Consider the following 57,671-nt stretch of genomic DNA (forward strand, 5'->3'; position numbering starts at 1 on the left):
AATATACCAAACATTAATAAATGAGAAATTAGGAGTATCAACATGTCCGTTTTAGAAAAAATTCCATTTTATATTGAAGTCACAGCGGTTGATGTAAAAGTTGAGCAAAAAACACGTACCAATAAAAATACGGGCGAAATTACTCCTTATTATACACAGCGTGTCATTGCGCATATGGGACCGCGTTCAATGTCAGAGACCGTTATCACTTTGTCAGAGCCAAATCCATTACCAGAAGGGAAATATTTGATTTCCGGATCTAGCTTATATCCGGGTAAGCCGTTTGGTGATAATCCGCCACGACTTGAGTTTAACCAGTGGAATGTTTCTTATGTTCCTATGGAAACAGTGAAGCACTTAATAAAAATGTAGAAATACTGCATTTTAACAAGGAGTAGTAATGTCCTCCTTAACGGGTTCTATTTGTGATATGTCTAATAATTGTCAAAAGATATTATTGGATATATCAAATCAAATTCCAGTTTCTTATGATTATCCTTACTTGGGTAAAGTGTGGGGGCTGGCATTTAGCTCTGTAATTACGTTGTATTTATTTTCTTTTGGATTGGGTCAAATAATACGCATGGTTAAACATGCTTAATATAGGAAATTAAAGTATGTCTTTTAAATCTCTTCGTAATAAAGTTGTATTGGGTGTTACTTTGGCGGCTTCTTCTGTATTTTCTTTTGCTGATGAAGCATCTAGTAAAGCGGGTGATGTTGATTTGTCAGCATTAACAAATAATATTAGTTTCTCCGGTGTTATTGTGGCTGTTATGGCAATTGCTGGCTCTATTATTACTTTGCTTGCTGCTATTGCAGGTGTTAAGCATGTATTGAAAATGGTTCGCGGTGCTTAATTCAATTTACTTTGATAGGTAAAGGGGTGAAAGCCCCTTTTTTTGTTTATGAATGCTGACTTATTAACGCTTGTTGTTTTTATTTGGGGGCTATTATGCGCATGGGCTGTCATTCAGGGATTCAAAGGCTAATAGTTTATTCATTTTGTTTTTTATTTTTATTTGTTGTTTATCCTAGTCCGGTTAGGGCTAATCCGGCTGCGGTATTATTGGTTAGGGTGATTGCTCAGACTGTTACAAAGAGAGCTGCTACAAGAGCGGTGGCTGATGTGACAGCAAGGCAGGCGGTTTCTAAATATCCTTTAACCGAATTAGCGCTTCAGGAAACGATAAGACGGCAAGCAGCGGCAGAAGCTGCATCAACTGCGGCGGCAATGTCTCGCGCCGCAGCGGCTAGAGCGGCTTCCGTTCCAGCGCGTTCGGCATTGCGTTCTGGCGGTAAAGTCACTTGGGCGGGGTTGAACATCGCAGGTGGTGTTATGACAACATCGGAGCTTATCGGTGCTTTCCGCTCAGGGGATTTAGCCGTATCGACGGACGGTGTAGCGTTAGGAAATGGCAAATATGAAGTTAGGATAGGGGGGCGGACTCAGATTGTTGATTTTGAACCATCGGATGATCAACCGGTTATTCTTTATGGTAATGCTATCAGGGGTGATACAGGTGTGGTTGTTACGCCGTCACGCCCTGTTGTGGTGAGTGGTTATTTGCTTAATGGTGATGGTTTGAATTCCTATATACCTTTAGAACTTCCTTCAGGGGTATTTAAATCAATGTCTTTTGATAATTATAAGGTCACTTATAGTTTTAATATTAGCGATGATTCTGGTGATTATTATTTCATTGAAGATGATGAACCCTCTTCAGTTCAGAATGCGATGATTTATGCCTCAGTGAAAGAATTTGAGCGCCAATATAAACCTGTTATTTATGATGCTGAGGGTGATAATGGGAATTTTAAATATGTTAATACATCTTACAGTGTAGATATTCTTGATTTCGTATCTAAAGCGGGTAGTCCCTTCCCCTCTTATCCGGGAGTATATGAAGAGATTGGCGGTGCGAGTACTCGTTATGAGGCTACTGTTCCGGCGGTTCTTCATGTGAGAACATTAAAAAACGGTTTCAATCCTTGTGAAATTGTTGAATTGGCTACAGGTGAAACTAATATTTATGGTGAACCCGTAACTGAAAGAAAGAGGATGTGTACTCCCCCAACGGATAGTGATTATATTATTAATGATAAAAAAATAAGCAATTTAGTTTATTTATCGTTAAACACGGATTACAAAAGTAATTACTTTAAAAATAAAAACAAATTAAACTCTGTTAAATCTGTTTCCTCTTCTGAATTGGCGGATATTCTTGATGATGAATCAGTGGATAATGCTATTGTTGCTGATTTAATGACGGATTTATTACATGACGCTGCTTTGCAAGATGATTATCAAGGTATTCCTGTTTCTGATGATGATTATATTTCTGAATCTGAAATAGCAGACGCTTTAAGAAAATTAGGAAAAGATAAACTAACAGCACGGGATCTATTTTCCCCGTATCAAAATATTGAAATAGATCAATTAACAAATAATGAAACAACCATTAATAGTGGCAACGGTAAAACAGATATTAATGTTGAAGCTAAAGTTGATTTAGGTGAAAACCCGAATATTAAATCGCCTGATTTGGGTGAGCTGCCAACAGGACGAGATATTATAGACCCGATTAAAAATAGCATGCCTTTTCTTTCTGATTTTAAATTATCGGGCAAAAACGCCACTTGTCCGACTGTAGATTCTCATTTCTCTTTAATGAGCCATGATTTTCATTTAGTGATTGATACTCATTGCCCGCTGATTGAACAAAACAGAACTTTTATAGAGCTTATTGCGTCTTTGATTTGGGCTTTAGTGGCTTTGCGTGTGCTTTTAAGCGCTTAGGGGGGAATTCTATGTACGGTATTTTACTTTCAGCTTTGAATGCGGTTCTTGGTTATATTCTTCGTACTGTTGTTATTAAGTTCATTGTCTTTGGTGCGTTGTATCTTGTCGTTAAAGAATTGATGTCTGTTGTAGTAGAGCTGTTACCTAAAAACACGAATATTCAATCTTTGTTTGATTTGCTTCCTGATGCAGCTTGGTACTTTATCAATCTGCTTCAGGGAACGTTGGGCGTGAGTTTGGTGGTTACGGCCTTTTTTACGCGTTTCATCATTCGAAGAATTCCAATTATTGGGTAATTATCATGTCTATTACAGCTTACTTTGGCGTTCCCGGCTCTGGTAAGAGTCATGAGTGTGTGAAAAGTGTCATTCTTCCGGCCTATATGAAAGGTCGTAGGATTGTGACCAATATTGATGGGATTAATCCTGATGCTATTCGTGAGTATGCTATCAAGTTATCTCATATACAGGATCTTAAGCATTAACTGTATATTTTAGATAGAAAAAAGGCTTCATTTATGATCTGATAATCGTCGCCAAACTAATACCAAAACCACGGATGAAGCCTGTGACGATTATTGCTATAAAACACCAGTTAATGCAATTTTTTAGTGATGTTTCTTTGCAAAAGATAGCGTTTGGCTGCGGATTTACTCAACGCATTAGAAATATTGAACCCCGCACATTGCTGCTTAGCCTGATTACGGCGCTCAGCACAGATAAAATCACCTCCATTGCCCAATTACATCAGAAGTTTAATGGCTTGTGCCCTGAGATTCGGCAACAAGTCAGTTACCGACCCTTTTACAATCAATTACGTAAACCGGCCTTTGAGGAATTTGTGAAAATTATTGTCAGGTTTGTCATGGCACAGTGGGTTGAAAAACACGTCGCGATACCGAAAAAATTAGCTCAATTTCAAAATGTTATTTTACAAGATGGGAGTTCATTTAAAGTGCATCCTGCGCTCGCGGAAGTTTTCCCCTCTCGATTCAAAACAACCTCTGCCGCCATTGAATGCCATATGACGATGTCGTTATTGAGCCAGACACCAACAGGAATGGCGGTGACGGCCGATACCGCGTCTGAACGCGCTCATTTGCCTGCACCGGCCACATTACGCGGGCAACTCTTGCTTGCGGATGCAGGATATCCGGCTTTTGATTATTTTGAACAACTCTCCCATTTTGGCGCGGCATTTATTGTCAGGGGAAGCCAATCGCTGAATTCTCAGATTATCACCGCGCACACTGGACAAGGGAAACCGCTGCGGAAACTGGCCGGAAAAACCTTAAAAGAAGTCACCCGCAGAACCAACCGTTCAGAAGTCTTGGATCTGTGCTGTCGGAGAAAGGGCTATGAATTCCGGATCATCCGTCGCTGGTTTGCAGAAAAGAAGCGGTTCTGTATTTGGCTGACAAACTTACCACCAGAGGAATTTACCGCGAATGACATTATGGACATTTATCGTTGCCGCTGGCAGGTCGAGTTGTTATTCAAGGAATTGAAATCACACACAAACTGGCACGGATTTACCACCCGAAAAGCGTCGTTAGTCACTGGGCTTGTCTGGTCAAGTTTGCTCGCGTTGCTGGTCAGGCGGACAATGGCAAGACGACTATTTCCAGACGCTTCTTTGCTAAAAGCAGCAAAAAATACGGATATGTGGTTACGGCCAATAATAGAAAATTTGATCCAACGAGCGTGGTCGGAAACCGGTTTTTTACTGGAAAAGGCGAGGGAATATTTATGCCGGAATGCTTTCAAAACACCGCAAAGAAAATCATGTAAAAACAAAACATTGGAGGCGTGTTTTGAAAGGCTTAATTCTTAAGATCCGGTATATGCAAGTTATCTAAGGGAAAAGAATGTGCTTTTGGTGAGATAATTAAAGTTACTGATGAGAAGGTTAAAGAGCCGAAATTTTTTCCTTATAAACGTGCTGATCAAGATGGTTATGATTGTTATGACTCTTTTTGCAAGGCTGGTGATTTGGTTTGTATTGATGAAGTCTGGAGGTTTTGGAAGTCAGATAAAAATTTAACACCGGAGCATGAGTCTTTTATTTCTGAACACCGTCATTTTACTGATCCAGATACGGGCTTGTGTTGTGATTTGGTTTTGATGAATCAGAGTCCTGATACGATAGCTAAAATGATAAAGGGACGAATTGAGACCTCTTATAAGATGACTAAGTTGGTAGCGATTGGTGCTAAAAATCGTTATCGTGTTGATGTTTATAACGAGGCTAAATTATATAAAACTAATAAGATAACCAGTTATCAGAATAAGTACGATAAGAATATTTTTAAACTTTATCATTCCTACAATGGAGGTAAGGGCAGTGAAGCGACTGTTGACTCTCGTCAAAACGTGTTTAGCCAGACTAAATTATGGGTATATATGTTTGGGTTCTTACTCTTACTTAGCTGTAGTGGCTATTTCATCTACGCATTCTTTACTGGTTATGCTAACGATAATTCTGTCGTGGCTGGCTCTGGTAGTGGTACTGGTTTGGATAAACAAGTTGACCAGTTTGGGAGCAACAATGCTGATATCAATTTGCGAACTGGAAGCGGAAATCAAGGAACTGAAAGAGAAAAAAGAGTAGATCCGCCTGTTTCTTCAAAGTGGCGTATTTCCGGCTTTTTAAGTATGGATAATTATAATTACGTCACTTTGGTTAATGCTTCCGGTGATATCCGACTGGTTAATAAAACTGAATTTCATGGTAAAGGTGTCATGATGTTCGGTTTTGTTGATGGGGAAAAGGTGACTTATTTTAGCGGTGTATCAAAATGAAAAAATTACTTTCTGTTATTTTATTGTCTTCTGTCCCTTATTTTTCTTTTGCGAAAGGTGTCGATTTTTCTTTAGATGGCGTTTCTATTCCTAAGTCGGTTAATTTTATTTATAGTCAGGTTTTTAAAAATCCGTTTATGATTTCGCCAGAAGTAATTATAGATGAAAGATTGGTTTCATTTCATATTACGCCAGATCTTGACGAAAAAGAATTTTTTGTTCGTTACCTGAGTAATATGGGCATTGGGGTAGTGAAAAAAAAGGTCACGTATTCAATTTGTTGTTTCTCATGTATACTCCTCACTTTTTCAGGAAATCAGATGGCAACGGTAGAAGTGAAATGTCGATTTTGTCAACAAACCGAATCGGTAAGAAAACATGGCACGGGTCAAGGTGAACGTCAGCGTTATCGTTGCCTGTCTTGTCGCCGTACTTTTCAGCTTGAATATGCTTATCGTGCTTGCCGGACGGGCATAAAAGAACAAGTTGTGGATCTTGCCATGAATAATGCCGGTATCCGTGACACTGCACGGGCACTACATATCAGTATTAATGCTGTCGTTCGCACTTTAAAAAATTGTCCCCACGATGTGTAACCACATTACCGCTGGAACAGGTGGAAATTGAGCTCATCTGTGAAGTCGATGAGATGTGGTCATTTGTTGGGAATAAAAAGCAACAACGTTGGTTATGGTATGCTTGGGAGCCTCGTCTGAAGCGTATTATTGCCCATACTTTCGGCCGACGAAGCAAAAAGACGTTGAAGAAACTGCTCAAAAAATTATCGCATTTTAACGTCGCTTTTTGGTGTACCGATAAATTCAAGGCTTACACCTTGTTGCCCACGGATAAACACCTCATCGGAAAAAGTTTTACGCAGCGTATTGAACGTGAAAACCTCACCCTTAGAAACCGAATTAAGCGGCTGAATCGTAAAACATTAGGCTATTCAAAATCACCGGAAATGCATGACAAAGTCATCGGGACTTTTATCGAAAGAGAATATTATATTTAAGACCAATCAACATTTTGAATACGTGACCGTTACGTGATTTTTTTCACGTATCATAGCGATTGATTTGTATCGGCCTTTATTATCAGGATAAACAGCGTGTTATTGATTAATCTAAATTTTAACAGTTCTTTTTTGTTACATATTGATTATAATTTTAGAAAAGAGCAGGGGACAGACATGCAAAAAATTATAGGGTATGAGCAACTTGATATTTTCTAGGTAATTAATTATTTAGAGGATATTTTTATGTCTGTGAAAAACCAGAGTCGTGATCGTCTTCCTAATGGAAGATTAAAATCTTATCGTCGGGTAGGGAGACGGTTTGCAAGCTGCAAAAGATGGTTTGATAAATCTCCGTCTTGGTATCGCAATCTGATGATGACCAGACCAGAACGGCGGGAAGTGAAACAGCTTCTATCTGAAGTACTAAACGGTAGCGATCCGGATGGAATGGCATTTCCGGTACACAATAAACCTTTTGCATGGTTTTATTGAACGTTGTTAGTTTCGTCTGTCTTTACATCATCTTTACGATGTAAAGAGGTGTCAGGGATGACAAATCGCCGCTTTCAATACAGTAAAATCAAAGAGAATAAATCATCATTTTTTATCGAAAAGGTAATGTAAATGAAAAAGATAATAACTTTCCGTGAAAAACTGGAATTGAAAAAGAGAGAAGAAAATCCTGAGTTTATTAAAGCGTATGAAGAGGCTAAACAAGATTTAGAGCCTTACTTTCGGAGTGTTAGTGATGAGATGAATGCTGTTCTAAAAACTCAATTTCCGAATAAGCCATTTTGAAAGCGTTACTAGGATCGCTGTTCCAACGTCTATATTTTAAACGGCGATTTGTTACCCCTGTTTGGTTTATGCCCTTTAGGGCATGGAAGGCGGCTCCTCGGAGTTGCTGGGGACACCGCCAGTTTATCCGCCGATACAAATGGGGACTCATTGGGGGTTACTGAACCCTCCCTTCACCCTGCTAAGCCTGCCTTTGGCGAACTTTCAACGACGAGGAAGCCGGACGGTCGGAGACAAAAGAAATGTTCGGCTGGCATGAAATAGTTTGTTTTGGTGTGTATACGGAATCATAGGCAGACTTAAAAAGTTGAATAATATTAGAATGTTAGCATAACGTATCTTATACGAGTCTTTTAATTTGTTATTTTGTCTAACATAAAATAACTAAATTCTGCCCATTGGCATTGGTCATTTTTGTCGAGCCAACAGCACCCAATTAGATAATTTCCTGTTCCATCTACATTTTGACTATGGTATGCAACAGTCATTTTTTTATTCTCAGATTTTAAGCTGACCACATCACCAATTTGGTAATGGGAGTAATGATAGCTTTGATGGTGATACCCGTTTTGGCCTGAATTTTGCTCATAAAAGTTTCGATACATAATTAAAGAACTCCATTGAAAATTTTCATAGTTACGATATGGAACTGCTTATATTTTTTTCAGTGCACTTGGGTTCGCATAATGTGATATGCCGTTATGTTGAATGGGTGAGCGGCGATAATCACAAACCGCCGCCACCCATTTACACATAACGCGATTATACTAATCTCTTTGATTTAGACGTTATTACTTACCATTACCGAAGAAATAAGCGCAGAATAAAATCATCCCACCTATTATTGCTATCCCCATTCCTAAGCTCATTATTACTCCTTGATTTTTTCCTGCCTTGTATGATGAAAATACAGGTAAGTCAGTCCGACAGGTGCAATAAAGATGGCAAATGCCCAGCATAAGATCATGGTGATAAGTTTTATTGCTAGCATGAATATTGCGTTGCCGAAAAAGACATTTTCACCCATCAGAAAACCCGTGATTTGTTCATAGACAAAACGGGCGTAGGGATAAAGCAATCCGCTGATTAAGGAAAAAATCATCATGCGAATGAGGTTTGCATTTGGATTTTTACTGAACAGCCAGATGAAGAATACTGAAATTGCCATACCAAAAAACAGATGTCTGAAGAAGTAACTACCATTTAAACCGCCGAACGTTTTCCTTAATAAGTCCATTCTTTTTTTCTCTCTTTCAGTTGTTGTACAATTTTTGCCCGCCAAAGAGTACATGACTCTTTAATGTCATTAACAAGCATTTTTTCCTTTCTGTTTTTATTATTGATGTCACCTAAACCCCCGTACTGTACTACGGGGGTAGTCTAAGGTTATCTTCGGGCTTTCAGGTGAACCTGACCAAATTCTAACTATCTTTTTTCAAAATCAGGTGGCCATGTTCATCAAGTGCGATCATGGTTAGCATTTGTTCGATTGCGTAATGAACCAAATCAGCTTCGCTATAAATCTTTTGCCGTCCGCTCATGATGTTTTTCTTGGTTAAGTGAAATGCCTTTTCCTGTAAATCGATAGCCTCCGATTTCTTCAATCTGATAGTAGTTTTCAATGTAGATGCAGTGTTCATTAGAAGCCTCCGTTCACCATAATCTTTTATTCTATAAAATTTGTGTGCAAGTTGCCTACGACATGTTGACAGGAAACATGTGATATGTTTTCTATCTATATAGAATGTTATTAGTGATTTGTATACAACGCCAATTGAGAGAGTTTTTAGGGCAAGAAAGATCGAGTACTCAGGGTCAAACCTCAGTACTTTTTTGAAAGTTACGTTGGTTCGCATAATCTCCGGCGTTATGTTGAATTGCGGGCTGCTAAAATCGCAGAGCAGCCCAGCAATTTACACATAACGTGCATTATGCGAATCAGGCTCCGATCTATCCCGTCCTCCCGCACAAAAAAACGTTCATACCCCTTGACTCCCTAAACTAGTACAAGAGGGATTATGAGCGTTGTTTATTCAAATTCAGATCGTGCTGAATTGGGTGTTCAGTTTTTGAATGCCTATCACGGTTACTTTGATTCATTTCATCGTCAATATCAGCCTTTACAATCCCAACCTGAATACCAAACGAGTGTCGCTCGCTTCTCCCAGTCAAAACGCCATTATTTGTTTTCCCGGCAACGTTATATTCAAGTATTTGGGGAACAGGAAGAGGCATTCTTACCTTCTCTTGATTCACGTGTTCATCAAGTCATTTTTTTGTTTGAAGCTGATTCATTGCCTGAGTTTTCTCTGGATTGGCGTATGTATGTTGCTTACTTAGCATCTGGATTCGGGTCTTTTTCTATCTCTGTGGCGCAAGCTGTTTGTAGTTTAGTGAAGGGATTAGGTGTCGAGAAAGCAGTAACAAGGTTAGAAATGGCTTATTCTTTGGCGTTTGCAACCCCAGACGGCAAAGGAAAAGGCATTAACCTGTTCTGTTCAGATGAGGACTTACAACTGGTTGCCGATGATTTTGTTCACTCACTATCTGATTCGCCTTTATGGTCTTGGTTTGAATCTTCTGGTGATCGGGATACTTTTTGTCATGCCTTTATTCAAATCATTACGAATCGAGTTGAACAGGATTTTAATTTCCCTGCTGATACTGTGTTGAATTTGGTTAATGCATATAAGGAGTTAGGCGCCGTTTTGCGTTTTATGAATCCTTACTTTGTTCGTCGTTTTTTGGACAGACAACGCCTTACCAGAGTGCTTGAGATCTCCCGTATTTTAATGATGCTTTCGCCATTAAAGCCATATTCCTCTGATTGGTTACTTTCACACTATAAGCGCAAGGATGCTAAAACGTTGCGCTTTCTTGAGGCAATGGGGATTTTTGATGCTGATGAAAAATTGGTTTGCAGCCTGAAAGAAGCGTTTGATTCCTCTGTTTCTAATCGCAAAAATCGAGTTGTCGAGTTGATAGTTCGTGCAAAAGGGGTTTGTTCACTAGCCGAAGATATGGGCTTGACAGGTTACTTTATTGTGTTGACTTGTCCTTCTCGTTTTCATTCGGTCAGAACGGTGAAGAACAGTAAAACAGGTAAGGCTTTTCATACTGAAAACCCACAATGGATTGAGAATGGAATGCCGACTGTTCGTGATTCTCATCAATGGTTACTGGACACGTTTACTCGTGTCCGTAAGCGCTTGGATAAACACGATATCACTATTCCAGGATTGCGGACAGTTGAGCCACACGCAGATGGCTGTGTTCACTGGAATATATTGTTTTATTCTCAGCCTGAGCATCTTGATACAGTTTTATCGATTTTTAAGGAAGAAGTATTTAAGGATTCGCCAGATGAGAAGGGAGCAAAACAGCACCGTATAAAAGTGACTGCGGTCGATCCCGAAAAGGGGGATGGCTTCTCTTATATCATTAAATATATTACCAAGATGGCAGGATTTGAGGACGCTAAAGGCATTTCAGAGCTGAACGACAAATATTCAGGGACTTCATTTCAGAATGCTGTACAGCGTGTTTCTGTTTGGTCACGTGTTTCAGGAATTCGGCTTTTCCAGTTCTTTGGTTGCCCAAGTGTTACCGTTTATCGTCAGTTACGGCGTTTGCGCCATCCATTGAAAAAAGGAGATATTTCATTGGAGCATTTTACTGATGATGAAAAATTCGAATTGGAAGAATTACGCCTTGCCGCTGATGATGGCAATTTTTTGCGTTATATCGAGTTAAGCGGCGGTTTTTTCTCGGACTTTGTGGCACAGCCTTATTACCTGACTCAGATTATTGATGGTGAAGAAAAAAAGAATTGTTACGAAGAAACAGCGAGTAAAGCCGTTTATGGTTTTACCTTTCATCACCATGTTTTTATAACTCGTTTTACAAATTGTGAGGTTAGACGAATGAATGAAGCAGATCGCCTTGCGTTGGCATTTTTGCGCGCAGATGAAAAAACTTTAAATCAGGACTTTCTTGATTGTCTCGGACAAGGTTCTGATGATTTTGAAGATGATTACGAGCCAGAGAACGGGAGACGCTTGCCAAGTTTATTAGACGGTACTCGCTCATGATGAGTTTTTCTCTGTGTGTGCTGTATACCCGAATGGATACTTTATTACGTTGCAGGGATGCTGCATCGTTATTGCCTGTCAGAATTATTTGTTTTTCGTTCTCGGAAGATGGTCTTTTATGTTTTTCATTGTGTCTTTTGAAAACAAAGCGGCCACAAGGTGAGGTCACGAACCTTGAGACTGTTTTGTTTTCCTTGGACTCGTGACAATAACTGTCGCTAAATAGAGAGAGAAAAAAATATGATTCAGAACTATGTAGATCGTTATCAGTATAAGCATGCTATGCCTGAGGGATTTAAAGCAATGGCCGTTCAAGGCGGGCACTTTTCTCATGTGCTTTCAGATATTGAAGAAAGAGAAATTTTGACTTCCGATGGCACGAAGGAGCTTAAGCAAAAAGAAAAATTTGGTTTTGTATTGGCCGTGCCGTTTGATGATCATAAGTTAAAGGTACGAACAACTGAGTTTCGTAAGTATGTTTGCTCCAAAGAAGATTATATTTTCCTCAAATCTGTTGAGGCAGATATTTCAGAGCAGCCCGTATATGTCTCATTTTTGCCGAGCGCATGGGCGACATCACGAGATAATAATGGTGTCTGGTATCAATATGTTTCAGGTTCAATCCAACGCTTTGATGGGAAGCCATTAACGAGTAATAAAAAATAACAACGTTCTCTTGTTCCTATGGAAAAAGTGAAGAATTTGATTAAATTATAGAAAAGCCTAATGGTTTTTAATTTGATGATGATTTAATTGTCGGTTAAGTATCTAACATCTTATTTTGTTATTCAGGGTGGGTTTATGGCTAATGATAAAAATATTACTGGTACTATTTGTAATTTAAAATCTAAAGATGATTGTTATTCGATGACTTTAAATATGTCAGATGTTTATGAACCTCGCTCTGATGCTCAAAATATTGTCATTGGTTTTTCTTTTTCATTACTTGTTTTCTCTTTTTTAATATTTTCTTATGGTTTGTATAAATATTGGAAATCAGAATAAAATGCGATTATTTTATGGGTGGCACCTCTTTAAATGGTTCTATATGTGATATATCCAATAATTGTCAAAAGATAATTTTAGATATATCAAGCCAAATTCCAATCTCTTATGATTATCCTTATTTGGGTAAGGTATGGGGATTGGCGTTTAGTTCGGTAATGATGTTATATCTTTTTTCTTTTTGTATAGGTCAAATGATACGCATGGTAAGGCATGCTTAATATAGGAAATTAAAAATGGGTGTATTATCTTCTTGTAAATTTTTTTCTAAAAAAGCAACTTTAGTTGTTGCATTGGCTGTAACTCCTGTATTTGCTTTTGCGGATGAGGCTATAAATAAAACGGGCGTTGTGGATTACTCTGCGTTGACAAGCAATATTAATCTTTCTGGCGATGTGCTTCCTGTTATTATGTCAATTGGTGCATCTATTATTACTTTGCTTGCTGGTATTGCAGGTGTTAAGTGGGCAATGAAAATGGTAAGAGGTGCTTAATTTAGCTTATTTTATAAGGTAAGGGGTGAAAGCCCCTTTTTTTATTATATGCACGCAGATTTATTAACTTTGGTTGTTTTTGTTTGGGGGCTATTATGCGCTTGGGCTGTGATTCAAGGATTAAAAGGCTAATAGTTTATTCTTTTTGCTTTTCATTTTTATTCGTTGGTTGGCCTAGTCCTGTTAAGGCTAATCCTGCTCTTGCGGCGGGATTATTGGTAAGGGTAATTGCACAAACGATGGCAAAGAGAACGGCAATTCAGGTAGCAGCAAAACAGACCGTGACAAAATACCCGTTAACGGAGGCTGCTATGCAAGAAACAATAAGAAGACAATCAGCGGCAACTGTAAGTGGAATGTCTCGGTCAGCAGTATCCAGGGCGGCAAGTTTTCCGGCGAATTCATCTTTACGCAAAGCAGGACAGGTTACTTGGGCAGGGGTCACTGTTGCAGGGGGAATTATGACAGCTTCTGAGCTGATTGATGCTTTTCGTTCTGATAATTTGCAGGTGGCTGTCGATGGTGTTGAGCTGGAAAACGGTAATTATGAGGTTCGTATCGGTGGTCAAACTCGGATTGTTGATTTTCGTCCATCGCCTAATTCCCCTGTGATTCTTTATGGTAATGATTCAAAACCTGTCGGTTCTGATTGGAGGGTAGCTTCGTCAGGTACTTCTCTTGTTAGTAACATTCCGCTTAATGGGGTTGAATCTTATCCAGTTCCTGCGGGTGTTGTTCAGTCTAATTTTCTTAATAATAAACGAGCTGCTTATACGTCAAATATTCCAAGTTCAAGTGATGATTATTTTTATATTGAAGATGATAAATTGAGTTCTTTGAAAGCGTTGTTTTTGATATCCGTTGTTAAGCAGTTTGAACGTGATTCATGGAAAAAACCTGTTATCAATACTGTTAATGGTGATAATGAGAGTTTTGATTACGTTCTTTCGTCTAATTCTTTGGAAGTGTTAGATTTTGTACCTAATGTTAGTGATTCTAAATGGGATGATGATCATAAATTTTTACCTAATGCAATAACTTCTTTTAGTGCTTATGTTCCTGTTGTGATTCACAGGAAAGAAATAAAAAATTCTTATAATCCATGTGAATATCCTCGCATTGTTAATCAGGATGGCTCTATGGAGGTCAAAACGGTATGTACACCACCAAAGGAGTCAGATTATCTTTTCAGTGCAGAGAAGAGTAGTGTGTACGTTTCTACTTCATTAAATTATGATTATGATGGCAATTATTTTAATGAAAGAAATAAATCTTCTTCTGCGAAAATAGTATCTGCCGATGAATTAACGGCAATCTTGAAAGATGAACCTTTAAATAATTCGATTATTGCCAAATTAATTAATGATTTATTACATGATGCAGCCGCTCAAAATGATTATCAGGGGATTAATGTCAATGATGGTGATTATATCACTGAGGCTGAGGTCAGTGATGCATTAAAGTCGTTAGGTTATGATAAGTTAACCGCAGCTGATTTATTTTCGCCGATTCAGAATATTGAATTGGATTTATCTTCTCATGAAACAACGGTTAATAATAACGGCGGCGGTAATGGTAACGGTGGTAATATTGATGTTAAAGTGGATTTAGGGACTGATCCTAAAATTAAAGCTCCAGATTTGGAAAAACCGCCAACGGGAAGAGAAATTGCTCAGCCTATTATAGATGGTATGTCTTTTATTTCTGATTTTAAGATATCAGGTAAGTCAGCGGCTTGTCCTACGGTAAATACCACTTTTTCTTTAATGGGGTTTGATTTTGATTTGGTGATTGATAGCCATTGCGACCTGATAGAAAGAAATAGGAAGCTGATGGAGCTTATCACGTCTTTGGTCTGGGCTTTTCTTGCTTTGCGTATTGTTCTGGATGCTTAAAGGGAGTTTTTATGTACGGTTTTCTGCTTTCTGCGTTGAATACAGTACTTGCCTATCTTTTCCGGGCGGCTGTTCTTAAGTTCATTATTTTCTTTTCCCTGTACTTTATTGTACAGGAATTCATGACGGTCATTGTGGAATTGCTGCCTAAGAGTTCGAATCTTCAGGCATTGTTTGATTTACTGCCTGATTCGGTCTGGTATTTCATTAATCTGTTTCAAGGGGTGATGGGGATTAATTTGTTAATTGATGCTTGGTTTACCCGTTTTATCATTCGTCGACTTCCTTTTATCGGGTAATTGCTATGTCTATCACAGCTTACTTTGGCGTTCCTGGCTCTGGTAAGAGTCACGAGTGTGTTAAAAGCGTTATTCTTCCGGCTTACATGAAAGGCCGTAGAATTGTCACCAATATTGATGGAATTAACCCTGATGCTATTCGTGATTATGCAATCAAGCTGTCTAAAGGAAAGGAGGGGGTTTTTGGTGAAATCATCAAGGTGAGTGATGAACAAGTCATGCAGGATGGTTTTTTTCCCTATAAGCGTAACGATCAAGAGGGTTATTCCTGTGATAGTTCTTTTTGTCAGGCAGGGGATTTGATTTGTCTTGATGAAGTTTGGAGATTTTGGAAAACAGATAAAAATCTGACCAAAGAGCATGAATCCTTTATCTCTGAACATCGTCATTTTTCAAATGCGGATACTGCTGTTACTTGTGATTTAGTCTTGATGAATCAAAGTACAGGTACTTTGGCAAAATTTATAAGGGAGCGCATTGAAACATCTTATAAGATGACTAAATTGGTTACGCTGGGTGCAAAAAATCGTTATCGTGTAGATGTTTATAATGAAGCTAAGTTTTTTAAATCCAATCGGGTGACGTATTATATAAATAAGTACGATAAGGATATATTTAAACTTTACCACTCTCAGAATGGTGGAAAAGGAAAAGAATTAGTCGTTGATTCTCGTCAAAATATTTTTAGCCAAACGAGATTATGGGTATTTATATTTGGATTTCTGATTTTATTCTGTGTTAGTGGTTATGTTATATATTCATTTTTTACTAGTTATGATAACGATAATCCGGTTGCATCCGGCATTGGGGGGAATAACATTCATTTACAGGACGGCCTCTCAGTTTTACCTAATGAAATGAAAACTGAGAATAAAAGAGAGGCAGTAAAACCCATTTATTCTAAATGGCGCATTTCTGGCGTTTTAAGCGTTGATAATTATACCTATGTAGCCTTAGTAAATGCCTCTGGTGATATAAGGCTGGTTAATAAAAATGATTTTCATGGTAAGGGTACTATGATGTTCGGTTTTGTTGATGGGGAGAAAGTCACTTATTTTAGTGGAGTATCAAAATGAACAGGATTTTTTCTATTGTTTTTTTATTCTTTATTCCTTATTTTTCTTTTGCCAAAGGAGTTAATTTTTCGCTTGATGGTGTCACGATCCCAAAATCGGTCAATTTTATTTACAGTCAGGTGTTTAAAAAGCCTTTTATGATTTCGCCAGAAGTGATTACAGATGCGAGATTGGTTTCATTTCATATTACACCGGACCTTGACGAAAAGGCTTTCTTTGTCCGTTACTTAAAGAATATGGGTATCGGTGTGACAACGAAGTCAGGTGTCGATTACATTTATAAGCTAAAAATTGTCGAACCGGTTGCCCCGCAACATACCTTTGTCTATAAACCTCAGTATCGTTCTGTCAGTTACTTAACATCTGTTTTGTCCAGTATTGTTCAGGGGAATTTCGGTCATAGCGGTTCTAAATCTGCTTATGTGGGCGGAACGACAGCGCCCAATAACTTCTCTGGGGCGAATTCTTTTGGCTCATCGGGGGATATGTTGGTTTTCTATGGGACTAAGGCTGATATTTCACGTATAGAGCAGGTGTTACCTTCAATTGATACGATATCAGACGAGGTTTATGTAGGCGGTTATGTTTATCAGGTTCAGACAACAGAGCGTAACGGTTCCGGTCTGGCTTTAGCGGCTAAGTTGTTGAGCCAGCGTTTTTCTATTCAGATTGGCGGCTCGACAGGCGGGAGTATGGATAACTTTATCAAGTTTTCTTCGGGTAATTTGAATGCGTTAGTCGAGTTGTTCAATACGGACTCTCGCTTTACCGTGGTGAGTTCACCGTCTTTGCGTGCCCGTTCCGGTACGTCAGCCTCTTTTTCTGTCGGGGAAGATGTGCCGGTTCTGGGTAATGTCAGTTATTCGGGTGATAAACCTGTCCAGTCTGTTGAGTATCGTTCTTCGGGGGTTATTTTCAATGTTATGCCGGAGGTCAGGCAGAATGTGATTGATCTGTCTATCAGTCAGGAATTGTCTAATTTTGCCAAGACGCATACAGGCGTGAATAACTCACCAACCTTGATTAAACGTAATATTCATACGTCTGTTTCTGTAAATGATGGTGATATTATTTTGATTGGCGGATTGGCAGATAATAAAGATACTGATGTAAATACAGGCTTATCTTTTATGCCATCGTGGTTTTCCAGTAGCAGTAAAGAGAAAACAAAAACCGATATAGTTATCATTCTACAAGCTAAAAAGGTGAAACGTTAGGATTCGCCCCCACAGCGTGCGAGGAGGCGAATCCTAACGGAACAGCTTTTTAGCGTTATATTGATTAAATTTAGCGGAATATGGTTTAATTTAGGTCTATTTTTGTCTTATTGGAATTGTAATTTTGGAAAATAACAGGGGATAAATATGCAACAAATTATAGGGTATGAGCAACTTGATATTTTCTAGGTAATTAATTACTTAGAGGATATTTTATGTCTGTAAAGAGTCAGAGTCGTGATCGTCTTCCTAATGGAAGATTAAAATCTTATCGTCGGGTAGGGAGACGGTTTGCAAGTTGTAAAAGATGGTTTGATAAATCCCCGTCTTGGTATCGCAATCTGATGATGACCAGACCAGAACGGCGGGAAGTGAAACAGCTTCTATCTAAGGTACTAAATGGTAGCGATCCTGATGGAATGGCATTTCCGGTACACAATAAACCTTTTGCATGGTTTTATTGAATGGCGTTAGTTTCATTTGTCTTTACGGTATCTTTATGATGTAAAGAGGTGTCAGGGATGACAAATTGCCGCTTTCAATGCAGTAAAATCAAAGAAAATAAATCATCATTTGTTATCGAAAAGGTAATGTAAATGAAGAAGATAATGACTTTCCGTGAAAAACTGGAATTGAAAAAGAGAGAAGAAAATCCTGAGTTTATTAAAGCGTATGAAGAGGCTAAACAAGATTTAGAGCTTTACTTTCGGGGTGTTAGTGATGAATGCTGTTCTAAAAACTCAATTTCCGAATGAGCTATTTTGAAAACGTTATTAAGATCTCTGTTCCAGCGTCTAAATTTTAAACGGCGATTTGTTACCCCTGTTTGGTTTATGCCCTTCCGGGCATGGAAGGCGGCTCTTTGGAGTTATTGGGGACACCATTGTCAATCCGCCGATACAAGGGGGGACTCATTGGGGAGCACGGCCACTTTCTTCACCCTGCAAAGCCGTCTTTTAGCGGGTTATCAGTGACCTGAAAACTGAACGGTCGGAGACAAAAGAAATGTACGGCTGGCACAGGAATAGTGCGTATAGGGCTGAGATAGTCAGGAGGAACAAATCGCCGCTGACAATGCATATCATAGGAGCAGATTATAGAGCGGGAGGTAACAGATTAGCCGAAAATGATATATTTAATGACGGCAATCAACACGATAGTGCCCCAGATAAGAAGTAATGATGTATTCCATTTAAGATTTGTTCTGGATTTTAGTTTCTCTGATTCGACGCTTGTTTTGGTATTGATATCACATAGTTCTGTGATGACTTCTACGATCTTTTCTGCCTGCTCATCGTTTATGCCTGAATCTTTTAACAATTTAACTGCATTGCGTAATTTGAGTTGGTTTGTTGACATATTGATCACCTCATATACTTATATATCGATATTTTAGTAAAAATGGAAGGCCTATGAAAAAGTTGAAGACACATTCAGCATTACATGCTGAGTGTATGAAAAATCCTGAGTATAAAGCAGCGTATGAAGAATCTTCCGATGAGGAAATGGAATTTCAGATAATCCAGCACCTTGAAGATGGACAAGAAAAAATTATTTTTGATTCAAGTCTTGATGAGCTTTGATAATTTTAAGTTTATTTTATCATAATGTTGCTAAGTTCAATGGATTAAATGCCCGTTAGGGCATGTAAGGCGGTACTCGAAAGGTTATGGGATAACAGTGGCTAATCCGCCGATACAAAGGGGGGACTGAGTCAGGGAACACGAAACCTTCCCTTCACCCTGCTAAGCCAGTGAGCGAAGCGAACCACGGAATTATCAAACTCACGAAAGCAGAGCGGTCGATAGAAAAAAGGCTATTCAGCGGACACGGCGAACTAAGTACTCATGTTTAATAGAATGAGTGCTTATTTTTAACGAACTAAGCACTCATGTTTAAGGTGTTAAAATTATAGTAACTTATTGATTATAAATGTTTTTATAGTCTCTAGCTCGGAGCTAATAACTTTTTTATATTTCGTAGTTCTTCTAATCCACCTGGTCTCATAAAACCTAATGTTCCATCATTATGATCTATAACTTCTTGGAGTTGGGCTGTGTTTTTGTATTTTTCAATCTTTGATAATGCATAAGAAGCATCTTCTATTAAATTGTATATTTTTACTTTTTTTATATTTTCATGCCATTTTTTTGTTTCTTCATTGTAAATGTATACACGATTAAATCCTCTTATTATGCAATAACCAACTACTTTCCATTTTTTCAATTTATTTTCCTTAAAGAAATTTAGGGGGGATATATATCAAAACAAATGTATTATTTACTGAAAACAATCCATATAATGAATGCTATCACTATGAATATTAAAAAATTTCTAGGGTTTGTTGGAATATTCATTACATTATCCTCTTAGTAAATGTGTCATGCAGAAGTGGTCTAAGGCTATTTTCGGGTTTTCAGCCTTGCACCTGATGTTTTATATAATGACTTATGTTAAGTCTTTAGCTGCGATTTCCACGACGCTTTATATCCCATGAGTTTTTTAAAACCTGCATTATCAGAAAGTGGTCGCTCCAATATTTGCATAAACACATGGTATTTTTCTCCATTAACAAAAAAGTGAGACTGAACGAGTATGGTCCCTTTGATTAGTTGAAATTTTTTATTTTGTAAATCAATATTTTTTGATTTTTTTAACTTAATGGTAGTTTTCAATGTAGATGTATTGCTCATTAGTGGCCTCCGCTCACTATTATTTTTATTATGACCAAGTTGCCTGCAACCTGTAACAGGTAACTTGCGGTATGTTTACATCAAGTAGTGCTCAGGGCGAGCGCCCGAACGTTTTATGAACACGATTAGTGCAAAAATAACTCTCAATGAGATTGAGTTTAAAGCAATCTAACACATGCCTCCATCAAAATAGTTTGGATATTGTTTGTGCTGTTTTTAATTTAAGCACTCACGCTCTCGCCCTGAAGTAGTGATGTTATCTGTGATGTATATACTGTGCTAGTGGATAGGGCACATAGAATTAATTTTTTCTTGAAAATTTCCTGTAATCCTCATCGCTTATCGTTTCTAGTCCTTTTCTGATGAGCCATTCCAAGACAGTTGTATCTTTGATCGGTTCTTTAAGTTCGATAACCGCTTTTACGGTTTCTTTTTCGACTAGTCGCCAGACGTTGTCGTTGATGTGCTTCGTTGGCATTTTTTGACCTCCATATAAATTCTACGTTTATCATAATCTAAAAAATTAAAATATGTTGACAATGAGAATCTAAGAATTTATAAAGAAACCAGAAAATAATTTTTGATGTTCTAATATTCTTACACAAGACCAATTGAGATAGAGTTTTGGGGTTTTGGAGTTGAGGGATTAGAGAAAGATCGTAAGGTACTCAGGGTCAAACCTCAGTACTTTTTTAAAAGTCCTACAGGTTCGCATAATCTATATTATGTTAAATGGAATTTAATTTTATTCATTACCATCTTCGTATTTGATAAATCCGGTAACGCATTAATGATGAGTACGCCCTGCTCTCTGCCCCCCAAACGTTGCAAAACTTTAGCGAGATTCTTTTCATAAAAGACAGGCAATTTTGACGTAAAAGTTACGCTGCCTTTAGCAATATATCAGCAACCTTATAACTTAATTCTTGAGTATCAATGGCCACTTGATTACTTAGTGCAGCAATAGTTAAACATGAATTTGGCAAACGTATAAAATGGGCTCTGTAACCAGCCCATTCACCAGAGTGTTCCAGACTAGGCTCTGCCAAGTGGTTGTGATGTTCTAAGCCAAATGCATAAGTTTCATAGTTTTTAACCATATCTCCAGTAGATGTTATTTTGGATAATGCTTGAGTCATGCGTTGGACTAATGATATTCCACCAACCCTACCGTGAGATAAATTTTCACCCCATAACATGAGGTCTCCAACAGTTGAGTGTACCGCCCCATCACCTGTATGTGTCCATGGCGATTCAAAAAGTTGACCTTTTGGGTTATATGCTCGTGCAAATTCGACAATGATTGGATATTCATCAACAATGAACGTATTTTTCATCCCGAGAGGTTTGAAAATACGTTCTTGACTGAATTCACTCAGTTTTATCCCACTGGCTTTTTCAGCCACTTGCGCTAATAAAAAATATCCAGTATTGCTGTACTCAAATGTTGTCCCTGGCGCAAATACAGATTGAGAGTGCGCATATAAGTGATGTAATGATTGTTCAATTGTCAACGGATCTTGTTCATTAATACCAATCGATTCAGCCAGTTCCATATAATCAACGAGTCCACCTGTATGATAGATTAAGTGACGCAGAGTAACAGGTTTTGCATGGCTGCCTAAATCAGGCAGGAACTTTGTGATTGAATCATCTAACGACAAATAACCGTCATTTTCTAACAATAAGAGCGTAAATGCAGTGAACTGTTTTGAAACTGAAGCTATATTAAATACGCTTTCTATTGAAAGCGGTTTATGTGATTCTAAACAAGCCAATCCTATAGAGCCTTGGTAGGTTAATCCGTTGTCATACTTGGCCATGTAGACAACACCGGGAGCATGTTTATCAAATGATGTTAAAAGTTCATCAAGTGCTTTAATGATCTCAGGATTTTTATTCATAATTACGTCCTTACATCTACTCTTCTCTGTCACGCCACCTGGTTTCTCTGATAATCACAGGTCACCATCGGTTTTATCTAAAAAAGCAGGTAACATAGAACCGTGAATAGTGCTCTACAGTACCTGCCACTTTTTTTGCTCAAATCAATATCTGCATTTTGCTGAAAAAGACGCCTATAAAATTAATAATTCGCTTTCAACCAATCGGTATATCCTTTTTCTCCATTACCGTAATAAGCATCATTATTGAGATCAGTCAGTTCAATCCCGTAGCGTAAACGTTCTACCAAATCTGGATTAGAAATAAACGGACGACCGAATGCAACGGCATCCACCTTACCTTCCACACGACGGGAAATCGCCATTTCAAGGTCATAATTGTTGTTACCGATATAAGCACCATCGAACAACGATCTTAGTTCATCCAAATCAACCTCTGCGGGAATATCACGGCTTTTTCCTGTTGTTCCTTCAACAAAATGGAGATAAGCCAGTTTGAATTTATTGAGTTGCTGGATCAGATAGCCATAAGTTGCCATCACATTACTATCAAGCGGAGTGTTTCCTACTTCTGTTGTCACTGGAGATAACCTAATACCAACCCGCCCACCACCCCAAATATGGGTTACAGCGTCAATAACTTCGATAATCAATCTGGCACGGTTTTCAATTGAACCACCATACTGATCGGTGCGATGGTTAGTTGAATCACGCAAAAACTGTTCCAATAGATAGTTGTTAGCAGCATGAATTTCTACACCATCGAACCCTGCACGTTTAGCGCATTCTGCCGCATGTCTATATTGCCTGATAATGTCAGGGAGCTCGTCGGTTCTAAGTGCACGCGGTATGGACGCTTTCTCTATACCACGACGGGTAAAAACATTACCATCTGTTTCAATAACGGATGGTGCTACTGGTGCTTCTTTATTTGGTTGAAGATCAACGTGTGAGAAACGACCGACATGCCACAATTGCATTACAATTTTACCACCAGCAGCATGAATAACATCTGTGACTTTTTTCCATCCTGCCACCTGATCTTCTGTCCAGATACCAGGAGTCATAGCATAACCGCATCCCTGTGCTGAAATATTAGTTGCTTCTGAAATGATTAAACCGGCGCTCACGCGTTGAGCATAATATGTAACATTAAGTTCGTTTGGGACACCATCCTCATTCATACGAGCACGTGTTAAAGGCGCCATAACAATACGATTAGCAAGTTCAATATCCCCTAATTTGGTCGGCGAGAAAAGATCGGTTCTAGTGCTATTATCAGTCATAACATTTCCTATTTTTTATATTGATATAATGATTCGATCAATACATGAGATTATAACTTCATGAAAATATAATTTAAGTAATTGTCGGAAGAGTTAATTTATCTCAAACAACTTATTATGTCTTTATGTGATGTATTTCCTGAATGAAAATTCAATGGCGTTATATGCTGGGTGGGTTTGAATGATTAATGGAAGGAGAATCACCAAATACCCAATGCCCTGCTTTTGGATATTTGCTCTCAATTAACTTCATAATTTCAATAGATTTCATGTTATCTTACAGATTCCCCCTCATTAATGAAGATTTCCTTTATTTAATTTGGTACAGAACATCACCCACCACATTGAACAGACGATCAAGATCATCAATTTTAGCATTGAACATGGGACCAAATTGCAACGTGTCACCACCAAAACGAACATAAAAACCCGCTTTCCATAATGCAATACCAGCATCAAAAGGCCGGACTACTGCATCTCCATCCCGTGGAGCAATTTGTATGGCCCCCACCAGCCCGCAGTTACGAATATCCACAACATTTGGGCAGTGCCTTAGTGCATGTAATTTTTGTTCAAAATGTGGTGCCAATTCCGCAGCTTGTTGAGGCAGATTTTCTTTTTCCAGCAGTTCCAATGAAGCCAAACCTGCCGCACAGGCAACCGGGTGACCTGAATAAGTATAACCGTGGCTGAATTCAATCATATGTTCGGATAGAGATTGTGACATAAAGGCATCGTAGATCTTGCTGGACGCAATCACCCCCCCCAAAGGAATTGCACCGTTGGTAATTTGTTTGGCAAAGTTAAGAATATCTGGGGTTACACCGAAATATTCAGCACCACTCCAGCATCCCAGACGCCCGAAACCGGTAATTACTTCATCAAAAATCAGCAAGATATCGTATTGAGTACAGATTTCCCGTAAACGTTGTAAGTAACCTTGTGGTGGAATAATAGCGCCAGCAGAGCCAGAAAGGGGTTCGACAATAACGGCAGCGATATTACTGGCATCATGCAATTCAATGATTTTTAATAGTTCATCTGCCAGTTCAGGGCCACCAGCCGCAGGCATCCCTTTAGTAAAAGCCATATTAGGTTGTAATGTATGTGGAAGATGGTCAACATCCATAAACTGACCAAACATTTTGCGATTACCCCCAATACCGCCAAGACTGGTTCCTGCGATATTGACACCATGATAACCCCGCGCCCGACCGATAAATTTAGTTTTTGCGGGTTGTCCTTGGATCCGCCAGTAAGCACGAGCCATTTTTACTGCGGTATCGGCAGCTTCTGAACCTGAACTGGTAAAAAATACATGATTTAAATCACCAGGCATAAGGTTGGCAATTTTATCTGCCAACTTAAATGACAAAGGGTGTCCATATTGGAAACCTGGGGAATAATCCAAAGTTCCCAGTTGATCTGAAACAGCCTGACGAATTTCAGTGCGTGAATGGCCTGCTCCACACGTCCATAATCCTGATAAACTGTCATAAATTCGACGACCTTGATCATCAAGTAGCCAGTTTCCTTCTGCTGAGACAATCAAACGGGGATCTTGTTGAAAATGACGATTAGCGCTGAACGGCATCCAATGTGCTTTAAAGTTCAATTTTCGGAAAAAATTTCTATCTGACATTTTATAGCTCCTCGCACAAGGTTATAACCAAGAGTTTGTAATGAAACTATACTCAAGTTAAACCTCAATTATCGAATCGTTAATGATGAGTTTACTTACGTAAATGATAAATACTTTAACAACCCCCACCCCAAATGCAGTAAGATTAGCCCTCAATCGTAGAAATTGATCCGGATCATTAGCTTGTTATCGCTTTTTCGCCTCTCACAAAGCCGAACACCCGCCATTATTGCCTTACTGGCGATTTTGATGTTGTTCATTGCACCGGTGGTATCAAAAACACTGGAGCACCACTGTGAAGAAATAAAAAGCAGAACAAATCACTGCATGTCTATGTCTGATATGCCATCGACACACACGATGAATCATCATGGTGTGGATCATGTCCATATGGGATTGATGGATGATATCGCTTGTGGTTACTGCCAGCTTCTGATTAATCTGCCATTATTAGCAAGCGGTTTTGTTTCTTTCATTCTACTGACATTAATCGTGTCCCGAGCACCACCAGTATCGTGCTTCTTTGGCCCCGTCATTCGGCTGTTTTACGGCGAATCACAACCACGCGCCCCACCCCTTAATTAGTCAGTCTGCTTGAAATAAACCATTTTATTTTCCTTACCTTACGCAATTTGTATGGCAATGTTACTAATTAAGGGATTTTTTTATGTTTACTACACAACTATTTCGTATATCACCACTGACAGCAGCTTTGACTATCGCACTCACAATGCCAGCCAGTGGCTGGGCTGCCAATATGGAACATACCAAAGAAACAAAAGAAAAACGCATTGCTCATGATCACGATAATGAAACTGTGATCACCGTAACTGCACCGGCAATTTCACCCCTTGAGGTAGCCACTTCATTAAAAGCCCCTCGCCAACCAGTCCCTGCTAGTGATGGTTCTGATTACTTAAAAACCATTCCGGGTTTTTCACAGATCCGTAATGGTGGCACTAACGGCGATCCTGTATTCCGTGGCATGTTTGGTTCCCGTCTGAGAATGTTAATTGATGACAGTGAAATACTGGGCTCTTGTGGTGGACGTATGGATGCGCCAAGTTCTTATATTTCACCAGAAAGTTATGATGTTTTGAGTTTAGTCAAAGGTCCACAAACCGTACTTTGGGGACCGGGTAATTCAGCGGGAACTATTCGTTTCGAGCGTATTCGCCCTCAGTTTGAACAACTTGGCGCTCAAGGTAATGTCAGCACAGTTATTGGTTCTCATGGTCGTTGGGATGGTAATGCTGATCTCAGTATTGGCAACGAACTGGGTTATATCCGTTTGATCGGCAATAAATCCCGCTCCAACGATTATAAAGATGGTGACGGCAATCGCGTCCCTTCCCGCTGGGATAAATGGAATACCGATCTCGCCTTAGGTTGGACACCTGATGAAAATACGTTACTGGAGTTAAGTGCTGGACAAGGTGATGGTGAAGCTCGTTACGCCACACGAGGCATGGACGGCTCTCAATTCAAACGCAAAAGTCTTGGTGTGCGTTTTGAAAAATCTAACATTGGTGAGGTGTTTGATAAATTCGAAACTAATTTTTATTACAATTACACCGACCATGTGATGGATAACTATTCCATGCGTCATTCAAAAATGAAAATGGCCTCAGAACCGGATCGCCTGACAATGGGTGGCCGTATGATGGGAACTTGGATATGGGAAGATTTCAAGTTACAGAGCGGTGTGGATATGCAAACTAATATTCACCGAACCAATACCGATCGTAATATGGCTAAAGCTGAAAGAAATGGCTGGGTGAAAAATGTCCGTTTCCGTGATTACGGTATTTTTGGTGAATTAACCTGGGATGCCACTGCACAGAATAAAGTTATCGGTGGTGCGCGATTAGATCGTGCGATAGCGTATAAATATACTACTCAACAAGAACGTAAAGAAATCCTGCCTGCTGGCTTTATTCGGCTTGAACATCACCTGAAAGAGTCTCCTGTGATGCTCTATGCCGGCATTGGTTATACCGAGCGTTTTCCTGATTACTGGGAGCTGGTTTCGGGTAAAGCGGGCAACAATGCTTTCACTAATATCAAGCCCGAAAAAACGACCCAATTGGATATCGGGGCGCAATATAATGATAACCGTCTGAAAGGTTGGATATCAGCGTATGTGGGTAAAGTAAATGACTTTATCCTGTTCGATTATAACAACAAGAATCCGATAGCCGGTAACGTGAATGCCACCATTATGGGGGGAGAAACGGGGGTTGCTTATCAGTTTAACGAAAACTGGAAAACCGATGCCAGCCTGGCGTATTCCTGGGCGCAAAATACCACTAATCATCGTCCACTACCGCAAATCCCACCTTTGGAAGCTCGTTTCGGCCTGACCTGGGAACATGGGGACTGGACGAGCAGCGGTTTGCTGCGTCTGGTAAATAGCCAGCACCGAGTGGCAATCGATGAAGGTAACGTTGTAGGCAAAGACTTTGATCGTAGCAAAGACTTCGCCATTCTATCTGCCAATGCAACCTATAAGGTGACCCAAAATGTTCAAGTCAGTGCTGGTGTTGATAACATTTTTGATAAAACCTATAGCGAACACCTTAACTTAGCGGGGAATCAGGGCTTTGGTTATTCCGGCAATACGGCAGTAAACGAGCCTGGGCGTACTTATTGGGCCAGAGTTAATATTAAGTTCTAATACTTCTATTCCTGGACCTATCTCGCCCTGATATAAATCAGGGCGAATCACTAGCTGATTCATTATCCAGCAACCAATGCCGTAACAGTGTTGCAAGTTGCTCTTGTTGAGTTTCTGTCAGTGGTTCGAGAATGGCTTTTTGGTTCTCCAAATGGCTTTCCACTGCTTTGTCTATCAATGCCTCTCCTTCTGAGGTCAGAAAAACCTTGCAGCTACGTCGGTCTTCTTCGTTAGCAATACGCCCAATTAATCCTCGCTGCACCATATGTTCAATACGAGTGCTCATTGCTCCAGACGTTAGCATAACGGATTGGTATAGCTCAGTAGGTGTAATTGGTATGTTGTTACGTCGTAGTGTCGCAAGGATATCAAACTCTATGGCACTTAGGCCGTGTTCTTTGAAAGCATGTTGCAAGCGTTGTTCAATAATTTTGTTTATGCGACATAACCGCCCAATGACGCCCATAGACGACGGATCAAGGTCTGGACGCTGTTGTGCCCACTGTATCAGTAATCGGTCAACGTGATCGTACTTCATGCTTTTCCCCTATTCATTTATTTTGATGAAAAGATACTTGATAAAAATTAATTAGGCCATTATTTTAATTTATCTTTATATAAAGATACTTTTGTTATTGATATCTTTGAGTTGATAGAGTGATAAGCAGGATAAAAAATGAACAAATTAGAAGGGCATTACCACAACATCTTACCGTAACCAATATTCTCGGCTACAGCTATTTATGCATGGTCGGGGCGGTGTTTTCTTATATTATCTGGTTTCGAGGAATTGAAAAGTTACCTGTTGTGACAATCTCTTCCCTGGGATTTCTTAGTTCTTTATCTGATTGTATTTTAGGGTATTTTTTTTCTAAAACAAACATTTTCCTTGTTACAAATGATTGGGGCATGCACCATCATTATTGCTGTTTGGCTTTCAATTCCACAGGATCAGACAAAAAAATCCGATAATTCTATAACCTAATGAATAACAGGAAAATCAATGAAGCTTACTATAATTTCAGGTAGTCAACGCCCAGATTCTCACAGCCAACGTGTAGCTCGTTATTTGCAAAAATTAAGTAGCGAATATGGATTTACTGAGATAGAGCTTTTGGAACTCTCCAATGTAGAATTGCCATTACATGATGGTTATGCAACAGATATATCAGCAGAATCTCATCCCTGGCAACCAATTGCACAACATTTAAGAGAGAGTGAAGCATTTATCTTTGTTACTCCAGAATGGCATGGAATGGCAACTCCGGCGTTGAAGAATCTTCTACTACATTGTTCTATAGCAGAATTAGGCCATAAACCAGCATTGTTGGCGAGTGTATCAAGTGGAATTAACGGTGTTTATCCTCTTTGCGAATTAAGGATGACTGGTTTTAAAAATAATCATGTTTGTTTCCTGCCTGATCATTTAATCTTCCGTCAGGGTGAAAGTTTGATTTCAAAAGATCTGATTTGTAACGATGAGAAATTTGAAAGCCGTGTTAACTATACGCTGAAACTGCTTAAATCTTATGCTAAAGCACTGGAGCAAGTTCGTGAAGATGTTGGCGAAGAAAGCGGAAATTATCTGTATGGTATGTAAATAAACAATATCCAGTTCTTTATGCATAACCTCGGCTCAACTATTTGAGCCGAGAGCATTTCCCTTTTCTATCGAGTCATTTCATCGAACAAGTCACAAATTATTATCACAACTGTATAAAAACACAGTTCATCGTATTTCTGGCATTTTTGTTTAATAAAAGAACACAACTCGCAATTCCTTTATAATAATATTTATTATATTAAAAAGTATTAAAATACAAAAATAATGAAAATACTGTGGCATAGATATGAATCTATGAACCTTTATGTGAATAATCATATAAAGGTTCATAATAATATTTATTATATTAAAAAGTATTAAAATACAAAAATAAAAAAAATAACACACCAATAACATTTAATGTCGGTTTAATAATATATTTAACGTAAGATTATGATTTTAAATATTTTTGTATTTAACGTGTTATTTATATGATTTACCCATTGTTATAAAATAGTTATAAGAAAGTTAATATTTTTCTTTGCGTTTTAGGTTTAATTATTATTTTATAGCTACTTGTGGGTAGAGAGTATTATGGTCTGAATTGTCCTGCCATTGTTTAAAAATACAGTTAAATTTTACTATAACCCACTTATTGCAATTCAATCATCGGTTTTATTAATAATGACTTTTCAAGGAGCAATATGCCAAACAGCTAATTGAAAGTTGCCACTTTTTGAAAAATGGAACCTCTTTTATGAAAAAAAACAATTCGGCACGACTGATCTTTTTGTGGATGACATTATTTTTTGGATTATTGCCTGTCAGTGCTTCAATGGCTACTGAATATCAGGAACAGGGTAGAAAAAACTCACCAGATAGTTGGTTATCAGATGAATTTAATCATCAGTGGGGATTGGCTGCTATTGGTGCTCATTATGCCTATGCTCGTGGTTACACAGGAAAAGGCATTAATGTTGGTGTATTGGATGAAGCCGTTATCAATCATCCCGAATTTGCAGGCAAACTGAAAATTCTAAGCCCAGACGACACTTGGAATTACGATGAAAACCCCTACACTGGGATTATCAGTTTTGGTGCTCACGGTAACCATGTTTCAGGGATCATTGCAGCAAACCGGGATGGCAAGGAAATGCACGGTGTAGCATTTGATGCAGGTTTAATTACTGGGAAATATTTACAAACTCCCTATAACCGCACAGAAGCCCTGATCCAAAGCAATGCACGTGTTATTAATAACAGTTGGGGGGTTCGCCCTTCTTATGAAACTGATGAGTATGGCAGGCCTAAACGATGGGAAAATGGGACAGTCAAGTATGACCAAGTTACGTTGCAAGAACTCATTAATTATGTCACACCAATTAAAGATAACTTGGATAGGTTAAGCCGCTCTCCAATTCCAGAGCTCGATGACTATACAACGAGAACTGCGGGTCTATTGCGTGCAGCGCGTCATGGAAAATTAGTTGTTTTTGCTGCGGGGAATGCAAATAACTATAACATCACCTGGTTACATGCGGGTATGCCCTATTTCTTCCCTGATGCACTGAAAAACTACCTCAGCGTTGCCAACCTGACCAGGGAAAACGAAATTAACGTTTCATCAACGCGTTGTGGTTATACTGCCAGTTACTGTTTGTCGGCACCAGGCACAAAAATTTACAGCAGCACGGGAAAATTCGTTTCTAAAGTTGATGGAGAGATTGACGAAGATGCTTTCCAAAATGGTGAGCTGACGATTGATCCCACCTATGATGCTTACACGGGTACATCAATGGCATCACCACATGTAGCTGGAGCCGCTGCCGTCTTGATGCAACGCTTTCCCTACATGACTGCCGGACAGATCGCTGATGTCCTCAAAACCACGGCAACCGATTTAGGGAAGCCTGGCTTGGATGACATGTATGGTTGGGGAATGCTGAACCTGAAAGTTGCTATTGATGGTCCTAAGATGTTCATCACCGAAAAGGATATTCCGAAGAAATACTATATACCCGGCTCTTATTCTGAAACGCAATTCATCGCCAATATTCCAGGTATTGGTGGCATAGTTGAGAAAGGCACTACCGTAGAACGCATCTGTAATAGTATTGAATGCGTTTATGACAGTTGGAGTAATGATATCTCCGGTCATGGCGGATTGACGAAAATCGGTAACGGTACACTCGAACTGGCCGGTAAAAATAGTCTCTATAAAGGACCCACTTTGATTGAACAAGGTCGTTTACTGGTTAGTGGTTCTATAACTTCGGATGTTACTGTGCAAGATGGCGCAATTCTTGGAGGGGATGGTACTGTCGGTTCAATCATGGCTAATGCTGGTGCCAATATTGTGCCCGGCAGCTTATATGCTAATTCTAACCTAAGTTCTAGCGGTACGCTGAAAGTTGATCGTGATATTACTTTCCAAACTGGCTCACGTTATCAGGTAGACGTTGTACCAGATAGCCAGGGTCATAGTGACCGTATTGTCAGCAATGGCCTGGCCATGTTGAAGGGCGGTGAAGTTCAAGTCACGCTGGAAAATAGTAGTAACTTGTTATCGAAGCAAGAAGTTCGTAGTTTGCTTGGTCAGCAATATAATATTCTGCAAGCAAACCGTGGTATCAACGGTAAGTTTACAACCGTAGTGCCAAACTATTTATTCGTTGGCACTGAGCTTAGTTACCAAACTGATCGAGTGATGTTGGATATAAAACGTAATTCCACCACATTTGCCAGTTTAGGAATAACTGCTAATGAACGTGCTGTAGCTAATGCTGCTGATAAGCTGAGTTTGGGCCATCCGGTTTATGAGAGTATCTTGATGTTTGATACAGCAGCGCAAGCACGTCATGCATTCCAGCAACTTTCTTCCGGTCAGATCCATGCTGATGTTGCTGCGGCACAAATCAATAATAGCCACCATCTGCGCGATACACTGAATACCCGTTTGCGTCAGGCTAATGGTGGAACCATTGAACAGAATATCAAAGTTGATAGAAACGGTGTTTGGGGACAACTCATAGGTAACTGGCAACGTGCTAATGGTAACAGTGAAGTCAACGGTTATCGTGTATCCAACTATGGCGTGTTATTGGGCGCGGATAAAGAGTTCGGTGATGATTGGCGGCTCGGTATCGCTACCGGATATACCCGCTCTTCTTTGAATGGTGGATATAACACTTCAGCACGCAGTAACAATTTCCATTTGGCGCTATACAGTAGCAAACAGATTGATGCTTTGGCATTGCGTGCCGGCGCTACTTACAGTTGGCATCGTTTTGATACCAAACGCTCGGTTGCTTTTGGTAATCAATCCGACAATCTGAAAGCGAAATATGGTGCTCAAACCGGTCAATTGTTTACTGAGGCCGCTTACGGAATAAATACTTCGTGGCTGAATCTGGAACCCTTCGCTAACCTGTCTTATGTTAATTTCCGTAATGAAAGTATTAATGAACATGGCGGTGCAGCCGCTTTGAACGGAAAGAAACAATCGAAAAATGCCACCTTCTCCACATTAGGTTTACGTGTTGATCAAAAATGGCAAACTGAAAACGACATCGCGGTAGGAGCATATGGTGAATTGGGTTGGCAACATCAGTTTGGCAATGTAGATCGAGGCACTAAATTAAGTTTTAACAATAGTGATGCTACGTTTACTGTCAACAGTATTTCAGCGGCACGAGATGCTGCTGTAATTAAGGCAGGTACGGAATTGGAAATTAATAAAAATACTAAACTGTCACTGGGGTATAACGGTGTTTTATCAGGCAGTCATAAGGATAATGGTGTATTCCTGAATGCCAATTGGAAATTCTAGTCAGTAAAAATGACAGATGTTCTTGATAGCAAAAACTCACTGCTGGCAATAGCTGGCAGTGAGTTTTTTTATGCCGTGAGATTTTTAGGTTTTTGTATCTGCTTTGGTACAAATCACCTTGGTAGCACTGATAAATAATTAAATCAGATAATGGATTTAAGTCATTAAACCGATCCAAAGGAGGAAAATTGTGACTTATCGTAAAATCCTATTAATCAGTTTATTTTCTGTTTCAGCAAGTTCTTTAGCTTCAAATAATAATGGTGCTCCGTTGATGAAATCAACTGATTCCGGCGCTGAAAAATTTAGAATTGTTGGTAAATTAAATGGAACCTCACACTGCACTGCAACCCTGATTTCTGGTGAGAATGCACCGAATAAGGATACACCAGCGTTGATACTTACCGCAGGGCATTGTGTCGATAGCAATGTAGACACAAATGATGTAATCGTTGATCAGCCGGCGCCTGAATTTTGGCGATATACCCCGGATTACTTTATTGATAATAAAAATGAGTTATCACCAATAAAAGTCAACCGTATTTTATATTCAACGATGAAATACGAAGATATTGCGGTATTACAATTGGATGCAACTTATGGTGATTTAGCGAAAAAAGGCTACCATCCTTTGAAGTTGAAGAAAAACCTTGATATGAAACATCAACCTATTGTGTTGACTCATATTCCTGTCGATAACGTTGATTACAATTACGCTTATCTCAGAAAATCTGAGTGTAATATCACTGGAAAATCACCCGTTTTATATGAAGGTGGCTCTCCGTGGATTTGGACTCCGATTTTCTCCGTGAATTGTGATGGTGTCGCTGGTGGAACGTCTGGTTCCCCTGTTTTTGAGAAAGATAAAACAGATGTGATTGGTGTACTGAACACAACAGTCACACCAGGAATGACTGGCTGTGGACTTGGCAGACCTTGTACTATCGAAAATAATAAAGGTATTTCAAAAGAAGGGGTTAGTTATTTTATTCCTGTCGATAGTATTGCTAATGCGTTGACAAAGGATAGCAAGTTAGATCTGTCTAAACTTGAAAATAACAGCGGTAATATTTTGGAAAGAAGTCCGCTATGGTCACGTTGGATAACTCAGAGCGTTAATCCTGCTGACGGTGTGAAAGCAAAATGGGACATCGTTATCAAGGAAAATGCTGACGTTAAGAATATCCGATATAAAACAGGATTAATCAGTGATGTCGATTGTTCAGCTGAAGCAGGATACAGTGCTGCTATTCCTGCAAGCCAAAGCCCGCTGCAAAACATGCTGGTTCCTGACAAAGAAGGCATCTATAAACTCTGTGTTATTCACCAAGATAATGATGGTCAATGGCAAAAGACAAAAGATGCTTCTGTCATGTTGCGAGAAATTGATAATACTCCACCATCAATTAAACCCGTGTTAAATAAGGATGATTTTGGGGATGCTTGGCGTATAACAGCTAACGCTCGTCCGTATGATATCTCAAGTATACAAATTAAATATGGACCTAAAGCAACAACGAATTGTGACGACAAAACAGGCTATAGCTATCCCTGGAGGCTAACAATGTTGGCAAAATCTGAAGCACCATGGCGTGTTTGCGCATATGGTGAAGATATGGCAGGAAATGCTGGCCCGATTAATGTACTTGATATAGAAGCAACTACTACTAAGTAAAAAAGTAAAACTACGATGGCTGGATGAACTCATGTTCGGTCGAATGGCTGGCAGTGAGTTTAATTTTAATTATCATTTATTCTTGCTTATATACCACTTTATCGGGATAAGTTAGGGCAATTTTATTAGTGAGCGTTCCAGTGCCACAGCCCAGATCTAAAATAGCATGTGCATTTTTGGCTAGAGTCGATCAATTGCCATATTTAATAATCCCTAGTATCTTACTTAATATCATCATACTGATTCCCCCTGTTTCTTTTTCTTTTTTTTATCAAATAATTCTACTGTTACCAATCCCATATCTTATATCTAAGGAGGCTTAAATATGCCGCCACGTACTGTTCTGTCTATGATGCTACTTATATTTTCACTTATTGTATTTTTCGTTGGTGCGACGGAATTTATGTTATCCCCCATGCTCAAGCCCTTGGCTGATGAATTTAGGACAACAACAGACAAGGCCACTTGGTTGGTCTCTGGTTATGCCCTCGCCTACGCACTTGCAGCACCAATTTTCGGTTGGTTATCTGATCGGATCAATCGAAGCAAATTATTGCGGGCATCATTGCTGTTTCTGTTCCTTGACGGATTAGCGCTAACGATAGCCCCCAACTTGGAGATTGCAATTGGGTTACGTATTTTTGGTGGCATTGCTTCCGCCGCTTTGATTCCAACCATATTTGCGCTGGTGGCAGAACTTTTTCCATCTCATAAACAGGCATCGGCGATGGGCATTGTCATGCTTGGTATGACAGCTGGAATTGCAGGAGGCCCTATTTTTGCCGGTGTTTTGACAGAGTTATTTTACTGGCAAGTGCCATTTTTAGTGAGTGCGGTAGGTTGTTTTTTGATCTACATTCTAAGTAAAAAAGCTTTCAAAAAATACATTCCAAACCAGATTAATACCCTAAAAGAAGTTCACCAAACGGTGACGTTTCAATCACTATTTCAATTTGTATGCCAAGGAAACGTAATACGCCCCCTGATTGCGAAAGGATTTTGGAATGGTACAGCAGTATCTGCTTTTATATTAGCCGGAGAAGTTTTAAGGCATCATTACGCTATGGGAACAGGAGCTGTCGGTATCTCTGTTTCTGTATTTGGTATCGGGCTTGGTTTGGGCAACCTATCCGTAAGTATCGTGAATCACCTGAATATCAGAGATGAATGTGCGCTTTTGTTGGCAATAGTTTTACTTTTCATCACCAGTTCTGTATTTATGTTATTACCCCTGTCTTTGCTTTTTAGTTTAGCTTGTCTGATGTTATGGGGATATACACTCGGCCTTGCTGCTCCAATAAGTACTTCAATTCTGGCAAATCGGGCAAAGCAGGATAAAGGTCAAATATTGGCTATTTCAGAAAGTCTGAATAATCTAACCATTCTGTTTTTACTTCCAGTAGCTACTCTGTCACTAACACAATATGGCACTGCGGTAACGACGATGCTACTGGGAAGTTGTTTTATCGTGGCAATTGGGTTAACACTGAAAGATTTATTTGTACTATGGTTACCAAAACGTGTGCGATAACACGTTTAGGCGTGACCTCTCCCAAGCGTACACCGGTTAATGAAGTTATTTTTCCTAAACTTAGATTCACCTACACCGTGTATTTAGCCAAGTCTTTAGGGGTTATTTTCTTAGACACATTGTCTTTATTAATAGATAAAACTATCTTTCCATGTAGTCCATCCAAAGGATTATCACCTATTTTTTTTATTGTCAAAATTGCAGCCCTATTTTTAACTCCAGAAAAGATGGAATCATCTTCATTTTTAAGCCTATTAACATCCCTTGGAGAATACATATCATTACTCATGACTTCTTTAGATATATCCTCCGGGAAATATAGTTGGCCTACAAAATAGAATTTATCTTCCTGTCTTTTTTGTACATTCGCATTCCTTGCTGATAAATGAATATGTATAGCTCTTCCAGCATAAAAACCGGGGAAAATTGTGGTGAATCTGACTATGCCTTCTTTGTCTGTCCTTTGTGCTCCACGAAGAAATGTGCTTTCATCAGTTCTCGAAATCGTTCCTATATTACTAGATGGAGCCTCAAGGTCTGGGTTGATGTATTTCCAGCCTGAATACTTTCCCATTGCATTACAATGCCATATATCAATAAGGATATCATGTAGAGGTTTACAGGTTACAGAATCAATGACTTTCATTGTCAATAAAAGAGGTATTCCTGGTTCATCCTCTGTTATATTCCTTCTCAGTAATTTGTTATTTATAAAATATGGCCCTGACATTTCCTCTGGGGTCATTTCGCAAACGCCGATATCAATACTATCCTCTTTCTTTGATTGATTATGTGAAGAGGCAAAAACGCCTGTTGGAACCAGAGGTAATAATGAGAATACTGCACCAGTAATACTTGCCTGTTTCAGAAAAAGTCTTCTTTCATTTTTCATAAAGTGGCTCCTTATATGCCATTTAATTATTGTCTAGACTAGATAGTAAGGCGATGTCTAAATATATATAACTTCCTCTTTTTTAAATAGAGCTAAATTATGTATCACATTGATATTAAATGATAATGGGTTCACATCAAACAACTAATGGTGTTAATTGTGAAGTTACGAACATTCTTCCACGATGATTTAACTAGACAGGAATATTGAAAAATCGCTGGGTAATGATACGGATATCGTTGAGGAAGATTTTTTGGACTGTATGGATAGGAATAGAATAAAGGATAAGCGGAGATTAAATTATTAACATATTGAAAAATATGGCTTTCTCAATTTCGAATAGCAGAGAAATATGAATTTTGAAATAAAAAAGAGCTTATATTTACCTAAGCTCTTTTTTCAATTAGTTAAACAATTCCGATGAACATCTAGGTTTATTAACCAATAAATGGTACATCTAGTTCTAATCTAGACCGAGATTTTTTCTCTTCTTCATCAATAATCTGGTTCAATTTCTTAACAAAGATAGCTTGAAGTTGCTGCCAAAACTCTTCAAAGTGCTCTTCATTGCGTAAGCAATAAGTCATTACCGCGGCTCGTAATACATAGATATTGCGTACTTTCTCCCATTCACTACGGCTAAAACCACATTTCTTTGCATAGTGCCACGGTGTATCACCATATTCTTTATAATCTAATATGGTTGATGATGTGAGAAAATCATTGGCATAAGCACGCCCTGTGGAGTATGAGCAAAGCTCGTATAGACGCTTGTTAAGCGCATTATGATTGCTCAGACTTTCGCTACCAATTTCTTTGAACGTAAAGTTGATCATATGGAAATCAGGGGATGGAAAGATATGTACTTCAAATCGATGTTTACCGATTTCTATTGGCGGTAAGTTTGCCAGTTTATTCAACAACCTTTGTGCTGTGACGATACCAGCCGCAATTATTTTTCCATATCCATGAATATTCAAAGGCAACAGACGATGAGCAGCCCAAAGTGCCGCTGCTGTTGCTCCCGATTTTGAACCTTCCATGATGGATGAACCAAGAATTCCCCGATTGATGGTATTTGTTTTATCATCATGGTCTTCAAACACATATGCTGCATGTGAAGAGATCAATTCGAGAATGCGCTTGTCTTTCATGCAAATAGCGCCCGCTGCATATTGAATGAAGCCAACTTTATGCGGATCCACAGTAATCGAATCTACTTCTTTCAATGCCTTGAAGCTTTGGTAAACTTCCGGTTTTGGCCAACTGATATTTTCCGGCATGATCCCCACCGAACGGTGGTAACTGGCCAGTTCATCATATTCTACAAATTCTCCCTGCTCATTCAGGAGCAAGGAACACGCATATCCTGCGTAAGCAGCATCAACGTGAATATAGAATGACTCGCCATAACGCTCCTCACACTCTTTTCTCAATGTAATGATTTCATCGATCCGATCAATGGCTCCCACTTCCGTTGTTCCCACCACCGCAATCATTGCCAGGATTGGTTCACCTTGTTCAATTAATTCAAAGGTGATTTTCCGCATTTGAGCAATGTCAGTTTGATAGTTCTCATTTACAGGTAATGGAATAATGTTTTCTTGGCCAATACCAAAAATATCTGCGGCTTTCATCCAAGAATAGTGCTTGGATTGTGGCACCAGTAATTTGCCTAGAATTTCTGCTTTAACTCCCATACCACGGCATGTCATATCGCGAATCTCTTCAAACAGTCCACGTTCTTGCAGTTCGGTAATAAGATCCAAAAGTTCAGCGGTTGGCATATTTTTCAATTGCCGGGACGTTTTATGTTCGATGAGACTTTTTGCTTTAGGATGTTGAGATATAGCAAAAGGCAATGTTTTTAAATTCCTGGCTACCCATAAACCTTCATAATTAGCTACTGTGCCACCAGAAGTAATATGCCCCCAGGATTTCTGCGGGTCATAACCAAACATGCGGCAAAGATCTAATCCTGATTCAAGCTCTAATTCTGTTGTTGTCGGGGATGCTTCATAACTACAGTTATTCGGGTTATACATCATGGCCATAACGTAGGCAAGATTAGAAACCATTAAGGTATCACTACTGATATGACCAAGGTAACGAGGAGAAAAGAAAGGAATAGATGTGTTTTTCAGTTTTGCTGACAGCTGATTTAAGATCCCTTCTGTACGGTAAAGCGTTTCTCTATAGTTATGCTCATAGCGAGCAACGGATGTGACTAAAGTTGAATCTTCGGGATGAAAACCTGAACGCCAATGTAAATGTTCGCTCACTGCATAATCCATCATCTCTCTAAAAAAAACAGCGTTTTCTGATTTTGGTCCCAAAAATAATGCATCTACATTTAAATTAGGATGAAATAGTTTAGTCATGATCATGTAACCTTTTAATTGATTCTTTTTGTCTTGTCTTAAATTAAATATTTATAAAATTATTAATAGATTTTTTTATTTTCTGTTTTAACGACAAATGTCTTGCGGAGGTGATAAAACCCCCACAATCACTAACTGAAAACAATTGTTTGATTTTCAATCACTGTAATTGCATAAAAATCACTCTGCAATATTATGTCGAATAAATCTATTTTATATAGAGATGAAAAATAATTCTTGCATTATTAATAATAAGTTAATAATTAACTTTAATTTTGTGCGCTACCACAAAGAAATGAAAATAATTACCCCATAGTATTTCACTGAAAATATTTCTATTGAAATTATAAATAATGTTACTTTTATGTATAACGTAAACTGTGACAAGGTCCCAGTTTACGTTATGTCGAGAGAAGAGTGAAAAGAGTTAGAATAATCAATTGAAACAGTATGAATTATCTATCATAGGTTTCACATAATAAAAAATGTATATTGATTGATCACTTCAGCAACAAACATGATAGCTGCTCCGATGAGAATATAATAGTTGTTACTAATCAATTGGTTATCTCTTATTTTCCATAGTGAATAAGTCCAGATTACCATTGCAATAATATACAAACACCATGAAAGGATTCTTAATCCAAAGGCGCTTTTGATATTGAATTCAGCTTGATGTGGAAAAATAACATTATCATTAACAATTGTGATTTCTGATAGCCACTCCATATAGGCTGGTTGCTCAATCAGTCGCATGGTAACGCTAATGAAAACAACCAGCAAAGCAGCCATCACTAATTTGATAGGCAATATTCCTCGAAGATATTTTCCTAATGGATAGGAAATAGATGACAGCGCCAATGCAGGCCCTAACGTAAATACTGCGCTATAAAATAAAAAATAGGTGTTAATGTTTGCCCAGGTAATCATGGCGCTATTAACATAAATAATTGCCATATAATAAAGGTCAATTAAACCAATAACCCCAATTACCAGCATAATATAAACATATGCGCGTTTTGTGATCGCAAAAAAAAGTGTGTATAAGACCAGCAAACCAAAATAGATGACAGAAAAAATTGTTTCTATGTTTACCCATTCATTTATTATGTTCTGCAAAGTGTGATAAACACTAAATGGGTATTCTATAATGTTCAAAGAAGCAGCCAATCCTATCCCTGCCAATGCACTACTGACTAGTAATGTTCTTAGTAATATTTTTTGCACAAAAATAGTCACTGAATGTTGCCATGTGTTTAACTCATGCCTAATCCAGTAAGTATAAAGCCCGCTCATCAATACAAGCCCCACCGAGCTTTGTACTATCATTGTAAATGCAATTAATGACCATTCACTCATGTCACAACCCTATTCCATCTATCTGTAACCAAATAACATCATCGACGCGTATTATATCCATATATTATTAATTCAATTTCAGTTTGATTGAGCTATTATGTTGAATAGCTAAAATTTTACGCAAGTTCAACGTTAAGACAAAAAAATTTTATTTTTTCCACTAGTGATGATAAATACTACGATTAATGGCAATATTTTGTCCTTATCAGAGCAACCTAAATATGTTAAATTTACACATATCAATCAATTCTAATGAGCATTTCCTATGATCCCGGAAAAACGTATTATTCGTCGGATTCAATCTGGTGGTTGTGCAATCCACTGTCAGGATTGTAGCATTAGCCAGCTTTGTATTCCTTTCACCTTAAATGAACATGAACTTGATCAGCTTGATAACATCATTGAGCGTAAGAAACCTATCCAGAAAGGGCAAACGTTATTTAAGGCCGGTGATGCATTAAAATCACTCTACGCCATCCGCTCTGGGACCATCAAAAGCTATACCATTACCGAAGAAGGTGATGAACAAATTACAGGTTTCCACCTTGCGGGTGATTTAGTTGGATTTGATGCCATCATTAATACTGAACATCCAAGCTTTGCCCAGGCTTTGGAAACTTCAATGGTATGTGAAATCCCATTTGAAACGCTGGATGACCTTTCTGGGAAAATGCCCAATCTCCGCCAGCAAATGATGCGTTTGATGAGTGGAGAAATCAAAGGTGATCAAGAAATGATCCTGTTGCTTTCCAAAAAGAACGCAGAAGAGAGATTGGCCGCTTTTATCTACAACCTGTCACGCCGCTTTTCACAACGCGGTTTCTCACCGCGTGAATTCCGCCTTACTATGACACGCGGTGACATTGGTAATTACTTAGGCCTGACTGTTGAGACAATTAGTCGCCTACTTGGCCGCTTCCAGAAAAATGGAATTTTAGCTGTCAAAGGTAAGTATATTGCGATCGAAGATATGAATAAATTGACCGTGTTGGCTGGCAAGTCCCCAGCTAATGCGTCCTAACGTTAGTTAAATTTTAGGTCAGATCACTATATTTTGCTGATCTGGCTTACTCTTATCTTGTTATAGTTGTTTATATTGGTTTATCTTCTGTACGAAAGAGGCATTCAGACTCTGCGAGGAACTCAATATGGCAAACTACCAAAACCTCTTGGTTGCAATTGACCCTAATCAGGATGATCAGCCCGCATTAAGGCGTGCCGTCTATATCGTGCAACGCAGTGGTGGGCAGATTAAAGCGTTTTTACCTATTTATGACTTTTCATATGAAATGACCACCTTACTTTCTCCAGAAGAAAGAAATGCTATGCGAAAAGGTGTCATAGGCCAACGAGTCGCTTGGATAAAACAGCAAGCCCATTACTACCTTGAATCAGGCATTGATATTGAGATCAAAGTGGTTTGGCATAATCGCCCTTATGAAGCCATCATTCAAGAAGTTATTACTGGAAATCACGACTTATTATTGAAAATGGCACATCAACATTCCCGATTGGAATCGATGATTTTTACGCCACTTGATTGGCATTTGTTACGTAAGTGCCCTTGCCCTGTCTGGATGGTAAAAGATCAAGTATGGCCAGAAAATGGTTCTGCTGTTGTTGCTGTCAATTTATCTAATGAAGAACCTTACCATAATGAATTGAATCTGAAATTGGTGCGTGAGACACAAGAACTTGCCAATCGAATTGTAAAAGACCCTCTGATCCATCTCGTTAGCGCTTATCCAGTCGCACCTTTAAATATTGCAACTGAATTACCTGACTTTGACCCTAATGTGTATAACCAGGCGTTGCGCGGCCAACATTTGATCGCCATGAAAGAGCTGAGACAGAAATTCTATATTGATGAGCAGCAAACTCACGTTCATGAGGGTATACCGGAAAAAGTCATCCCTGAAATATGTGATGAACTCAATGCTGGTGTGGTTGTTTTAGGTATTCTTGGTCGAACGGGGTTATCAGCCGCGTTTCTTGGCAATACTGCCGAACATGTCATCGATCGACTAAGATGTGATTTGTTGGCTATAAAGCCTGATGGTTTCGTTTGCCCAATCAAGATAGATGTAGACTAACGTGCTTAGTCGTTGATATAGATTGCCCGACCTTCATTTCGGGCAATCTCACGTTTTATCATCAACAATATTTTTCAGAACTTATGTCCACCAAATAATATCGCCATCTTCGTGACGTCCCATAAAGCATGTAATGAGTAGCCGCTTTTCCTGCAATTGATTGGCATTTCCAGTTAAAACTGCATGTATCAAATTGCCATTGAGTAGGATCAAATCCCCTGGCGCTATATCAATGACCATACTCTCATGTTCTTCGAGTAGATCTGTAGGATAAGGAAAACCACTGTGGGTGAGTCCAAGAGCAGAACGTGATTCCATATCAGGGTCAATATTCCACACTTTCAATTGCCCGCTCCCTTGTGGAACTTCCGCATAAAAATTGACCGCCATGACACGCTTGATACCCTGAATCTCAAAATCATTTTGTCGAGGATCGCTAAGTTGAGCTAAATCATCGTGAGGTAATAACAAAAACTCTCCTGAATTATTCCAATAGACTGCTTTGACATCACCAGCTGGCATTCCTTGATACATGGCTGGACGAATCTGTAATAAGTTTTCTGACTGCGAATCATTTAATTGCGCTATAAAATATGCTTGAGGATTAAGCGTCCCCTGAAAAAGTTGAGTAATTGCTGGACGAAAATATTCAACCTCTTTGAAATACGCAAGCGTTGTTTTTTCTATGTGAGAAGCACCAAGGAAATACCCTTCTATACCATCTATCCCGTCACCATATCGGGGTTTTCTTGCTGTAGATAGCCAAAAATTATCAATGATTTTTTGTCGTTGCTCCCACGATAAGAAATGACGGATTCGACATGCTGCAAGATGACCATCCAGAAGAGCATCAACAGCACTTTTTTCTATGCGGCCTTCAGTTTCATGTATAACAAATTCTGATTCTTCCAGCTTCACTCCTGTGAGTGATAAATTTTTGTGCGTCATGACTGTTCCTTCAATATATTGAATCATATTTCGTTTAATTTATTTTTGGATTCTTTCTTTTATATCTTGAGTTTTATATAACATTTTTCGTTTCCTATGCAAAAAGCCTACAATTGCAGGAACGGGACTTACTATTCTCTCCTGTTCTTTAAATTTAGAAGCATATCTTTCCCGCAATTTAGGCAGAAAACTCCAGTGTGTGCTACCTGAAATATGGTGTTCTTGATGGTGACCATCATTAAAAGTTAATAAATTGTACAATTTCCCATAATAACTGACTGAATTGGAGAATTGATTTTCTGGATTTGATCCATAATGTTCATAATAGTTTTGAATATTAACCAAAATAAAAGCGACTAATAATGATGGTAAATAACAAAGCAATGTCCATTGCCAGGATAAGGTAAAGAAAAAAACCAGTCCAACAAACATAGCAAGCCGATCCAAACGCAGTTGGATAAGTTCTTTTTTCTTATTAGCCTCAATTTTTGAAATTAATTTTTCAAATCCACGATCATATTGACTGAAAGGTTTTCTCCATGAAAATATTGCCCATAACATATGAGGGATAATTTTATAAAGGGTATTGAGTCCGCCTAAAAAAGCATAATTCAATAATGTATTATGTTTCCCATCTTTACCGCCCAAAAATGTTGACGAACTATCCTTAATAGGATCACCATTATCATTATGATATCTATGGTGATTTCTGACATGTGTAAATTGATAAGCTTGGATTGATTGCCCTATATTGATAGAGTTGAGCATAGAAACGAAACCATTCATAGTTGGCGATATAAACCATGGAGTATGACTAAAGAAATGTGAAATGACTATAACATTGTATGTGGCTATAAATGAAAGAATAGCCATATTAAATAGCCAATTTGAAATTGAAAAACCACTCCAATATGACGATAGCATTATACTTATAATAATATTTAACAAGCTAAAAATAAACATGATGGAATCTTTAGTGGAATATTTCCATATTTTCATATTTACCTCATTGTTAAAATTTCAATAGTAAATATACTTTGAAGTTAATATTTTCATTATGTAAAATATAATGATTAGCCTTGCCAGATATTCACTATTAATGATTTTTTATTAAAAATAAGATTGCAAACTTCCTCGGCGTCTGACATCTAAAGTTGCACAATGGAAAGATCCACCGAAGCTATTAAAATTCCTGAAATTACATGGAATAGGTGTGAACCCCCAACGTTTCATTGCGGCTATCATGGGTTCATCTTGCTTTTCTACGATCACTCGATTTTCATCCAACATTAGTATATTCATATTAATCCATTTACTGGTCATATATAAAGGATGGGAATCTGGAATAATCGGTTTTGGTGCATGCAATACATCCCAACCTTTAAATAACTCTGGAATTTCCGATACTTTCTCAGGATTAATCAGTAACTTCCCTGGTGCAATAGGAACAAAAGTTGCGTCAATATGCATTGGGTTTGGATCATCAAATTCAAAAACATGTATACGATATTCATCTCCAATATGTCTTCTTAGCCATTCAATTCCAAAATCATTTGTTACATGACTTTTCTGAGCAATTATATCTCTGCCACAACGATAAAAATCAGCCGCGTCAAAAGTGGGTTCAAACTCTGTTACAGCAAGAACAACTTTCTGTTGTTCTATACCCTCTTTCTCCCAATTAAAATTATATTGTTCATCAGTCAATTGCGGTTTAGGGGCAGCGCTCCATTTAGCTCCAGCCTTAAAATATTCTTTCAGTAAAGATTTATAGGCTGACGTTTCAAAATAACGAGAACGCCATGCCAGCGGGCATTCGATAATATTATCACCAATAACAAAAAGTATATCTCTAGGCATGGCACAATATAATCCTGTAGTTGCCCATCCTGGTGCACCGAATACTTGTGATTGATCTTGGGTATCGGGACGACGAACTTTGACTCCTTCATTTGTAAGAATATGAACAAATTCTTCTAATTCTCTAGATGCTGCTTCTATACGTTCTTTAGGAAAAGAACGACCCGCATTTCTTTGGAAATTAATGACCTGATCATCTGGTAATACAGGTTCCAGTGCCATATGCCATGTAGGAAATCTGGCACCATCAACAAGACCAACAATCACTTCTTCAAGTGGATCCCACTCGGTAAATGCATTGACGGGTGACTTAGGTGATTCTAAATGAGATAATTTTTTCATGTTGCCCCCATTTTATTATTTAATGTTATTCATTATCCCCGCCTGTTGAGATTAATCAGATTTTAAAAATTAGCAACTCCGCTGATCTTTAGTTATTTTATTATTGTAAGACTACAAAATAATAATCCATATAAATCACAATGATTTTAGCCATTTGAATTTATTTGAAATTATTAATTTTATTTATCTTTTTTTCACGAAAAACCATAGCCAAACCGGTTATTATCGCGAACATACCCACGATACTTAAAATAGATAACGCATTACCTAAAAATAAGTAATCCATTATTGCTGTTACTCCTGGAACAAGGTAAAACAAACTAGTGACATTAACTAAATTACCAGCTCTGATAAGTCTATAAAGTAATAATTGAGCTACTACAGAAATCACTAAGCCAAGCCATAATGCAGGTATAATAAAACCGATGACAGGTTCAATATGGAAAGGTTTGAAAGGTATAAATAACAGGCAAAGCAATAAACTGACACCATATTGTAATGGTAATACTTCAGAGGGAGCTTGCTGGATTTGTTTCTGAAAGATGGCTCCGATACTCATACAAGCCAGAGCCGCTAAAGCAAAAAAAGTTCCTGAAAAAGAAAACTTTGTCAAAACTAACCCTTGAAATACAACAAGCATTAATCCGATGAACGACAGAGACAATCCTATTAAACGGCGAGCGGTGAAATTTCTTTCCATCACCCAAAGTGTAATAATTGGCTGAATTCCCATTACCGTAGCCAAGATGCCTGGGGTTATTCCATTTTCTAACGCCAGAAAATAAAAAATCGAATATCCTCCAATGATCAGTAACCCAACCGCCGCAATTTTATTCCTGCTTCCAGAAGCTGGAAAGAAATGTTTTTTGAACATGCAGAGTGCTAACAAAAATAGAAATGCAATCGCAAAACGCACCGTCAAAATAGCAAAAGAAGAACTATGATCCAGTCCCCAACGAGAAAAGATTGCGCCACTACTCCATAATAAAACGAAAAGAGAAGTTGAACCGTAAGCACTCCAAAGTGTTGTTTTTGAGGTCATACAAATACACCTGTCATCGTTATTTAAGAAAGGTAAAAATCTGTCGAATAATATTTGATCGCAAAAATAGAGCAGGATAACGGCCATCTTCCCTGTCAAAAATTCAGATTTCTGGCGGCGTTTCTTAGACGTTCATCTCCACGCCGATCATACTTTTGGGTTGTAGTGATGCTTGAATGCCCCATTGCATCTTTGACAGTCACGATATCTTCACCATTGTCCAGCATGGCTGACGCAAAAGTTCTGCGCAGATCATGCGGGGCAAATTTTTCCAATCCGCTTTCTATTCTGCGTGTCTCAAGGATGTGATAGATGGCTTGATCTGATAAACGGTTATCAGTGACATCATCATGACGACGAATGCGGGTAAAAAGCGGGCCGGGGTGATCTCCGCGCACTTCATTTACCCAACGATTTAAACGTTCCCATGTTCCTTCCGGCATATAGGACAACCGTTCTTTATTACCTTTTCCCATCACTCTTAATGCTTGCTCGCGACGAATAATGTGCTTCATATCGAGAGAAACAATTTCTGAACGACGAAGACCGCATCCCACAAGCACACCAATGATAGCTGCGTCACGTAACCCTTTTGTGCTGATATCATTTTCGCAGGTAAAGAATAAAGTTTTTATTTCATAACGCTCAAGTGCCCTGCCTTTTGGCAATCGATTTCCTCTGACAGATCGCACCTGTTTTATATGTTGAAAATTGTCAGTGTCGAGTTGTTTCATTGTCCATGCTTCCAATGCAACACCTTTCAAGGCAGAAAGATAAGTATTTATTGTTGCGGGAGCTTTACCCGAATCTGAAAGCATTTCCATAATGGCTTGAACATGGTGGCGACGAAGTGCATGCCAGGTACAGTCTTGCACATTTTGATATCCCAACATTTTTGCCACGATATCCAGAAAGGATTTCATGGTTTGGCGACTGCGTTTTGATCCAAGACTGACAAGATAGGCAATTGCGGGATTGTCATATATCTGTTTTCCCGTTGCTGATAGCGACATCAGCATACCCTGTTTTTGTTGAGGATCGTCGGCACAATCAATGATTGTTTATCACTGTTATTTTCATAGTCGAACGGAACAGACATTTCCATTTTCCTACCCTGTTGGTTTGTTTTTTATGCAGTTTAGCTGCGCTTTTGTAGTTACGCTCTGTAAAAATTACGTCTAATCACCCACACCATCTTATTCAATAAATCTTACTTTTTCAAATGTATATTTTAATAAGTAGATAAGTTGCGATAAAAAATACGCTAAATATGTCATGCCTTAACACTTTGAATTTATTGTAAATTTACTTTAAATGATTAGTGATTACCCTGGAAAGGGTTTCAACTGACTTGCTTTATGACGTTGTCACTTCTTTTATCTGGTAAGTTTTGGGGAAATTTGGGTTATGTTAATAATTATAATGTATTTAAGGTGCATTGAGGATACATCATGAAACAGGGTGATACAATGCCGTTATCCTAGCCAGCCTTACGGGACAAGCGCCTTCGCCAGAAAGGATAAATGCTTTGGCTAGTAACCTACATAATTTATGGACCCATAAATGAACATGTCGACAATAAAACAACCTGCCCATCAAATTTTATTCTCACTTTTGTTCCGTTCACGCTGGACACTTACCATTGCTGTCCTTGCCAGTATCGCCAATGGTATTTCCAGTGTCTCTTTGATTACATTAATTAATAGAGCAGTGACAATCCCTAGCGAAAATTATTCTTCGTTCGCTTGGTCTTTCGGTATCCTGGCGGTGCTGGCTATTACCTGTCGCATATTGAGTGGCGTGATTTTCGCTAAATTAAGCCAGAACACAATAGCGAAGATGCGCCAACTTATTTCAGAGCGCGTTGTTCGTGCCCCCTTTCGTCAGATTGAGCTACTTGGTACTTCTCGAGGTCAATCTATTATTACTGATGATACAACTAATGTATCAATATTATTCTTCACCTTACCCAATATCATCATGCAGGGAGCGATCGTACTAGGTTGCCTCGGTTATCTGGCCTGGTTATCCTGGCCTGTATTCTCTTTAGCATTGGCTGTAGTCATCATTGGTTCACTCGGTTATAGTCTTGGGCGGCTCCAGAGCGATCTCTTCATTCAAAGCAGCAGGCAAGGCACAAGATCGTCTTTTTCATCACTTCAACGCCTTATTTTCTGGTGCAAAAGAGTTGAAGTTGCATTTCTCACGCGCCCAGTCTTTTTTTACCCACTCACTTAGCAGTGAGATTGATGCGGTACGCCAGCATCGTACTCGTGCTTTTAGTGTTTATGCCTTTGGCACTGGCTGGATCCTCTTCTTATTTTATGTGTTCTTAGGTGTAGTGATATTCGCCCCGACTGTGATGCCGTCTCTTGGAACAGCGACTTTGGCTGGCTATTTGATTATCTTTCTGTTTATGTTGATGCCCCTGGATGGACTGTTAAACAGTATTCCAACATTGAATGTCGCTCGTGTGTCGCTGCACCGCATTGGAAATGTACTTGCTGAATTGAATGAACAAGATCACTTTGGTCAGCAAATCTCTGCTAACGAATTTGGTGAAGTTCACTCACTACGCCTGTCTGGCCTTACCCACAGCTATTATCGGGAGAGAGAGGATGAAGTATTCCAACTCGGTCCCATTGATATGGAACTTAAAAGAGGAGAAATTACTTTTCTGATCGGTGGTAATGGCAGTGGTAAGACGACACTCGCCAAGCTTTTAGTCGGCCTTTATGCACCTGAAAGTGGCGTCATTACCGTTGATGGACATGTAATCACTGACAGCAACAGAGCAAACTACCGACAATTATTTTCAGCGATTTTTTCTGATTTCCACCTTTTCGAAACTTTGGTGGGCTTGAGTGACTCAGATTCAACACTGGATGCACGTGCCAACGCGTTACTCGCTAAACTACATTTAGAGCACAAGGTAAAGATTGAGCACGGTTGTTTCTCGACCCGAGATCTATCACTGGGACAACGAAAACGTCTTGCCTTGGTGGTTGCTTATTTGGAAGACCGGCCATTTTATCTGTTTGACGAATGGGCTGCCGATCAAGATCCGCTGTTTAAAGCTGTATTCTATCAGGAATTATTGCCCGAATTAGCCGCACGCGGTAAAGCAGTACTGGCTATTACACACGACGATCGTTTTTTCCACTTGGCTGATCATTGTATCAAGCTGGAAAATGGTCGACTTCTTGTCAAAGACGAGACCGTACCGTAAGGCTGGACAATCAACGCGGCAATGCGATAAATCCCTCTTCCAGCCCATGGACTTCTATACCTTCCGGCATAGCTTCCCCGACAGTTACCAGGCGGGATATAGCTTGATGTTTTAAATCCGGGCGCCAGTTTACGGTTAATTGTCCATTGTTGGCGCGTTTTAGTGCTGATTCTGGTACAACTATTCCCTGTTCATTGCGATAAATAACAATATTGACTTTGGCACTCATTCCGGGTCTGATGGGATAACCTTGATTCATAGATGAAGTCACTTTAATCACAACATCATAATAAATCGCCGATCCTGGTTTATCCGTACTCACGCTTTGCATCGCAATGGTTTCAATTTCTCCATCCAGAGGGTGCTCAGAAAATCCCTCCCCACTAATTTTTACTGCCTGCCCTTCTTTGAGTTTGGCGAGATCGGTTTCTTCGACCTGCGCCAGTACCTGATATTGGGTTGTGTCCATAATTTCCAGTAAAGGCGTTCCTTCAGTGACCCGAACTCCTGTCTGAATCGTTAAGAGCTTCTTACTTTCTCCCTGTGTTGCCCTAAGCACAACCCCCGAAAATGGCGCTTTGATTTCTTTATGTAGGTATTGTTCTTGTAGCGCCATATAGCGGCTTGTTGCATTTTGAAGCTCCATTTCTGCAACACGCACGTTATTAATGCTTCCTTTTTGTCGAATGGATGCAAGATCGTCCTGTACTGAAGCAAGTTCCGTCAGTTGTCGGCGAAGTTGCTGCTGGAGAGTTTCCACTTCCATTTTTGGCACGATGCCCCGTGAAAACAGAGCCTGTGTTTTGGCGAGATTATTTTTCAGTTCCATAACAATATGGTTTGCATTTTCGACGTTTCTTCTGGCCCGGATAACTTCCTGACTGTTTTCCCAATCATGCAATTGGTCAACGACAGATGAAGCCTTGATCATCTCAACTTGCGCTTGCCGAAGATCAATATCGATCTTTCGGGTATCAAGCATAACTAATGTTTGACCTGCTTTCACCCACTGCCCTTCTTTGGCCAAAACTTGTTTGATAATTGCATCAAACGGCGCGGGTATAGTTTCAAGACGTGCAGATTGTAGATGGCCGACCAAGCCAAGCCGTTTTTCTATAACAGTTTGTTTTACCTCAATCCATTGTACTGACTCCTGAGCTGGCGATGGCTTTAAGGATAAAAAGGTAAAAAAACAAGCCACCACAATAAATATGCCAGCGATGGCCCATCGATAACGTTTAATCATTGAGTGTTATCTCCCAGCTTTCCAGTGTAGTACCAAGAATTTGATCCAGTTCAGCCTGAGCATTGAGATAGTGAATAAGCGTATTCAGGCGGGCATTTTCGGCATTTCTTAGGTCGGTTTCAAAACTCAGAACCTGAAAGTTGCTGGATCGGCCAGCTTGTAACTTTTCCTGTTCAATGTCGAGTTTCTTTTGAGAAAGAGAACTGGCTTTTATTGCTAATTGATATTCCTGCCAGCGTGATTCTGTATCACGGATTGCATTAATGACTTTTTGTTCCAAATGTGCTTTTTCCTCCTCCAAGCGTAAGGTTTGCTTCTGGACATTGACTTTCGCCTGAACTTCTGTTTGTTTCTGAGTCATATCACCAATTGGAATATCCAATTTTATACCCACAAAATTTTCCCAGTTTCGGGTTTCAGAAGTAGAGCGATTCTGAGATGCGCCGCCAACCAGTGATAAATCCCAGAGCCGGTTATTTCGGGCCTGCAATAATTGAATATCGGCTGTCTTTGCAGAAAGTAATTGAATAAGGTAGTCAGGCTGCTGGGCTTGTGCCTTGGCAATTGATTGTTCAATATGCAGACTGATATGTGTTCCTTTTAGCGTATCTGTAGCATAGATTGGGGTTTTATGGTTTAGGGCAAGTAACTTAAGTAATGCCAGCCTTGTGGAATGCAGATTGTTTTCCGCCTCTTTTGCCGAAAGCTCCTGCATGGCCAGATCAGCCTGCGTTTGTATGATATCTGTCTGGGCCATTCTGCCTGCATCAATCAACTCTTTGTTAATCTCGACTAATTTCCGCATCCGCTTAAGGGAAGCAACTGATAATGATTGTTGCTCCTGAGCACGGAGTAATGCATGGTATGCGAAAATTATTTGCGTGATTGAATCGGAAATAGTCGCTTTTAAATTCAACCTATTGGTTTGTTCCTGGAGTTTAGCCAATAAGATCGGGGCATTGTTAACATCAGTTCCTGCTCCTCGTAAGAGAGGCTGTACTACAGTAATACTTGCACCATCATTATGAAAATTATTTACCCCAGATCTCGTGTTCTCACGCGTCCAGGAAAGAGTGAAACGCGTTCCCAACGGAGTGAGTAGTGTGGCATTCGGAGAAAGGTTGGTTTTCCTGAAATTTTCATCCTGATTTTTACCCGCAATGTAACGCCCACTTAGCTGTAGCTTTGGTGTAAATCGATCTTCTGCTACCCGTAAATCAAATTTCTGGGCGATACGATCCAGATAAACACTACGTATTGCGTAGTTATTTCTTAAACCAAGCGATATTGCATCACTCAACGATAAGCCTATCGCCTCTTCTGAGGCTTCCCGATGCAGACTGTAATCAGGTTCTCGTTCCTGTTCAGATGCAAGAAGCGCTGTTTGAGGAAAAAGGAAAAACAAGCTCAAAGAACCATAAAGAAAATATTTTTTAATCATCACGTAATGCCTGTACGGGTTCCATTTGAGAGGCTTTATGTGCGGGATAAAAACCGGAGATAAGTCCCGCCATGATTGAACTACCTATCCCTAAAGGAATAGACAAAGGGGCTAAAGAAAATGACCAACCAGAATAAAGGACAAAAAGAAAGGAGACGATAACCCCTGCCAGTGTACCAAGAATGGCGCCGGCCAAAGTCAATGCCGCCGCTTCATACAAAAAAAGGCGCCGGATATCCTGAGTTCTTGCACCTAAAGCCATACGTAACCCGATCTCTTTTCGTCGGGCGGAAACGTTCATCAGCATCACATTTGAAATAGCAATACCGCCGGTAAGCAGTGAAATACCAGCCAATCCGATCAACATAAAGGAAAAGGTTTTGCTTTGTTCTGTCTGTCCTTTCAGGAGTTGCTGGGCTACCCGAACGTCAATATCAACCGCTGGAAACTTGCGCTTGAGCAACGTCAATAAATCTTTCGCATCGGTTTCTGTAGTTGCGTTCGTTATCGTGCGAGCAATGATGCCATTTAAATCGGTATTGGGTGAGATTTTACGCATGGCATTAATGGGCGCAATCACCACTGAATCCAGCGAAAAAGGAAAAATAGGGTTTTGCCCTTTTATATCGAAAATACCAATTACGGTGTATAAATAGTTGCCAAGCTGAATCTGCTTGCCAAGTATACGGGATGGCTCCCCTTCACCAAGGGTAACAGCGACTTCATTACCAATGACCACATAAGGAGAGTGCTGATCATAATCAGTGATAAATCGTCCATAACGAAGTCGCAATTGCATGACTTTCTCAAGTTCCGCAGAGGAACCTATCATGGTAAATGTTTCTGTTTTCCCGTTATAGCGCCCAGAAGAAGGATAATAGATCCAGGGGGCTGCGGAAGATAAACCCGGAACCGCCGTTGTCAGATCGGCCATTGTAATTGACTCACTACCGACCCCATGATCATAGGAATACAAATCTACTGTAATGACGTTGATATCCAGCCCGCTGAACATCTTCAACGCAGCCAGTGTCGCGTTATGTCCGGTATTAACAAATGCCACAACCGAAGTGCAACCAATAGCAATGCCCGATAAAGCAAGCAATGTACTTTCCCTGTTGCCATTAAATTCCGCCAGGCTTCTCGCCAGATCATGAATATCGACATGCCATAGTTGCCATCATGCATGGATTGTCATCCCTCTGGTTTCATGTAACTGGCCGTCAACGATACGTAATTCACGCTGCATATGGTTTGCAACCATAGCGTCATGGGTTATTACGACCAGCGTCATCGCTTTGTCTGTATGAAGAGAAGAAAGTAGCAATAAAATTTCTTCTGCGGTTTGTCGATCCAGATTGCCGGTGGGTTCATCAGCCAACAGTAACGAGGGTTCTCCGGCCAATGCCCTGGCGAGCGCCACTCGTTGTCTCTGCCCGCCAGATAAGTCTGCCGGATAGTGAGTAGCACGATGTGAGAGGCCAACCAAATGCAGTTTTTCTTTGGCAATTTTATGGGCCAGCGAAGCAGAAATACCGCGGTAAAGAAGTGGCAAAGCGACGTTCTCTGTGGCTGTTATTCCGGCTAACAAATGGAAACTTTGAAAAACAAAGCCAATTTCTTTATTGCGCATTCTGGCACGAAGATCAGCATCGGCTGTTGACATATCAACACCGCAAAGAAAATACTCACCAGAGGTGGGTTTATCCAGCAGGCCAAGGATATTTAATAATGTACTTTTACCTGAACCCGATGTTCCGACAATAGCGCAACTCTGACCGGCATAAATTTGTGCGGTGATATTTTTTAGAACGGGTATTGGATTCTTTTCGCCATGTTGATAAATACGGGTTAACCGTTGCATATTGATAACAGGTGATATTGGTATTGTGGGATGAATCGAATTTATTATATCCATTATTTTTATAATATCCCTCTTTTTTCTATCTTTCAATATCTACCAACCTTAAATCAATATTGTTATAGTGAATTGCGTTGTAATTATAAATATATTATTTTCTCTCTGTGAATAATAGTTAAATCATTGTTGTTCATAAATTATGATAATAGAGGTTGTATTTCTAATCCAGAATATAAAAATATAGTCAGCTTCTAAATTTTAAAATTGCAACGTCGTCAGATGGTGATTTAGATTTAGCGTGCGTTATCAAATAAGACTTTATAAGTAATATATTTAAGTTTCAAATTCCAAAAACGATTACAGGAGAATGTTTATGTTTAAGAAATTATTGACGGTTGGGGCGTTGGCTGCTGGTATTGCATTAACTGGAGGAATTGGGTCTGCATCGGCAGGTACTGCAACACTTGCCAAATGCCCATCTCAGGATAAGTCATATAATGGCCGAGTGTATTTGAGATATGTAGTTAATCCTCATAATGCTTTTGCTAATACATTTACAAGAGATGGCATTAAATGGTATTTTCAAGGTCCTTCATTCCAATGTTCGTATAATGGAACTCTGGGGCTTCTATAATGCTAACCAATATAAAGGTAAAACTAAAACCTAGTAACAAATTTCAGAATTTTCACACTAAAAAACCTCGTTAAATAACGGTGACTATCATTTAATGTCGTAATTAAAACCCTGCTGGAATTTTCAGAATTTTCACACGCTAAAAAAACCTCGTTAAAAATAACGGTTTACCTCTTAATTATGCTTTTCTACCTTTATCATGGATTTTGAATAAATATATTTTCCCTTAATATAACTCACTTTAATTGTTTTTAGGATATAATTTACTGTATTTAATATAAATTTATTATTAATTGTAATTTATAGAAATATAATAACTCATTATAATGACATGATGAATGGTTATTTCTCTATTATGAGATTTCTAAGTAATGAGAATAGTGATTAATCCAGTATTTCTAATCATCAGAATATAAAAATAAAATCAGCTTCTAAATTTTGAAGTTGCAATATCGTTTATTGGTGATTCAGATTTAGTAAAGTTATTAAATAAGTACATGATTATATCGCAATGCCGATCATAATCAATTAATTTTCTGTTAAAAAAAGAGCTTCAGGTTATAACCCGAAGCTCTTAGGATCTTGAAGTTGCCTTATATCCTTTCAGTTATAAAGCTCGAAGGATGGCTCCGACACTTTCTTTCGCATCACCAAACAACATTTGTGTATTCTCTTTAAAGAACAATGGATTCTGCACTCCAGCATATCCCGTATTCATCGAACGTTTAAATACAATGACGTTTTGTGCTTTCCAGACTTCCAAAATCGGCATGCCAGCAATAGGGCTTGAAGGATCTTCCTGAGCGGCTGGGTTTACCGTGTCATTGGCGCCTATAACTAAAACCGTATCTGTTTCAGCAAAATCGTCATTAATTTCATCCATTTCTAAGACAATATCGTAAGGAACTTTAGCTTCAGCAAGTAATACGTTCATATGCCCCGGCAACCGCCCCGCAACAGGATGAATGCCAAAGCGAACATTTATACCCTTCTCTCGTAATTTGGCTGTAATGTCATGCACAGGATACTGTGCTTGAGCAACTGCCATACCGTAGCCTGGAGTAATGATGACTGAGGTGGAACTTTTCAACAGTTCAGCGACATCTTCCGCGGTTGTTTCTCGGTATTCTCCCAGCTCCTGTTCATCGCTTGAAGAACGACCATCTGTACCGAAACCGCCCGCGATGACGCTGATAAAGGAGCGGTTCATCGCCTTACACATAATATAAGAAAGGATTGCCCCCGAAGAACCCACTAAAGCCCCTGTGACTATCAGCAAATCATTACTCAGCATAAAACCGGCTGCCGCAGCCGCCCAGCCTGAATATGAGTTCAGCATGGAAATAACAACTGGCATGTCTGCCCCGCCAATCGAGGCAACTAAATGCCAGCCAAAAGCGAGAGCGATAACTGTCATCATCAGTAAAGTGAAAACTTGCAGGCCAACAGCTTCTGTTTTAATAAAGGTGAACATTAAGACCAAAGAGACGATCAAGGCGGCCAGATTAAGTTTGTGTCGGTGTGGCAACATCAATGGCTTGGAAGAGATTTTTCCACGTAATTTACCAAATGCGACAACTGAGCCAGTAAAGGTTACAGCACCAATAAATACCCCAAGGAAAACTTCTGTCAGATGAATGTTTTCCATAATGGAGCTGGCAAAATTATCATGAGTGATAAAACTATTGAACCCAACCAGAACCGCCGCCAGTCCGACAAAACTGTGCAGGATAGCCACCAATTCTGGCATTTCAGTCATTTCCACTTTTTTGGCAAGACGAATACCAATAACCGCCCCGATGACCATCGCTAAAATAATCCAGCCAATGTTGCCAGTATCAGGTCCTAATATCGTGGCAATCAGCGCAATCGCCATACCAACGATACCAAAAATGTTACCGCGTCTGGAGCTTTCGTGGCGGGAAAGTCCGGCAAGGCTGAAAATAAACAAAATGGCGGCAACAATATAGGCTGCTGTCACTATTCCGTTCGATATTACTCCGTTCGACATAAGTTACCCCTTATCCTTTACGAAACATTTTCAGCATACGTTGAGTGACAGTAAA

58 protein-coding genes and 1 pseudogene (2 of these 59 only partly in view) are annotated in these 57,671 nt (G+C 39.2%); 34 read left to right on the forward strand and 25 right to left on the reverse strand.

Annotated elements, in window-relative coordinates; translation table 11 throughout:
• The 12 genes from ACSJJG_RS09910 to ACSJJG_RS09965 form a co-directional block, all read left to right on the forward strand.
• Positions 1–55, forward strand: the 3' end of a protein-coding gene (locus ACSJJG_RS09910; RefSeq protein ID WP_189760805.1) for a replication initiation factor domain-containing protein. Its footprint begins 1,088 nt before the window's first position; only the last 55 of its 1,143 coding nucleotides appear in the window; the start codon falls outside the window, past its left edge; its stop codon occupies positions 53–55.
• Positions 43–372 (forward strand): hypothetical protein, encoded by a 330-nt coding sequence (locus tag ACSJJG_RS09915; RefSeq protein ID WP_189760804.1) that lies wholly within the window; start codon positions 43–45, stop codon positions 370–372. Before ACSJJG_RS09910 ends, ACSJJG_RS09915 begins: the two co-directional genes overlap by 13 nt.
• A gap of 28 nt (positions 373–400) precedes the next feature.
• Entirely contained in the window at positions 401–601 is a 201-nt protein-coding gene (locus tag ACSJJG_RS09920) for a hypothetical protein (RefSeq protein WP_189760803.1), read from the forward strand.
• A 16-nt stretch (positions 602–617) separates the two neighbouring features.
• Positions 618–860, forward strand: coding sequence for a hypothetical protein (locus tag ACSJJG_RS09925; protein WP_223281825.1), 243 nt, complete (start codon positions 618–620; stop codon positions 858–860).
• 95 nt (positions 861–955) lie between these two features.
• Positions 956–2,800: a hypothetical protein gene (locus tag ACSJJG_RS09930; RefSeq protein ID WP_189760802.1), complete on the forward strand. Its 1,845-nt coding sequence runs from the start codon at positions 956–958 to the stop codon at positions 2,798–2,800.
• Positions 2,801–2,811: 11 nt separating this feature from the next.
• Positions 2,812–3,099, forward strand: a complete 288-nt coding sequence (locus ACSJJG_RS09935) for a DUF2523 family protein (RefSeq protein ID WP_189760801.1) — start codon at positions 2,812–2,814, stop codon at positions 3,097–3,099.
• Between the two features lie 5 nt (positions 3,100–3,104).
• A complete protein-coding gene (locus tag ACSJJG_RS09940; RefSeq protein ID WP_189760800.1) occupies positions 3,105–3,287 on the forward strand; it encodes a zonular occludens toxin domain-containing protein in 183 nt (60 codons plus the stop codon).
• Positions 3,288–3,370: 83 nt separating this feature from the next.
• Positions 3,371–4,636, forward strand: coding sequence for an IS4 family transposase (locus ACSJJG_RS09945; RefSeq protein ID WP_282885521.1), 1,266 nt, complete (start codon positions 3,371–3,373; stop codon positions 4,634–4,636).
• A 53-nt stretch (positions 4,637–4,689) separates the two neighbouring features.
• Positions 4,690–5,604, forward strand: coding sequence for a zonular occludens toxin domain-containing protein (locus ACSJJG_RS09950; RefSeq protein ID WP_282885663.1), 915 nt, complete (start codon positions 4,690–4,692; stop codon positions 5,602–5,604).
• Positions 5,605–5,924: 320 nt separating this feature from the next.
• Positions 5,925–6,619 (forward strand): IS1 family transposase gene (locus tag ACSJJG_RS09955; protein ID WP_189761441.1). Its coding sequence is split into 2 segments (ribosomal slippage): positions 5,925–6,174 and positions 6,174–6,619, totalling 696 coding nucleotides; the frame shifts between segments, so codons are not numbered across the junction.
• Positions 6,620–6,865: 246 nt separating this feature from the next.
• Positions 6,866–7,114 (forward strand): hypothetical protein, encoded by a 249-nt coding sequence (locus ACSJJG_RS09960; RefSeq protein WP_189758355.1) that lies wholly within the window; start codon positions 6,866–6,868, stop codon positions 7,112–7,114.
• 132 nt (positions 7,115–7,246) lie between these two features.
• The gene (locus tag ACSJJG_RS09965) at positions 7,247–7,420 is read left to right on the forward strand and encodes a hypothetical protein (protein WP_189758356.1); all 174 of its coding nucleotides are present in this window, start codon (positions 7,247–7,249) and stop codon (positions 7,418–7,420) included.
• A gap of 353 nt (positions 7,421–7,773) precedes the next feature.
• On the opposite strand, the gene ACSJJG_RS09970 is transcribed toward ACSJJG_RS09965, so the two are convergent.
• From ACSJJG_RS09970 to ACSJJG_RS09980, 3 genes are all read right to left on the reverse strand, one after another.
• The gene (locus tag ACSJJG_RS09970) at positions 7,774–8,025 is read right to left on the reverse strand and encodes a DUF2158 domain-containing protein (RefSeq protein ID WP_189758358.1); all 252 of its coding nucleotides are present in this window, start codon (positions 8,023–8,025) and stop codon (positions 7,774–7,776) included.
• Between the two features lie 266 nt (positions 8,026–8,291).
• Positions 8,292–8,657 (reverse strand): hypothetical protein, encoded by a 366-nt coding sequence (locus ACSJJG_RS09975; RefSeq protein WP_189758359.1) that lies wholly within the window; start codon positions 8,655–8,657, stop codon positions 8,292–8,294.
• A 184-nt stretch (positions 8,658–8,841) separates the two neighbouring features.
• On the reverse strand, positions 8,842–9,060 hold the full coding sequence (locus ACSJJG_RS09980; protein ID WP_189758360.1) for a hypothetical protein: 219 nt from the start codon (positions 9,058–9,060) through the stop codon (positions 8,842–8,844).
• A 378-nt stretch (positions 9,061–9,438) separates the two neighbouring features.
• Between ACSJJG_RS09980 and ACSJJG_RS09985 the strand changes: the two genes are divergently transcribed.
• The 10 genes from ACSJJG_RS09985 to ACSJJG_RS10030 all read left to right on the forward strand — a co-directional run bounded on the left by ACSJJG_RS09985 (position 9,439) and on the right by ACSJJG_RS10030 (position 18,252).
• Positions 9,439–11,511, forward strand: a complete 2,073-nt coding sequence (locus ACSJJG_RS09985) for a replication endonuclease (protein ID WP_189758361.1) — start codon at positions 9,439–9,441, stop codon at positions 11,509–11,511.
• 240 nt (positions 11,512–11,751) lie between these two features.
• Positions 11,752–12,177 (forward strand): hypothetical protein, encoded by a 426-nt coding sequence (locus ACSJJG_RS09990; RefSeq protein ID WP_189758440.1) that lies wholly within the window; start codon positions 11,752–11,754, stop codon positions 12,175–12,177.
• Positions 12,178–12,312: 135 nt separating this feature from the next.
• Positions 12,313–12,516: a hypothetical protein gene (locus ACSJJG_RS09995; RefSeq protein ID WP_189758362.1), complete on the forward strand. Its 204-nt coding sequence runs from the start codon at positions 12,313–12,315 to the stop codon at positions 12,514–12,516.
• Between the two features lie 236 nt (positions 12,517–12,752).
• Positions 12,753–13,010: a hypothetical protein gene (locus tag ACSJJG_RS10000; protein WP_189758363.1), complete on the forward strand. Its 258-nt coding sequence runs from the start codon at positions 12,753–12,755 to the stop codon at positions 13,008–13,010.
• 95 nt (positions 13,011–13,105) lie between these two features.
• Entirely contained in the window at positions 13,106–14,905 is a 1,800-nt protein-coding gene (locus tag ACSJJG_RS10005) for a hypothetical protein (RefSeq protein WP_223281571.1), read from the forward strand.
• 11 nt (positions 14,906–14,916) lie between these two features.
• On the forward strand, positions 14,917–15,204 hold the full coding sequence (locus ACSJJG_RS10010; RefSeq protein WP_189758364.1) for a DUF2523 family protein: 288 nt from the start codon (positions 14,917–14,919) through the stop codon (positions 15,202–15,204).
• Positions 15,205–15,209: 5 nt separating this feature from the next.
• Complete coding sequence (locus tag ACSJJG_RS10015; RefSeq protein WP_189758365.1) at positions 15,210–16,280, forward strand: zonular occludens toxin family protein; 1,071 nt, start codon at positions 15,210–15,212, stop codon at positions 16,278–16,280.
• The gene (locus tag ACSJJG_RS10020; RefSeq protein ID WP_189758366.1) at positions 16,277–17,497 is read left to right on the forward strand and encodes a type II secretion system protein GspD; all 1,221 of its coding nucleotides are present in this window, start codon (positions 16,277–16,279) and stop codon (positions 17,495–17,497) included. The genes ACSJJG_RS10015 and ACSJJG_RS10020 overlap by 4 nt, the downstream gene beginning before the upstream one ends.
• A 215-nt stretch (positions 17,498–17,712) precedes the next feature.
• Complete coding sequence (locus ACSJJG_RS10025) at positions 17,713–17,961, forward strand: hypothetical protein (RefSeq protein WP_189758367.1); 249 nt, start codon at positions 17,713–17,715, stop codon at positions 17,959–17,961.
• A gap of 132 nt (positions 17,962–18,093) precedes the next feature.
• Positions 18,094–18,252, forward strand: a complete 159-nt coding sequence (locus ACSJJG_RS10030; RefSeq protein ID WP_189758368.1) for a hypothetical protein — start codon at positions 18,094–18,096, stop codon at positions 18,250–18,252.
• 361 nt (positions 18,253–18,613) lie between these two features.
• Here the strand turns inward: ACSJJG_RS10030 and ACSJJG_RS10035 are convergent, their stop codons facing one another.
• Complete coding sequence (locus tag ACSJJG_RS10035) at positions 18,614–18,856, reverse strand: hypothetical protein (RefSeq protein ID WP_189758369.1); 243 nt, start codon at positions 18,854–18,856, stop codon at positions 18,614–18,616.
• Positions 18,857–18,909: 53 nt separating this feature from the next.
• Between ACSJJG_RS10035 and ACSJJG_RS10040 the strand changes: the two genes are divergently transcribed.
• Entirely contained in the window at positions 18,910–19,080 is a 171-nt protein-coding gene (locus ACSJJG_RS10040; protein WP_189758370.1) for a hypothetical protein, read from the forward strand.
• Positions 19,081–19,444: 364 nt separating this feature from the next.
• On the opposite strand, the gene ACSJJG_RS10045 is transcribed toward ACSJJG_RS10040, so the two are convergent.
• The 6 genes from ACSJJG_RS10045 to aptA form a co-directional block, all read right to left on the reverse strand.
• Positions 19,445–19,723: a hypothetical protein gene (locus tag ACSJJG_RS10045; RefSeq protein ID WP_189758371.1), complete on the reverse strand. Its 279-nt coding sequence runs from the start codon at positions 19,721–19,723 to the stop codon at positions 19,445–19,447.
• A gap of 227 nt (positions 19,724–19,950) precedes the next feature.
• Positions 19,951–20,190 carry a type II toxin-antitoxin system TacA family antitoxin gene (locus tag ACSJJG_RS10050; RefSeq protein WP_189758441.1) on the reverse strand — a complete coding sequence of 80 codons (240 nt, stop codon included), beginning with the start codon at positions 20,188–20,190 and terminating at the stop codon, positions 19,951–19,953.
• Between the two features lie 301 nt (positions 20,191–20,491).
• Entirely contained in the window at positions 20,492–20,668 is a 177-nt protein-coding gene (locus ACSJJG_RS10055) for a hypothetical protein (protein ID WP_189758372.1), read from the reverse strand.
• Positions 20,669–21,071: 403 nt separating this feature from the next.
• Entirely contained in the window at positions 21,072–22,094 is a 1,023-nt protein-coding gene (locus tag ACSJJG_RS10060; protein ID WP_189758373.1) for a serine hydrolase domain-containing protein, read from the reverse strand.
• A 182-nt stretch (positions 22,095–22,276) separates the two neighbouring features.
• Positions 22,277–23,380 (reverse strand): alkene reductase, encoded by a 1,104-nt coding sequence (locus ACSJJG_RS10065; protein ID WP_189758374.1) that lies wholly within the window; start codon positions 23,378–23,380, stop codon positions 22,277–22,279.
• 310 nt (positions 23,381–23,690) lie between these two features.
• Positions 23,691–25,022 (reverse strand): omega-aminotransferase AptA, encoded by a 1,332-nt coding sequence (gene aptA, locus ACSJJG_RS10070; RefSeq protein WP_481089263.1) that lies wholly within the window; start codon positions 25,020–25,022, stop codon positions 23,691–23,693.
• Between the two features lie 183 nt (positions 25,023–25,205).
• Here aptA and ACSJJG_RS10075 point away from each other — a divergent pair, with 183 nt between their 5' ends.
• Together ACSJJG_RS10075 and ACSJJG_RS10080 are read left to right on the forward strand one after the other, a co-directional pair.
• The gene (locus tag ACSJJG_RS10075; protein WP_481089264.1) at positions 25,206–25,607 is read left to right on the forward strand and encodes a DUF2946 domain-containing protein; all 402 of its coding nucleotides are present in this window, start codon (positions 25,206–25,208) and stop codon (positions 25,605–25,607) included.
• Between the two features lie 82 nt (positions 25,608–25,689).
• Positions 25,690–27,699 (forward strand): TonB-dependent copper receptor, encoded by a 2,010-nt coding sequence (locus ACSJJG_RS10080; protein WP_481089265.1) that lies wholly within the window; start codon positions 25,690–25,692, stop codon positions 27,697–27,699.
• Between the two features lie 37 nt (positions 27,700–27,736).
• On the opposite strand, the gene ACSJJG_RS10085 is transcribed toward ACSJJG_RS10080, so the two are convergent.
• Entirely contained in the window at positions 27,737–28,237 is a 501-nt protein-coding gene (locus ACSJJG_RS10085; RefSeq protein WP_481089266.1) for a MarR family winged helix-turn-helix transcriptional regulator, read from the reverse strand.
• 465 nt (positions 28,238–28,702) lie between these two features.
• Between ACSJJG_RS10085 and ACSJJG_RS10090 the strand changes: the two genes are divergently transcribed.
• The 4 genes from ACSJJG_RS10090 (at position 28,703) to ACSJJG_RS10105 (ending at position 36,277) form a co-directional block, all read left to right on the forward strand.
• A complete protein-coding gene (locus ACSJJG_RS10090) occupies positions 28,703–29,299 on the forward strand; it encodes an NADPH-dependent FMN reductase (RefSeq protein ID WP_481089267.1) in 597 nt (198 codons plus the stop codon).
• 700 nt (positions 29,300–29,999) lie between these two features.
• Positions 30,000–33,071 carry an autotransporter domain-containing protein gene (locus ACSJJG_RS10095; RefSeq protein ID WP_481089268.1) on the forward strand — a complete coding sequence of 1,024 codons (3,072 nt, stop codon included), beginning with the start codon at positions 30,000–30,002 and terminating at the stop codon, positions 33,069–33,071.
• A 190-nt stretch (positions 33,072–33,261) separates the two neighbouring features.
• Positions 33,262–34,746 (forward strand): trypsin-like serine peptidase, encoded by a 1,485-nt coding sequence (locus tag ACSJJG_RS10100; RefSeq protein ID WP_481089269.1) that lies wholly within the window; start codon positions 33,262–33,264, stop codon positions 34,744–34,746.
• 325 nt (positions 34,747–35,071) lie between these two features.
• Positions 35,072–36,277, forward strand: a complete 1,206-nt coding sequence (locus tag ACSJJG_RS10105) for an MFS transporter (protein ID WP_481089270.1) — start codon at positions 35,072–35,074, stop codon at positions 36,275–36,277.
• Between the two features lie 70 nt (positions 36,278–36,347).
• Here the strand turns inward: ACSJJG_RS10105 and ACSJJG_RS10110 are convergent, their stop codons facing one another.
• The 3 genes from ACSJJG_RS10110 to ACSJJG_RS10120 all read right to left on the reverse strand — a co-directional run bounded on the left by ACSJJG_RS10110 (position 36,348) and on the right by ACSJJG_RS10120 (position 40,909).
• On the reverse strand, positions 36,348–37,169 hold the full coding sequence (locus ACSJJG_RS10110; protein ID WP_481089271.1) for an intradiol ring-cleavage dioxygenase: 822 nt from the start codon (positions 37,167–37,169) through the stop codon (positions 36,348–36,350).
• Positions 37,170–37,606: 437 nt separating this feature from the next.
• Entirely contained in the window at positions 37,607–39,550 is a 1,944-nt protein-coding gene (locus ACSJJG_RS10115) for a pyridoxal phosphate-dependent decarboxylase family protein (RefSeq protein WP_481089272.1), read from the reverse strand.
• 471 nt (positions 39,551–40,021) lie between these two features.
• Entirely contained in the window at positions 40,022–40,909 is an 888-nt protein-coding gene (locus ACSJJG_RS10120) for a dimethyl sulfoxide reductase anchor subunit family protein (RefSeq protein WP_481089273.1), read from the reverse strand.
• 265 nt (positions 40,910–41,174) lie between these two features.
• On the opposite strand from ACSJJG_RS10120, the gene ACSJJG_RS10125 reads away from it, so the two are divergent.
• Together ACSJJG_RS10125 and uspE are read left to right on the forward strand one after the other, a co-directional pair.
• Positions 41,175–41,930 carry an FNR family transcription factor gene (locus tag ACSJJG_RS10125; RefSeq protein ID WP_374053536.1) on the forward strand — a complete coding sequence of 252 codons (756 nt, stop codon included), beginning with the start codon at positions 41,175–41,177 and terminating at the stop codon, positions 41,928–41,930.
• A 127-nt stretch (positions 41,931–42,057) separates the two neighbouring features.
• A complete protein-coding gene (gene uspE, locus ACSJJG_RS10130) occupies positions 42,058–43,002 on the forward strand; it encodes a universal stress protein UspE (RefSeq protein ID WP_481089274.1) in 945 nt (314 codons plus the stop codon).
• Between the two features lie 81 nt (positions 43,003–43,083).
• Here uspE and ACSJJG_RS10135 read toward each other — a convergent pair whose 3' ends face one another.
• The 5 genes from ACSJJG_RS10135 to ACSJJG_RS10155 form a co-directional block, all read right to left on the reverse strand.
• The gene (locus ACSJJG_RS10135; RefSeq protein ID WP_481089275.1) at positions 43,084–43,950 is read right to left on the reverse strand and encodes a hypothetical protein; all 867 of its coding nucleotides are present in this window, start codon (positions 43,948–43,950) and stop codon (positions 43,084–43,086) included.
• Positions 43,951–43,989: 39 nt separating this feature from the next.
• Positions 43,990–44,949: a fatty acid desaturase family protein gene (locus ACSJJG_RS10140; RefSeq protein WP_481089276.1), complete on the reverse strand. Its 960-nt coding sequence runs from the start codon at positions 44,947–44,949 to the stop codon at positions 43,990–43,992.
• A gap of 111 nt (positions 44,950–45,060) precedes the next feature.
• On the reverse strand, positions 45,061–46,152 hold the full coding sequence (locus ACSJJG_RS10145; RefSeq protein WP_481089277.1) for an amidinotransferase: 1,092 nt from the start codon (positions 46,150–46,152) through the stop codon (positions 45,061–45,063).
• Between the two features lie 160 nt (positions 46,153–46,312).
• Positions 46,313–47,194, reverse strand: a complete 882-nt coding sequence (locus ACSJJG_RS10150) for a DMT family transporter (RefSeq protein WP_481089278.1) — start codon at positions 47,192–47,194, stop codon at positions 46,313–46,315.
• 95 nt (positions 47,195–47,289) lie between these two features.
• Entirely contained in the window at positions 47,290–48,213 is a 924-nt protein-coding gene (locus ACSJJG_RS10155; RefSeq protein WP_481089279.1) for a tyrosine-type recombinase/integrase, read from the reverse strand.
• A gap of 550 nt (positions 48,214–48,763) precedes the next feature.
• Here ACSJJG_RS10155 and ACSJJG_RS10160 point away from each other — a divergent pair.
• Together ACSJJG_RS10160 and ACSJJG_RS10165 are read left to right on the forward strand one after the other, a co-directional pair.
• A pseudogene (locus ACSJJG_RS10160) lies at positions 48,764–49,255 on the forward strand (cyclic peptide export ABC transporter); the annotation flags it as partial.
• 28 nt (positions 49,256–49,283) lie between these two features.
• Positions 49,284–50,423: a cyclic peptide export ABC transporter gene (locus tag ACSJJG_RS10165; protein ID WP_481089280.1), complete on the forward strand. Its 1,140-nt coding sequence runs from the start codon at positions 49,284–49,286 to the stop codon at positions 50,421–50,423.
• 10 nt (positions 50,424–50,433) lie between these two features.
• Here the strand turns inward: ACSJJG_RS10165 and ACSJJG_RS10170 are convergent, their stop codons facing one another.
• From ACSJJG_RS10170 to ACSJJG_RS10185, 4 genes are all read right to left on the reverse strand, one after another.
• Positions 50,434–51,669 carry an HlyD family secretion protein gene (locus ACSJJG_RS10170; RefSeq protein ID WP_481089281.1) on the reverse strand — a complete coding sequence of 412 codons (1,236 nt, stop codon included), beginning with the start codon at positions 51,667–51,669 and terminating at the stop codon, positions 50,434–50,436.
• Positions 51,662–53,110 (reverse strand): TolC family protein, encoded by a 1,449-nt coding sequence (locus ACSJJG_RS10175; protein ID WP_481089282.1) that lies wholly within the window; start codon positions 53,108–53,110, stop codon positions 51,662–51,664. Before ACSJJG_RS10175 ends, ACSJJG_RS10170 begins: the two co-directional genes overlap by 8 nt.
• Positions 53,103–54,215 carry an ABC transporter permease gene (locus tag ACSJJG_RS10180; RefSeq protein WP_481089283.1) on the reverse strand — a complete coding sequence of 371 codons (1,113 nt, stop codon included), beginning with the start codon at positions 54,213–54,215 and terminating at the stop codon, positions 53,103–53,105. The genes ACSJJG_RS10175 and ACSJJG_RS10180 overlap by 8 nt, the downstream gene beginning before the upstream one ends.
• Positions 54,216–54,290: 75 nt before the next feature.
• Entirely contained in the window at positions 54,291–55,028 is a 738-nt protein-coding gene (locus ACSJJG_RS10185) for an ABC transporter ATP-binding protein (protein ID WP_481089284.1), read from the reverse strand.
• Positions 55,029–55,344: 316 nt separating this feature from the next.
• On the opposite strand from ACSJJG_RS10185, the gene ACSJJG_RS10190 reads away from it, so the two are divergent.
• Positions 55,345–55,605, forward strand: a complete 261-nt coding sequence (locus ACSJJG_RS10190; RefSeq protein WP_481089285.1) for an LCI fold-containing protein — start codon at positions 55,345–55,347, stop codon at positions 55,603–55,605.
• A 607-nt stretch (positions 55,606–56,212) separates the two neighbouring features.
• Here ACSJJG_RS10190 and pntB read toward each other — a convergent pair.
• On the reverse strand, positions 56,213–57,601 hold the full coding sequence (gene pntB / locus ACSJJG_RS10195; protein WP_481090418.1) for a Re/Si-specific NAD(P)(+) transhydrogenase subunit beta: 1,389 nt from the start codon (positions 57,599–57,601) through the stop codon (positions 56,213–56,215).
• 25 nt (positions 57,602–57,626) lie between these two features.
• Positions 57,627–57,671: the final stretch of a Re/Si-specific NAD(P)(+) transhydrogenase subunit alpha gene (pntA, locus tag ACSJJG_RS10200; RefSeq protein ID WP_481089286.1), read on the reverse strand. The gene runs 1,491 nt beyond the window's last position; 45 of the gene's 1,536 nt are visible here — the last part of the coding sequence; its start codon lies beyond the right edge, outside the window; the stop codon is at positions 57,627–57,629.

Source organism: Xenorhabdus sp. SGI 60 (genome assembly GCF_056632175.1).

Excerpts from the sequence above, each read along its gene's own strand:
- ACSJJG_RS10015 (WP_189758365.1), top strand. The coding sequence starts at position 15,210 with ATGTCTATCACAGCTTACTTTGGCGTTCCTGGCTCTGGTAAGAGTCAC.
- ACSJJG_RS10095 (WP_481089268.1), top strand. The coding sequence starts at position 30,000 with ATGAAAAAAAACAATTCGGCACGACTGATCTTTTTGTGGATGACATTA.
- ACSJJG_RS09935 (WP_189760801.1), top strand. The coding sequence starts at position 2,812 with ATGTACGGTATTTTACTTTCAGCTTTGAATGCGGTTCTTGGTTATATT.
- ACSJJG_RS09960 (WP_189758355.1), top strand. The coding sequence starts at position 6,866 with ATGTCTGTGAAAAACCAGAGTCGTGATCGTCTTCCTAATGGAAGATTA.
- ACSJJG_RS09995 (WP_189758362.1), top strand. The coding sequence starts at position 12,313 with ATGGCTAATGATAAAAATATTACTGGTACTATTTGTAATTTAAAATCT.
- ACSJJG_RS10175 (WP_481089282.1), bottom strand. The coding sequence starts at position 53,110 with ATGATTAAAAAATATTTTCTTTATGGTTCTTTGAGCTTGTTTTTCCTT.
- uspE (WP_481089274.1), top strand. The coding sequence starts at position 42,058 with ATGGCAAACTACCAAAACCTCTTGGTTGCAATTGACCCTAATCAGGAT.
- ACSJJG_RS10155 (WP_481089279.1), bottom strand. The coding sequence starts at position 48,213 with ATGCTGATGTCGCTATCAGCAACGGGAAAACAGATATATGACAATCCC.
- ACSJJG_RS10135 (WP_481089275.1), bottom strand. The coding sequence starts at position 43,950 with ATGACGCACAAAAATTTATCACTCACAGGAGTGAAGCTGGAAGAATCA.
- ACSJJG_RS10055 (WP_189758372.1), bottom strand. The coding sequence starts at position 20,668 with ATGCCAACGAAGCACATCAACGACAACGTCTGGCGACTAGTCGAAAAA.
- aptA (WP_481089263.1), bottom strand. The coding sequence starts at position 25,022 with ATGTCAGATAGAAATTTTTTCCGAAAATTGAACTTTAAAGCACATTGG.
- ACSJJG_RS10125 (WP_374053536.1), top strand. The coding sequence starts at position 41,175 with ATGATCCCGGAAAAACGTATTATTCGTCGGATTCAATCTGGTGGTTGT.
- ACSJJG_RS10030 (WP_189758368.1), top strand. The coding sequence starts at position 18,094 with ATGAAGAAGATAATGACTTTCCGTGAAAAACTGGAATTGAAAAAGAGA.
- ACSJJG_RS10080 (WP_481089265.1), top strand. The coding sequence starts at position 25,690 with ATGTTTACTACACAACTATTTCGTATATCACCACTGACAGCAGCTTTG.
- ACSJJG_RS10020 (WP_189758366.1), top strand. The coding sequence starts at position 16,277 with ATGAACAGGATTTTTTCTATTGTTTTTTTATTCTTTATTCCTTATTTT.
- ACSJJG_RS10010 (WP_189758364.1), top strand. The coding sequence starts at position 14,917 with ATGTACGGTTTTCTGCTTTCTGCGTTGAATACAGTACTTGCCTATCTT.
- ACSJJG_RS09985 (WP_189758361.1), top strand. The coding sequence starts at position 9,439 with ATGAGCGTTGTTTATTCAAATTCAGATCGTGCTGAATTGGGTGTTCAG.
- ACSJJG_RS10040 (WP_189758370.1), top strand. The coding sequence starts at position 18,910 with ATGAAAAAGTTGAAGACACATTCAGCATTACATGCTGAGTGTATGAAA.
- ACSJJG_RS09930 (WP_189760802.1), top strand. The coding sequence starts at position 956 with ATGCGCATGGGCTGTCATTCAGGGATTCAAAGGCTAATAGTTTATTCA.
- ACSJJG_RS10140 (WP_481089276.1), bottom strand. The coding sequence starts at position 44,949 with ATGAAAATATGGAAATATTCCACTAAAGATTCCATCATGTTTATTTTT.
- ACSJJG_RS10025 (WP_189758367.1), top strand. The coding sequence starts at position 17,713 with ATGTCTGTAAAGAGTCAGAGTCGTGATCGTCTTCCTAATGGAAGATTA.
- ACSJJG_RS10005 (WP_223281571.1), top strand. The coding sequence starts at position 13,106 with ATGCGCTTGGGCTGTGATTCAAGGATTAAAAGGCTAATAGTTTATTCT.
- ACSJJG_RS10170 (WP_481089281.1), bottom strand. The coding sequence starts at position 51,669 with ATGATTAAACGTTATCGATGGGCCATCGCTGGCATATTTATTGTGGTG.
- ACSJJG_RS10145 (WP_481089277.1), bottom strand. The coding sequence starts at position 46,152 with ATGAAAAAATTATCTCATTTAGAATCACCTAAGTCACCCGTCAATGCA.
- ACSJJG_RS09970 (WP_189758358.1), bottom strand. The coding sequence starts at position 8,025 with ATGTATCGAAACTTTTATGAGCAAAATTCAGGCCAAAACGGGTATCAC.
- ACSJJG_RS09925 (WP_223281825.1), top strand. The coding sequence starts at position 618 with ATGTCTTTTAAATCTCTTCGTAATAAAGTTGTATTGGGTGTTACTTTG.
- ACSJJG_RS10150 (WP_481089278.1), bottom strand. The coding sequence starts at position 47,194 with ATGACCTCAAAAACAACACTTTGGAGTGCTTACGGTTCAACTTCTCTT.
- ACSJJG_RS10065 (WP_189758374.1), bottom strand. The coding sequence starts at position 23,380 with ATGACTGATAATAGCACTAGAACCGATCTTTTCTCGCCGACCAAATTA.
- ACSJJG_RS10110 (WP_481089271.1), bottom strand. The coding sequence starts at position 37,169 with ATGAAAAATGAAAGAAGACTTTTTCTGAAACAGGCAAGTATTACTGGT.
- ACSJJG_RS10185 (WP_481089284.1), bottom strand. The coding sequence starts at position 55,028 with ATGGATATAATAAATTCGATTCATCCCACAATACCAATATCACCTGTT.
- ACSJJG_RS10120 (WP_481089273.1), bottom strand. The coding sequence starts at position 40,909 with ATGAGTGAATGGTCATTAATTGCATTTACAATGATAGTACAAAGCTCG.
- ACSJJG_RS09975 (WP_189758359.1), bottom strand. The coding sequence starts at position 8,657 with ATGGACTTATTAAGGAAAACGTTCGGCGGTTTAAATGGTAGTTACTTC.
- ACSJJG_RS10035 (WP_189758369.1), bottom strand. The coding sequence starts at position 18,856 with ATGTCAACAAACCAACTCAAATTACGCAATGCAGTTAAATTGTTAAAA.
- ACSJJG_RS09965 (WP_189758356.1), top strand. The coding sequence starts at position 7,247 with ATGAAAAAGATAATAACTTTCCGTGAAAAACTGGAATTGAAAAAGAGA.
- ACSJJG_RS10105 (WP_481089270.1), top strand. The coding sequence starts at position 35,072 with ATGCCGCCACGTACTGTTCTGTCTATGATGCTACTTATATTTTCACTT.
- ACSJJG_RS10000 (WP_189758363.1), top strand. The coding sequence starts at position 12,753 with ATGGGTGTATTATCTTCTTGTAAATTTTTTTCTAAAAAAGCAACTTTA.
- ACSJJG_RS09920 (WP_189760803.1), top strand. The coding sequence starts at position 401 with ATGTCCTCCTTAACGGGTTCTATTTGTGATATGTCTAATAATTGTCAA.
- ACSJJG_RS09915 (WP_189760804.1), top strand. The coding sequence starts at position 43 with ATGTCCGTTTTAGAAAAAATTCCATTTTATATTGAAGTCACAGCGGTT.
- ACSJJG_RS10085 (WP_481089266.1), bottom strand. The coding sequence starts at position 28,237 with ATGAAGTACGATCACGTTGACCGATTACTGATACAGTGGGCACAACAG.
- ACSJJG_RS10060 (WP_189758373.1), bottom strand. The coding sequence starts at position 22,094 with ATGAATAAAAATCCTGAGATCATTAAAGCACTTGATGAACTTTTAACA.
- ACSJJG_RS10190 (WP_481089285.1), top strand. The coding sequence starts at position 55,345 with ATGTTTAAGAAATTATTGACGGTTGGGGCGTTGGCTGCTGGTATTGCA.
- ACSJJG_RS10115 (WP_481089272.1), bottom strand. The coding sequence starts at position 39,550 with ATGACTAAACTATTTCATCCTAATTTAAATGTAGATGCATTATTTTTG.
- ACSJJG_RS09980 (WP_189758360.1), bottom strand. The coding sequence starts at position 9,060 with ATGAACACTGCATCTACATTGAAAACTACTATCAGATTGAAGAAATCG.
- ACSJJG_RS09940 (WP_189760800.1), top strand. The coding sequence starts at position 3,105 with ATGTCTATTACAGCTTACTTTGGCGTTCCCGGCTCTGGTAAGAGTCAT.
- ACSJJG_RS09990 (WP_189758440.1), top strand. The coding sequence starts at position 11,752 with ATGATTCAGAACTATGTAGATCGTTATCAGTATAAGCATGCTATGCCT.
- ACSJJG_RS10090 (WP_481089267.1), top strand. The coding sequence starts at position 28,703 with ATGAAGCTTACTATAATTTCAGGTAGTCAACGCCCAGATTCTCACAGC.
- ACSJJG_RS10050 (WP_189758441.1), bottom strand. The coding sequence starts at position 20,190 with ATGAGCAATACATCTACATTGAAAACTACCATTAAGTTAAAAAAATCA.